This window comes from Streptomyces sp. NPDC059002 (assembly GCF_042740435.1).
Classification (GTDB): Bacteria; Actinomycetota; Actinomycetes; order Streptomycetales; family Streptomycetaceae; genus Streptomyces.
Map to the genome: position 1 here is coordinate 226,687 of NZ_JBHYJI010000003.1, position 55,067 is coordinate 281,753.

Sequence of the window (55,067 nt, forward strand, 5' to 3'; positions counted from 1 at the left end):
CGTACTACTTGCGGATCGTGCTTAAGCAATCGGAGGACGAGCTGTGAAGCGCTCACTCTTCGGCCGGATCTGGCCCAATGTCACGGCGATCATCCTCTTCATCGGGTTCGTCTTCCCTGTCTACTGGATGTTCGCCACGGCCCTCAAGCCGACTGGTGACATCATCAGCGAGGACCCGGTGTGGTTCCCCACCGACGCCACGTTCGAGCACTTCAAGACTGCCGTGGACGCTCCCAACTTCTGGAGCCTGGTGGGCAACTCGGTCACCGTGACTGTGTGCGCCGTGCTCCTTTCGCTGGTGATCGGTCTTGCCTCCGCCTTCGCGCTCGCCCGTATGCGGTTCAAGGGGCGCCGCGGCTTCATCATCGGCTTCATGCTTGCGCAGATGGCGCCCTGGGAAGTCATGGTCATCGCGATCTACATGATCGTGCGCGACGCGGACATGCTGAACAGCCTGGTGCCGCTGACCCTCTTCTACATGGTGATGATCCTGCCCTTCACTCTCCTCACGCTGCGAGGCTTCGTCGCCGCCGTACCGAGGGAACTGGAGGAGTCCGCCATGGTCGACGGCTGCTCGCGGATGCAGGCCTTCCGCAAGGTGATCCTGCCGTTGCTCGCGCCCGGTCTGATGTCGACCTCGCTCTTCGGCTTCATCACCGCCTGGAACGAGTTCCCGCTGGTCCTCGTGCTCAACAAGGAAGCCGATGCCCAGACCCTGCCCGTGTGGCTGCGTGGATTCCGCTCTGTCTACGGCGATGACTGGGGTGCCATCATGGCCGCCTCCTCGCTCTTCGCCATCCCGATCCTCATCCTCTTCGTCTTCCTGCAGCGCAAGGCCGTCAGCGGCCTGACCGACGGCGCAGTGAAGGGATAACGCCGCACCATGACGACCTCCACGACCCACGCCGGTGACACGCTCACCCGCAACGCCCTGACCGTCCTGCAGCCCGGCTTCGACGGCACCACCGCCGTGCCGGACTGGGTGCGCCGCCGGATCGGCGAAGGCCTCGCCTCCGTCAGCCTGTTCGGCCGCAACGTGCGCACCGCGGAGCAGGTCACCGCCCTCACCGCGCAGCTGAAGGCCGAGCGCGACGACCTCCTGATCGCCATCGACGAGGAGAGCGGCGACGTCACCCGCCTCGAGGTGCGCACCGGATCCTCCTACCCGGGCAACCACGCGCTCGGCGCCGTCGACGACACGGCGCTGACCCGCGACGTGGCAGCCGACCTCGGCCGGCGCCTGGCCGCCTGCGGCATCAACTTCAACTGGGCGCCGTCCGCCGACGTCAACGCGAACCCGGACAACCCCGTCATCGGCGTACGTTCCTTCGGCGCCGACCCCCTCCTGGTGGCCCGGCACACCGCCGCGTACATCGAGGGCATGCAGTCGTCCGGCGTCGCCACCTCCGCCAAGCACTTCCCCGGGCACGGCGACACCGCGGTCGACTCGCACCACTCGGTGCCGCTCATCGACGTCGACCGGGACGTGCTCGAATCGCGTGACCTGGCGCCGTTCCGCGCCGCGATCGCCGCGGGGACGCGCGCCGTGATGAGCGCCCACCTGCTGGTGCCCGCGCTCGACCCGGAGAACCCGGCGACCGTCTCGCGGCGCATCCTCACCGGCCTGCTCCGCGAAGAGCTCGGCTACGACGGCCTGATCGTCACCGACGGCATGGACATGCACGCGATCGCCGGGACGTACGGCTTCGAGCGCGGCTGTGTGCTCGCCATCGCCGCGGGCGCCGACGCGATCTGCACCGGCGGCGGCCCTTCGGACGAGGGGACCGTGCTGCGGCTGCGGGACGCCTTCGTCGAGGCGGTGCGCTCCGGGGAGCTCTCCGAGGAACGCCTCGCCGACGCCGCCGAGCGCGTGCGGTCGCTGGCGAACTGGGCCGTGTCGTCGAGGGGTTCGGGCGCGGCCGATCGTTCGGGGGGCGCGCCCGACACCGAGATCGGCCTGGTCGCGGCCCGTCGCGCGCTGACGGTCACCCGCGGCGAGACCTACGCGGCACCGGTCACCGAGGCTCCCTACGTCGCCGCCTTCAGCCCCGTCGCCAACATCGCGGTCGGCGACGAGACCCCGTGGGGCGTGTCCGCCGCACTGGAGCGGCTGCTGCCCGGCACGGAGTCCGGCACCTACTCCGGCGACGGCGCGGGTGCCAAGGCACTCGCCGCGGCGGGCGACCGCCGCATCGTCGCGGTGGTCCGCGACGCCCACCGCCACACGTGGATGTCCGACGCCGTGAAGACCCTCGTCTCGGCCCGCCCGGACACCGTGGTGGTCGAGATGGGCGTCCCGCAGTCCGCCCCGACCGGCGCCATCCACATCGCCACGCGCGGCGCGGCACGGGTGTGCGGCGAGGCGGCGGCGGAGGCCGTCACCGGCGGCTGACCGCACCGGCACACGCGTGAGGGGCGCCCCCGACCGGGGGCGCCCCTCACGCGTGTGTCTGTCCGAACTCTCCTACAGGCCCTGCCAGTCGGGCTTGTTGGCGTAGGTGTGCCGGAAGTAGTCCGCGAGCTTCAGCTTGGACGCGGCGGCCTCGTCCACGACGACCGTGGCGTGCGGGTGCAGCTGCAGCGCGGACGCCGGTACGACGGAGGCCACGGGGCCCTCGACCGTCGCGGCCACCGCGTCCGCCTTGCCCTCACCCGTGGCGAGCAGCACCAGGTGCCGCGCCTCCAGGATCGTCCCGATCCCCTGGGTGATGACGTGGTGCGGGACCTGCTCGATGTCCCCGTCGAAGAAGCGCGCGTTGTCCACCCGCGTCTGCTCCGTCAGGGTCTTGATCCGCGTCCGCGAGGCGATCGACGAGCACGGCTCGTTGAACCCGATGTGCCCGTCGGTCCCGATCCCGAGCAGCTGGAGGTCGACGCCCCCGGCCTCGGTGAGCGCCTTGTCGTACGCCTCGCAGGCGGCCTGCACGTCTTCCGCGCTGCCGTCCGGACCCATGAAGGACGCCTCGCTGAGCCCGAGCGGCTCGACGACCTCACGCAGGACCACGGAGCGGTAGGACTCGGGGTGCCCGACCGGCAGCCCGACGTACTCGTCGAGCTGGCAGATGCGCGCACGCGAGGCATCCACGGCACCGGCGGCGACCTTCGCGGCCAGCGCCTCGTAGATGGGCAGCGGGGTGGAGCCGGTGGCGACACCGAGCAGGGCGTCAGGCTTACGGCGCACCAGGGCGGCCATGGCCTCCGCGATGAGCTCGCCGCCTGCCTTGGCGTCCGGGACGATGACAACTTCCACGCTGGGCCTGCCGATCTGGAGAGGGGCTCAAGAGGACTGGTGGTATAGACCAATCTAGCAGAGCTGTGCTGCCAGAACAGTCGATTCCCGCCGTCCGTTCCTCCCGTCCATGCTCGGCTCTCCACCCCACCTCCGCCCGTCGAACAACCGACACCCGGGTAAACCTGGCCTCCCGGCGAACCCGGCTTCCCGGCGAACCTGGCATCCAGCCACGCCTGGCCCCCGGCCATACCTGGCACCCGCCCGGCCTGGCACCCGCCCGGCCTGGCACCCGCCCGGCCAGGCCCCCGCACCAGAGGCGCCCCGCGCCCCGAGCGGGGACAGTGGGAGGCATGACCGCCATGACTCCGCAGGACGGGTGCGACCCGCAGAGCGAGCGGCCGGGCCGGATCATGTCCCGGGAGATGGCCGAGCAGCCCGAGGTCCTGCGCCGCATCCTCGACGTGGGCGCCCCCGAGATCCGTGCGACGGCCCGCCGCGTCGCCGAGAAGAAACCCCGCTTCGTACTGCTCTCCGCCCGCGGCACCTCCGACCACGCGGCGCTCTACGCGAAGTACCTCCTCGAAGTGCGCCTCGGCCTGCCCTGCGGCCTCGCCTCGATGTCCACCATCACGGCCTACGGGGCCAAGCCCGACCTGAGGGACGTCCTCGTCGTCACCGTGAGCCAGTCCGGCGGTTCGCCCGATCTGGTGGCCTCCGCACGGGCCGCGCGTGAGGCCGGTGCGATCACCCTCGCGGTGACCAACAACCCGGACTCACCGCTGGCCGCCGTGTCCGAGCACCACATCGACATCCTCGCGGGACCGGAGAAGGCGCTCCCCGCGACAAAGACCTACACCGCCTCCCTGCTCGCTCTGCATCTCTTCGTCGAGGGGCTGTCCGGCGGCGACGGCTCGGCCGCCGCCCCGCTGCCCGCTCTCGCGGCCCAACTCCTCGCCAGGCAGGGCGAGATCAAGGCCCTCGCCGCCCGCTACCGCTTCGCGGAACGCATGGTGATCACCTCTCGTGGCTACGGCTACCCGACCGCGAAGGAGGCGGCCCTGAAGCTGATGGAGACCAGCTACATCCCGGCGCTCGCCTACTCCGGCGCCGATCTGCTGCACGGCCCACTGGCGATGGTCGACAACATCTCGCCGGTCATCGCGGTCGTGACGGACGGCCGGGGCGGCGAGGCGCTCCAGCCCGTCCTCGACCGGCTGCGCGGACGCGGCGCCGACCTGGTGGTCATCGGCCCGAAGGCCCAGGTCGAGCAGGCGTCGGCCGGCTTCGTCCTGCCGACCGACGGCGTACCCGAAGAGCTCCAGCCGGTCCTGGAGATCATCCCCCTGCAACTGCTCGCCTATGAGGTGACCATCGCCCGCGGCCAGGACCCGGACGCGCCCCGTGCTCTCGCGAAGGTGACGGAGACCCGCTGACGTGGGCCGTCACAGCCCCAGCATCGACCCGCCCGTCGCGTCGATGTACTGACCGGTGATCCACCGGGCGTCGTCCGATGCCACGAAGGAGACGATGTCCGCCACGTCGGCGGGCTGGCCTATGCGGTCGAAGGCCGAGTACCCCGCCATCTCCGCCTGCTGCTCCTCGGGGATCCCGTGCATCATCTCCGTCTCGATGATCCCCGGCGCGACCGCGTTGACCGTGATCCCGCGCGGGCCGAGCTCCTGCGCCAGGGTGTGCGTCAGGACGTTCACCGCGCCCTTCGTCATCGAATACGCCACGGTGACCGGGAAGGCGATGCGGGTGACACCCGACGAGATGTTGATGATCCGGCCGCCGTCGCGCAGCCGGTCGAGTCCCTTCTGCACGACGAAGAACAACGCCTTGGTGTTCACCGCGAACACGCGGTCGTAGTCCGCCTCCTGGACCTCTCCCACGTGGCTGTACAGGCCGATGCCCGCGTTGTTCACCAGGATGTCCAAGCCGTCCGCGTGCCGGTCGAACTCCGTCCACAGCGCCTCGGCGTCACCCGGCACCCCCAGCTCCGCGCCGAACGCGAAGGCGGAGCCGCCCGCGGCCTCGATCGCGGCCACCGTCTCCTTCGCCGCCACCTCATTGCTGCCGTAGTGCACGGCGACCTGCGCCCCGTCCCGCCCGAGCCGCTCGGCGATGCCCCGGCCGATGCCCCTGCTGCCGCCGGTGACCAGAGCCGTCTTCCCCGCGAGCTTGCCTGCAACTGCACCCATGTCGGGCGCCCCCTTTTTCTCTAGTGGTCGCTACAGAAAGAACGCTACCCCACGCCCGCTCTCTTTTTCTAGTGTCCGCTATACAATTCACCCCATGGCGACGAAACAGCGCGGACGTCCCCGCTCCTTCGACCGCGAGACGGCCCTGGAGCAGGCGATCCGCACCTTCTGGGAGAACGGGTACGAGGCGACGTCCGTCTCCGACCTCACACGCGTCATGGGCATCGGCGCCCCCAGCCTCTACGCGGCGTTCGGCGACAAGCGCACGCTCTTCGACGAGGTCGTCGTGCGGTACGGGGCGACGCACGGATCCTTCAGCGGCCGCGCCTTCGACGAGGAACCGACCGTGCGCGCCGCCGTGTCGCGGATGCTGCACGAGGCCGCGGCCGAGTTCACCGACCCGGCACACCCCCGCGGCTGCCTCGTCATCACCGCGGCCACCAACTGCACGACGCCGGAGGTGGAAGAGGACCTGCGGGCGCGGCGGAACGGCAACATCGCGGACATCGCGTCCCGCATCGGCGCGGCCGTCGCGGCGGGGGAGCTGCCCGAGGGCACCGACCCCGGCGCCCTCGCCCGTTATGTGGGGGCGGTCTTCCAGGGGATGTCCCAGCAGGCCAGGGACGGCGCCACCAGGGCCGACCTGGAATCGGTCGCCGATCTCGCCATGGGCGTATGGCCGGCGGCCCGACTCCCGGAGAATGGGGCCTGACACCCGGCGGAAGAGACGACAACAAACATCTGCCGACGCATAGACATGGGAGAATGGTCTAGTCCACAATGCGTGGGTAAAGCATCCGCCCTCCCCGCACAGGAGGGTGGACCGAGGAGCCGGCGCTCTCTGCCCTGACCGCGTCGGAGCCTCCCGATCGGCGGCCAGTACCGCACATTCTGGCGGCCGATGCACCTGAAGGGCTGCGGTGCCGTGGGTGGGTTGAGGGTCCCGCCCTGGCGCCGCGGCTCGTCGGGAACCTCCGGAGCCTCTCGGGGCGGCGCCGGGATCCCGGCGGAATCCTCGACGAGCGGGCCCGCGGGAAGCGAAAGGTACGCTCGCACACGTGCCCTCCATGAACGACCTCGTCCGCCAGCACACCGCCCTCGGTGACTCCGACCTCGAGTGGCTGCATCTGCTGGTCTCGGAGTGGCAGCTGCTCTCCGACCTCTCCTTCGCCGACCTCGTGCTCTGGGTCCCCACGCGCGACGGCACCCGCTATGTGTCCGTGGCGCAGATGCGGCCCAACACCGGCCCCACCTCCTACCAGGACGACATGGTCGGCCACCTGGTCCCGCGCGGCCGCCGCCCCCTCCTCGACGCCGCCCTGGACGAGGGCCGCATCGTGCGCGAGGGCGACCCGGAGTGGCGCGAGGAGGTCCCGGTACGGGTCGAGTCCATCCCCGTACGCAGGGAAGGGCGCGTCCTCGGGGTCATCGCCCGCAACACCAACCTGCTGACCGTGCGCACCCCTTCGCGACTGGAGCTGACCTACCTCCAGTCGGCGTCCGACCTCGCGCAGATGATCGCCGCGGGATCGTTCCCCTTCCAGGGGCAGCAGGTCGACATGGACGCCTCCCCGCGCGTGGGTGACGGTCTGCTGCGGCTCGACGCGGACGGCATCGTCCAGTACGCGTCGCCGAACGCGCTCTCCGCGTATCACCGCCTGGGTCTCGCGTCCGACCTCGTGGGCCACCACCTGGGCAGGGCGACGGCCGAACTCGCCCCGTCCCGCGGCCCGGTGGACGAGGCGCTCGCCAAGGTCGCCAGCGGCTGGGCGCCGCGCGAGTTCGAGATCGAGGGCGGCGACGGCGTGATCCAGCTCCGCGCGATCCCGCTCAAGCCCAAGGGGCCCCGCATCGGCTCGCTCGTACTCCTGCGCGACGTCACCGAACTCCGCCGCCGCGAGCGCGAGTTGATCACCAAGGACGCGACCATCCGGGAGATCCACCACCGGGTGAAGAACAACCTCCAGACGGTCGCCGCGCTGCTGCGCCTGCAGGCCCGCCGCATCGACTCGGCCAAGGGCCGCGAGGCGCTCGAAGAGGCCGTACGCCGCGTGGGCTCCATCGCCATCGTCCACGAGACGCTCTCCCAGAACCTGGACGAGCGCGTGGAGTTCGACGAGATCGCCGACCGGGTCCTCGCGATGGTCGCCGAGATCTCGCCCGGCAAGGTCACGGGCCGGCGCACCGGACGCTTCGGGATCCTGGACGCCGAGGTCGCCACTCCGCTGTCGATGGTGCTCACGGAGATCCTGCAGAACGCCCTGGAGCACGGCTTCCGCGAGGGGGACACCGGCACGGTCGAGGTCTCCGCGGTGCGCGGCGGCACCACCAAGGAAGCGCGCCTGCTGATCACCGTCCAGGACGACGGCGTCGGACTGCCCGACGACTTCGATCCGCACCGCTCCGGAAATCTCGGCCTGCAGATCGTGCGCACCCTGGTCGAGGGGGAGTTGGGCGGCACCTTCGACATGGTGCGCGCCCCCGAGCGCGGTACGCAGGTCATCCTCGACATCCCGGTGCGCGGCGACAAGTAGGAGCCGTACGTCGCAGCGGCAAACAGACACGACAAAGCAGTGAGCCCCGGACCACATGGTCCGGGGCTCACTGCTCACGTTGCGATGCGCATCGGGGGTACTGCGCGGCTGCGGCTCGGGGGCGGGAGATGCGTACGCGCTGTACGCGCCGCCAAGCTCAGGCTCGTCAGGGGTGTGGGCGTCAGGCGCTGGCCTGGCGTGCACGGTTGCGAGCGGCGCGGCGCTTCATTGCGCGGCGCTCGTCCTCGCTGAGGCCACCCCAGACGCCGGAGTCCTGGCCGGACTCGAGCGCCCACTGCAGGCACTGCTCCATGACGGGGCAGCGGCGGCAGACGGCCTTGGCTTCCTCGATCTGCAGCAGCGCAGGACCGGTGTTGCCGATAGGGAAGAAGAGCTCGGGGTCTTCCTCGCGGCAAACGGCGTTGTGACGCCAGTCCATGGCTGCTACCTCTCCTTGGTATTACATGCAGGTTGCTTGTGAATGTGAACGCTTTCACGAATCCCCCCGCACGGGAAGGGCCGACAGCCAGTTGCCTGGCGTGGACCTGTGGTGGAGGAGGGGTTCTGGCTCTCTGTGGGGCCGATGTTGCGGGCCGTCCCGATCGCCATGTAGAGATTCGCAAACCTCGGCGGCGGATACAACCCCTTCCGGAAAGTTTTTTTTGATTCCTCAGTGTCGACTGGGTCACAGCCGTACTTCCATGGGGTGGACCCTGGCCTAAACGTTCGAGTGAAAGGACTTTAGGCCCTTCCACTCACACAATCACACGCAGTGCACGGCGTACGCCTGTGAACGTCACGCTCGTCCGCAGCCCGAGGTGGTCACCGTCCATCTGGAGGGGGAGCGGGACCTTCGATTGCAAGGTGAAGTCCGTGAGGTCGTGCAGCGTAACCGCGTGCTTACCGTGCGGTCCGCGATCCGGCGTGGACGTCAGGAGCTGTGTGCCGTACCGGGCCACCGCGGCGGTCGAGAGCTTCTTCAGACCGAGCACGTCGAGACCCGTGTCGAAGGACGCCTGCGGGGAGGCGTACAGGGGGCGATTGCCCAGGTAGGAGTACGGGGAGGTGTTGCAGACTATGGACATCACCAGGTCGGTCACCGGGTCCTCGCCGGGCCGCTCCAGCGTGATCATGCCGTGCCTGCGGTGGGGCTCGTCGATGAACTGACGGAGCACTTGGCGCACATAGAGGGCGTGCGTCGAGCGCCTGCCGAGCTCCCGCTGCTGTTCGACCCTGCCGACCACGCCGCCGTCGAAGCCGAGTCCGGCACAGAACGTGAACCAGCGCGACGGCACGGCTTCGTCCTCGGTGCCCGGAGTGCCCCCCGCGATGCCGAGGCCCACCGTGCGCTCACTGCCCTCGCGCAAGGCGTCCAGGAGGGCACCCGTGGCCTCCACGGCGTCGTTCGGCAGCCCCAGGGCGCGCGCGAAGACGTTGGTGGAGCCGCCGGGGACGACGGCGAGGCGGGGGAGGCGGTCCGGATCGGGGCCGTGGTGCAGCAGTCCGTTGACGACTTCGTTGACGGTGCCGTCGCCGCCGAGGGCGACGACCAGCTCGATGTCCTTGCTCTCCGCGGCCTGCCGACCGAGGTCCCTGGCGTGTCCCCGGTACTCCGTGGTGACCGCCTCGAGCTTCATCTCGCTCGCCAGGGCGTGGACCAGGACGTCACGCGTACGCGCACTGGTGGTGGTTGCCGCTGGATTGACCACGAGGAGTGCACGCATGCGAAGCAGACTACCTAGCCGTCTTTACCTGGCCTAGACCGAGGTGCCGGGCCGCGCATACGCAGAGCTACCCTGCTGGAGTGAGCACTGAGCGGAAATCCACCCCCCAAGCCCCGGAGACGCCCGAGACAGGGGGACGTCCCGGTCGGCTGACGGCCGCCGCGGCACTCGCCGGACTCGAGGGGCTCGCCCTCCTCGGCGGGGGTGTCTACATGCTCGTGATGGGGCTCGCGGGGTCGCCCGACAATCCGCGGCAGGCCGAGACGGGCGGCATCACGCTGATCGTCCTCGCGCTGCTGCCGCTGCTCGCCGCGCGCGGGCTGCTGAAGCTGCGCCGCTGGAGCCGCGGGCCCGCGATCATCACGCAGATCATGGCGCTGCCGGTGGCCTGGCAGCTGCTGCAGGCCGACAGTGCGGCGATCCCTGCGGGCATCGCGCTCGCGGTCGTGGCGATCGCCTCGCTCGTCCTGCTGGTCAATCCCGCGACGACCGAGGCCCTGGGCATCCGGGGCCCCGGTGATGTGCAGGACCAGAAGTAGCGACCCTCTCCCGGGACAGGGTCCCGGCGGTCACTTCTGGGTGGCTACTCCTCGACGAGGAGCTTCTCGCGCAGCTGCGCGAGCGTGCGCGCCAGCAGGCGTGAGACATGCATCTGGGAGATGCCGACTTCCTGAGCGATCTGCGACTGGGTCATGTTGCCGAAGAAGCGCAGCAGCAGGATGCGCTTCTCGCGCGGCGGCAGGTCCTCCAGGAGGGGCTTGAGCGACTCCCGGTACTCGACGCCCTCCAGGGCCTCGTCCTCGGCGCCCAGGGTGTCCGCCACGGCCGGTGACTCGTCGTCCGTGTCGGGGACGTCCAGGGACAGCGTGGAGTACGCGTTGGCGGACTCCAGGCCCTCGAGGACCTCCTCTTCGGAGATGGCCAGCTTCTCCGCGAGCTCGTGCACGGTGGGGGAGCGGCCGTGCAGCTGGGACAGCTCGGCCGTCGCCGTCGTCAGAGCGAGACGCAGCTCCTGGAGACGGCGGGGAACGCGGACCGCCCACCCCTTGTCGCGGAAATGCCGCTTGATCTCACCGACGACCGTCGGGGTCGCGTACGTGGAGAACTCCACGCCGCGCTCCGGGTCGAAGCGGTCCACGGACTTGATCAGGCCGATCGTGGCGACCTGGGTGAGGTCGTCGAGCGGCTCGCCGCGGTTGCGGAAGCGGCGGGCCAGGTGCTCGACGAGCGGCAGGTGCATGCGGACCAGCTGATTGCGCAGCTCCGCGTACTCCCGACTGCCGTCCTTCAGGGCGCGCAGCTCGATGAACATCGCGCGTGCGCCGCTGCGGTCCTGTGGATCGTGCCGGCTGTGCTCGTGCTCGCTCATGTTTCCCGCCCGTCGCCCGCCGCCTCGGCCGGAGAGCTTCCTGAGCTCGTCCTTGGCGGTCGGCTCTGCCTGCTCCGACACATCGGCCACCGTCAGCGGACCCGGCTTCTCCGGATCCTCCGGGTGCGGCTTGGCCTGCTGCTCGGGGATTCCGGTGGTCATACGGGGCATCCCCTCCCTGCCGCCGACGGGCAGACCTTGTGTGCCGCGCTCTTCGTCCCGCACCGGCCCGTCCCCGTTCCTCACGCCGGCCCGGGTCCCGCGCCGCGCTTCTTGTAGAGGCTGATCGAGACGGTGTTGTCCTCGGCGACGGCGGAGTCGACCTGGCCCGCGAGGGCCGACAGCACAGTCCAGGCGAAGGTGTCCCGCTCCGGGGCCCGGCCGTCGGTCGTGGGCGCCGAGACCGTCACCTCCAGTGAGTCGTCGACGAGCCGGAAGACGCAGCTGAGCACGGAGCCGGGCACGGCCTGCTGGAGCAGGATCGCGCAGGCCTCGTCGACCGCGATCCGGAGGTCCTCGATCTCGTCGAGAGTGAAGTCCAAACGCGCCGCGAGGCCGGCCGTCGCCGTCCGCAGCACCGACAGGTAGGCACCCGCAGCCGGGAGGCGGACCTCCACGAAGTCCTGATTCCCGGGCTCGCCTGCGATCTGGGACACCCTCACCTCCAAGGTGGTACAAGCACTTTCGGGGCTCCGGTCCTGCCGCGCAGCGGCGAACCGGACTGCGTCACACGGGTAACGCACCACGTCGTTCTGCGGTGACGCTACCGCGCTCCCCAGCTCCGTGTCCCGGGGACCCCGCCCCGATGCTGTCACTCATAGTAAGCCTACGGGTACGGACAGTGGCTAGGGGTCTGCGGGCCCAATTGCAAAGTACGGGCAGTCACTTCGACAGGGGGGTGACGTACCCAGGCCTCAGACGATCGAACCGTCCACGAAGCACCAGCGCCAGCTCTCGCCCGGCTCGAAGGTGCGCATCACCGGGTGTCCGCTGTCCTTGAAGTGGGCCGTCGCGTGCTGGAACGGCGACGAGTCGCAGCAGCCCACGTGCCCGCACACCAGGCACAGCCGCAGTTGGACGGGGTGGCTGCCGACCGCGAGGCATTCGAGGCAGGTGTCGCTCAGCGGCTCGGGCTCGGGGTGCGGCAGCGCTGTGACGTGCAAGCACTCGTTCATGATGGCCAGGTTACGACGGGAACGCCGAGGGTGGAGGGCTCTGCCGATGGACGTATTGCCGCTGGTGGCGCTGATCGCGGCGAGCGCCGTGGTGGCCGGGGCCGCGCGCCGGACTCCGGTGCCCGCACCGCTTCTTCTTGTCGGGGCGGGGCTCATCGCCTCCTACGTTCCCGGAGTGCCGGACTACCATCTCGACCCGCACATCGTGCTGCCGCTGATCCTGCCGCCCCTGCTGCACACGGCCGCCCTGGAGAGCTCCTATCTGGATCTGCGGGCCAACCTCAGACCGGTCGCGCTGCTCTCGGTCGGTTACGTACTGTTCGCGACGCTCGCGGTCGGCTGGCTCGCGTATCTGCTCATCCCCGACCTCCCGTTGACCGCGGCGCTCGTCCTGGGGGCCGTCATCGCGCCGCCGGACGCGGTCGCCGCGACCGCCATCGCGCGCCGGGTCGGGCTCCCTTCACGGATCACCACGATCCTGCAGGGCGAGTCCCTGGTGAACGACGCGACCGCGATCACCGCCTACAAGGTCGCGCTCGCGGCGGCCGTCGGGGAGGGCGCGAGCTGGGCGGGCGGCATCCAGGAGTTCCTGGTGGCCGCGGTCGGCGGGGTCGGCGTCGGGCTGCTCCTGATGGTGCCGATCCACTGGCTGCGCACCCACCTGAAGGAGGCGATGCTGCAGAACACGCTGTCGCTGCTCATCCCCTTCGTCGCGTACGCGGCCGCGGAACAAGTGGGTGCCTCCGGAGTGCTCGCCGTGGTCGTCGTCGCCCTCTACTTGGGGCACCGCTCCTGGCAGGTCGACTTCGAGACGCGGCTGCAGGAGGCCGCTGTGTGGAAGGTCGTCGCGTTCATCCTGGAGTCGGCGGTCTTCGCGCTCATCGGGCTCCAACTGCCCGTCGTGCTCAAGGGGCTCGGCGAGTACAGCGTGGGCCAGGCGGTCTGGTACGCGGTCGGCGTCTTCGTCTTCGTCGTGGTGGTGCGCTTCGTGTGGTCGTACCCGGCGACGTATCTGCCCCGGTGCTTGTCGGAGCGGATCAGGGAACGCGAGGACGACATGGACTGGCGGCGGCCGCTCATCGTCAGCTGGGCGGGGATGCGGGGCGTGGTCTCGCTGGCGATCGCCTTCTCGATCCCGCTCGTCATGGACGACGGGGAGCCCTTCCCCGCGCGCAATCTTGTCCTGTTTCTGACCTTCACCACGGTGATCGGCACGCTCGTCGTGCAGGGGCTCTCACTGCCGTGGCTGATCCGTGTCCTGAAACTGCCGGGCCGTGACGCGCAGGCGCAGACCCTCGCGGAGGCGCAGGCGCAGAACGCCGCCTCGCAGGCCGCGGAGGCGCGGGTGGAGGAACTCATGCAGGACCGCCGCAACTGCCTTCCTCCGCCGCTCCAGGACCGTCTGCGCACCGTTCTGGAGCGGCGCCGCAACTCCGTGTGGGAGCGCCTCGGCCAGCCGAACCCCGTCACGGGGGAGTCGGCGGACGACACCTACCGCAGGCTTGCGCGCGAGGCGATCGCCGCGGAGCGGGAGGTCTTCGTGAAGATGCGGGACGAACGGCGCATCGACGACGAGATGATGCGGACGCTGCTGCGCAAGCTGGACCTGGAGGAGGCGGCGGCCTACCGGGAGGTCGAGGACTGAGCGACGTCGTCGCGCGCGCCGGTGATCACGGCGGTGAGGCGGGTCCCGGGCGGGAAAGCGCCCTCTTCGGAGAGGACGGTCAGGGCGTACAGGAGCTTGGCGACGTAGAGGCGCTCCACGGAGAGGCCGAGCGCGTGGCCGTGGCGGTCCTCGAAGTCGTCGGCGAAGGCGAGGAGTTCGGGGGTGGTGCGGGCGTAGCCGCCGCAGTGGAAACGGTCGTCCAGGTGCCAGTTGGCGGTCGGCGTGCCGAACGCGCCGTGCTGCAGGGCCTGTATGTCGGGGCCGAGGAAACCGCCCTTGAGGACCGGTATGCCAAGCGCCCGCCGGTCGGGGCCGAGCCCGGCGGCCAGGCCGGCGAGGGTGCCGCCGGTGCCGCAGGCCACGGCCGCCACGTCGGTGTGCTCGCGCAGCTCGTCGCCGAGGGCGGTGCAGCCGCGTACGGCAAGGGAGTTGCTGCCCCCTTCCGGGATCACATACGCGCCGGGGGCGTCCGCCGCGCGCAGGAGTGCGGCCAGCGTCTCCGGCTCGTGCTTGCGGCGGTACGTCGCCCGGTCGACGAAGTGCAGCCGCATGCCGTCGGCCGTGCACCGGGTCAGGGACGGGTTCAGGGGGCGCTCAGCGAGTTCGTTGCCACGGACCACGCCGATCGTTGCGAGGCCGAGGAGGCGGCCCGCCGCGGCGGTGGCGCGCAGATGGTTGGAGTAGGCGCCGCCGAAGGTGAGCAGGGTGTCGTGACCCGCGTCGGTCGCGGCCGCCAGGTTCAGGGCGAGTTTGCGGTACTTGTTGCCCGGCAGGTCCGGGTGGATCAGATCGTCCCGCTTGAGTCGCAGCCGCACGCCGTGGCGGGTGAAGCGGTCGTCCTCGACGGGCTGCAGCGGCGAAGGCAGCAGGGGTCGCAGGGCGGCCGGGGCGGGTGGGACGGGCGGGATGTGGTGCACCCCGCCATTGTCTCCCTTGGTGCGTGGTCCGGCAGGGGAGCCCTGCGCCGGGGCTCCCGGTGGGCTACTTGAGGCGCTCTCCGATGCGCTCCCGCATCCAGTCCATGGTGAAGCCGCGCGGGTCGACCTTGCCCGGCTGCCACTCCAGGTGGCCGATGACCGAGCGCTCCGTCCAGCCGTGGTGGCGGCAGATCGCGGCCGAGACCTTCTCGATGGCGTCCAGCTGCTCCTCGGGCCAGGGGTCCTCGCCGTCGCCGAGGTTCTCGCACTCGAAGCCGTAGAAGTGGCGGTTGCCGTCGGTGTTCGCCTCGTTGTCGGGCGGCAGCCGCTTCTCCGCGATCACCGCCCGCAGGACGTCGTCGTCGCCGAGCCCCGCGTGATTGGCACGGCCGTAGCCGACGAGGTGGACCTGGCCGTCCTTGGTGATGACGCCGTGACAGAGCGGACCCGGCAGCGACGCGTAACCGTCGCGGCAGATCTCCACCGTGCGCTGACTGCCCGACGTCACCGTGTGGTGGATCACGACGCCGTGCACCGGCCCCCAGGGGCCCTTGTGGTTGCGGTTGTGGTGCTCCCAGTCGCCTACTTCGACGACGGTCACGCCTTCGTCTCGCAGGATGTCGAGGAACCTGCCCGCGGACATGGGTGGGGCCATGACCGTCTCCTTTGCGGGGCGCGACGGTCGCCGGTCGCGGCCGCCTCGTACGCCCAGCTTGTACCGGAACTCCGGTGCCCGGACCAGCTGTTCGGGCGCAATCCGGTACCTGTTCGGGCAGCGTGCGAGCCGATCCGGTCAGTTGCCGTGCAAGAAGCCGTCGCCATTCGCCGCGATGTGGGATTCCAGGGCCTGCAGCGCCTGCTGGGTGGCCTGCGGGGAGCCGGTGCCCCGGCGCTCCGCGTAGTACGCCGCGCCCAGCTTTTTCAGGAGGGCGTCGCCCGCGCGCTTGTCCTGGACCTCGTCCAGCTTCTGCTTGCCCTGCGTGAGTCCGCGCTGCGCCTGTTCCTTGGCGCGATCCAGGAAGCCTGCCATTGCTGTCTCCTGCCGGTTGGTGCGAAGGGTGCGGGTGGTGCGGTGCCTGCGTGGGGTTCAACGGATGCGCGGATCTTGGAGTTCCCCCGCTATGCGGTGAGCTTGCGCATCAGGCGTACTCCCTGGGCCGGCTTCATGTGCGGCAGATACGCCTTGCCGATGGCCCGGGTGATGTTGGGCAGGGCTGCCGGGTCCGGGTAGCACATGTACATCGGCCGGTACCGCGGCTGGAACTTGGCCTTGAAGTTGAGCAGGGAACGGAAGCCGTAGACCGGCTCCAGGACGCGGCCCGCGTAGTCCAGGAGGCGTTGCAGCGCGGCGGGCGGCTCGGCGGTGTCGGAGCGGGCGAGCGGCGCTCCGGAGAGGCTGAGGAACTGGGCGCCCTCTTCTTTGAAGCCGAGCGCCGCCGACGCGATCAGGAACTCCATCGAGCCGCGGAACCCGTCGGAACGGCGCCGCATGAAGTCCAGGGTCCAGCCCACGGGGCGGGGGTCCGCGCCGTCCTCTGCGGGGTCGCCGGAATCCCCGTACACCGGCATCCAGCTCGTGATGCCGTGCACCGTGCGGTCCTCGTCGACCGCGAGCAGGCAGCGCACATGGGGATCGTCGAGCTCGTCGAGGCCACCGAGCGTGAAGCCCATCTCCGGGAGCCCCTTGTCGGCGACCCACTCCTCCGAGATCGAGCGGATCTGGTCGGTGAGGGCGATCGGCGCCTCCGGGAAGGAGTGCCACTCGGCGGTGATGCCCTCCTTCTTGGCCTTGTTCAGGGCTGTGCGCACGTCCTGCCACTTCTTGCCCGTGAACGCCAGCTCAGGAAGCGGTACGACGGTGTCCTCGGCGACCTGCACCGAACTCCATCCCAGCGCGTCCGTACGGGACTTGGCGTCGGCCGTGACGCTGTAGAAGCAGGGGGTCCAGCCGCGCTCGTCGCAGTACTCGGCGAAGCCGTCGATCGCGTCCGCGCGCGCGGACGCCTCCCCGAAGGGGTCGCCCGTGGTGAGCGCGACCGTCGAGTGCACGCGGTAGGCGACGGCGGCCCGGCCGTCCGCGGAGAACCAGTAGTGGTTGCCCGGCCAGGTCGTCAGATACGAGAGCGTGGAGCCGCCGTGCGCCGTGAGCAGGGCACGCGCGCGTGCGGCCGCGTCGGCGTCGGCGTGCATCAGGGGCCGCCGGAACGCCACGAAGAGGGCGATCAGGGTGACCACCCAGAAGAGCATCCCGCAGTACTCGTACAGCGTGAGCGCGGTGCCGCCGACCGGGACGGGGGCCTGGCCCTGGAAGAAGAACGGTTCGTAGCTGGGCGGCAGGAACTGGGTGGGAAGGCCCGACACCAGCTTCGAGAACGTCGCGTCGGGCGTGAACTGGTCGCGCACCGCGTAGCCGATGCCCACATACGCGAGACACGAGAGCAGCAGCGTGCCGCCGACGGTGCCCGCGAGCCAGGTCACGGTGGCCCGGGGCAGCCGCTGGTCGAAGACCCTGCGGGTGAGGAAGAGCAGCACGAGGACGAGCAGCGGCAGCAGCATCTGCTCGACGACCGCCTGGATCATCGCGGCCTTCTGGTCGGCCTGGTCGCTGCCTTCCAGGACGTAGCGGTCCGGGTGCGAGGCGATGTCGCTCAGCAGGAACGCCATGAGCCCGAGCCACACCAGCTGCGCGACCACCGTGATCCGCCACGAGAGCCTGAGACCGCGCCGCAGCCCCTCGGCGAGGACGAGCAGCAGCAGGGGGATCGCGATGCCCATGAGCATCGCGGGGGAGCCGTAGAAGTGGTCCTGGGCGCGGATGCGGTCGCACTCCGTGCCCGCGCGGACGCAGGCGTCGGCGATCTGCTGGGCGCTCGGGCCCCCGGAGACGTACAGATCAAGGACGTTGAAGGGGCCCAGCGAGTCCTTGTAGAGCGTCGCGACGAGTGGCCCCAGGGCGGAGGCGGCCACGACCAGGGCGACCAGGACCCGGCCCTCGGAGTGCGAGGCGTGCGGCATCCGCAGGCGGTGTGTGTCGCGATGCGCGAACGCGCCGAGCCCGAGGCCGACCACCGTGCCGGCGAGGCGCAGCACCCCCTGGAGATGACCGACGTACAGCGCGAGCATCAGCGGGAACACGATCAGGATCAGCTGGAGCCTGCGCCGCCACAGGGCGCTGAGCCGGAAGCTGAGGAAGGCGCCGACGGCACAGGCCGCGATGCCGGGCGTCGCGGTCAGGTCGTGCGAGAGCTCGTCCAGCCAGTCCTCGCCGGCCAGCGAGCCGAGCTTGACGACCGCGGTGCCCAGCAGCGAGCCGAGCACCTGGCCGAGGAACATGACGACGCCGGTGCGCACGGAGCCCATGCGCTGCTCGGCCGCCGCGCCGAGGAGCAGCAGCAACAGCGTGGAGCCGATGTAGTTGCCGATCCCCGAACACCACAGGACGGACGTCAGCGGGGTCCACCAGCGGCCGTCGGCGAGTGCGGGCACGCCCACGCCCACGTCGTTCAGGAGCGGTGCGGGAGGCCCGCCGCCGAGGCTGCCGGTGAACGCGCCCACCGACCACAGCGCGACGACGACGAACACGGTCACTGGCGCGCGGCGGACCGGCTCGAAGGCCCGGCCGACGGCGCGCAGCCAGCGGACCGGGCCGCGCTCGCCGGGCGGCGCGAGCGGGGCCGCCGGAGCCGGGTCCTCCGCGGCGGCGGCTGATGCCTCGGAGGTGGTCATCTCCCGAGCCCACCAGCAGCCGGGGCCCGACACATCCGGAGCTGGGCCGAACGAGTGGAATCGCCCTCCCTGCCCAGTGGAGGGTTGATCCATTCCCGCTCTTTTGTGTAATGGCGCGCGCACGTTCCGTGCTGGAAGGCTGTCGACGTTGATCACCGCAGGTTCTTGGGAGGGCGTAGCCAATGTCGGTAGGCGAAGAGATCCGCGCCGAGTCGGAGAAGCCGCAGCAGAGTCTCGGCACATCGGCCGCACGGAATCTGGCCACCACCACCAAGTCGGCACCGCAGATGCAGGAGATCAGCTCCCGCTGGCTGCTGCGCACGCTGCCCTGGGTGCAGGTACAGGGCGGCACGTACCGGGTGAACCGGAGGCTGAGCTACTCGGTCGGCGACGGCCGGGTCACTTTTGTGAAGACCGGTGACCGAGTGCAGGTCATCCCCGCCGAGCTCGGCGAGCTGCCGATCCTGCGGGACTTCGAGGACCAGGACGTGCTGGGGGAGCTCGCACAGCGCTGCCAGCAGCGGGAGTTCGCCGCGGGCGAGGTCCTGACGTCCTTCGGCAGCCCGGCGGACGAGGTGTTCCTGCTCGCGCACGGCCGGGTGGAGAAGGTCGGCACGGGTCCCTACGGGGACGACACGGTGCTCGGCACCCTCGCCGACGGTGCCTACTTCGGCGAGCAGGCGCTCCTCGACCCCGAGACCATCTGGGAGTACACCGCGCGCGCCGCCACCGCGTGCACCGTGCTCACCCTGCCCCGCCAGGACCTCGAACAGGTCGCGGAGCGCTCGGAGTCACTGCGTGCCCACATCCAGCAGCTGCGCTCCATCCCGGCGCAGCGCACCAACAAGTTCGGCGAGGCGCCCATCGACCTCTCCGCGGGACACGTCGGCGAAGCGGTGCTGCCCGGCACCTTCGTGGACTACGAATCGGCGCCGCGCGAATACGAGTTGAGCGTCGCCCAGACGGTGCTGCGCATCCACACGCGCGTGGCCGATCTCTACAACCAGCCGATGAACCAGACCGAGCAGCAGTTGCGGCTGACGGTTGAGGCGCTCAAGGAGCGCCAGGAGCACGAGCTCATCAACAACCGCGAGTTCGGCCTCCTGAACAACTGCGAGTACGACCAGCGGCTCCAGCCGCACGACGGTGTGCCGAGCCCCGACGACATGGACGAACTCCTCAGCCGCAGGCGTGGATCCAAGCTCTTCCTCGCCCACCCGCGCGCGATCGCCGCGTTCGGCCGCGAGCTCAACAAGCGCGGGCTCGTCCCCGAGACCATCGACGTGGCCGGCAACCGGATCCCGACGTGGCGCGGGGTACCGATCTACCCGTGCAACAAGATTCCGGTCACCGAGGCGCGCACGACCTCCATCATCTGCATGCGTACGGGCGAGGAGGAGCAGGGCGTCATCGGCCTGCACCAGACGGGCATCCCGGACGAGATCGAACCGAGCCTGTCCGTACGGTTCATGGGCATCAGCGAGCAGGCGATCATCTCGTACCTGGTGTCGACCTACTACTCCGCGGCGGTGCTCGTGCCCGACGCGCTCGGCGTGCTGGAGAACGTCGAGATCGGTCGCTGGAGGTGAGATTGCGGCCGGGGGGCGGGGGGTCGGGCCCGGGTTCCCTGTTGTGGTGCGGGGTACATCCCCTCCGTATGCGCCCACAGGTCAAGGGACCGCCACCATCCGCATCCTTTCCGGGGTGAGTCCATGACGGACACGACGACGGACACGGTAGGCGTGGTGGACGTGAGGGCGCGGGCCGAGAGTTTCGGCGACGGGCACGAGGCCGCGGAGATCCTGGCGTCGGCGCGGCTGTGCGTCGACCCGGAGCTGCGCAGGGCGATCGACTCGCTGCCCGGGTCGATGCGGCGGATCGCGCTCTACCACTTCGGGTGGGAGCACGCGGACGGCACGCCCGCCGCCGGGCATGCGGGCAAGGCCATCAGGCCCGCGCTCGTGCTCGCCGCGGTGCGGGCGCTCGGCGGGGAGCCCGCCATGGCCGTACGGGCCGCGGCTGCCGTGGAGTTGACCCACAACTTCACGTTGCTGCACGACGACGTGATGGACCGCGACACCACGCGGCGGCACCGGCCCACCGCGTGGACCGTGTTCGGTGACTCCGACGCGATCCTTGCCGGGGACGCCCTGCAGGCCCTGGCGCAGCGGCTGCTCGCCGAGGATCCCCACCCGGGGGCCTCGGCGGCGGCCGCCCGGCTTGCCGCCTGCGTGGTCGAGCTCTGTGCGGGACAGCATGCGGATGGCGTGCTGGAGCGGCGGAGGCCGGACGAGGTCACGCTCGAGGAGTGCCTTGCCATGGCGGAGGCCAAGACGGGGGCGTTGCTCGGGTGCGCCTGTGCGCTCGGGGCGTTGTACGCGGGGGCGGGGCGGGAAGAGGTCGATGCGCTCGACGCGTTCGGGCGGGAGGCCGGGCTCGCGTTTCAGCTCATCGATGACGTGATCGGGATCTGGGGTGATCCTGGGCGTACGGGTAAGCCTGCGCGGGCCGATCTTGCCGCCCGCAAGAAGTCGCTGCCGGTTGTCGCCGCGCTGGCGTCGGGGACGCCGGCCTCGGTCGAGTTGGCCGCGCTGTATGCGGGGGTGCCGGGGGAGGGGGATCTGGAGCGGGTGGCCGGGGCGGTGGAGCGGGCCGGGGGGCGTGACTGGGCGCAGGGGCATGCGGCTGATCGGATGTCTCGGGCGATAGGGCAGCTTGCTCGGGCTGTGCCGGTGCCGGAGTCTGCGGGTGGGTTGTTGGCGTTGGCGGAGTTTGTTACTCGGCGTACGCACTGAGGGGCGCCGCCGTCGCGGGGCGCGCCTGCCTTGGCGTGGGCCGGGTGCGCCTCGGGGGCGTTCGTGTTGGCGTGGGCCGGGTGTGTCGCGGGGTGCGTTGTGGGGCGGGGCCGCGGCGGTATGTCCGTCCTCGCTGTCCCGGTTCCCTGCCGTCGTCGTGTGACTCGGTGCGTGGGCTCGTGTGCTCCGGGCGGACATGGCGCCGCGTCCTCTCCGGTCGCGTTCGCGGCTGCGGGGCGGTGGGGTCGGGCAACGGGCCGAGGCGCGGCTGGTGTCCTCGCCGGGGCGTCGCGTCGCCCCCGTATCGCGGCCGCGGGAGCTTGGCCGTTGGGTGGTGAGCGGATTGCTGGACCAGATGATGACGCGGTAGTGGGTGCGGCGCGCCCACGGGAGGCTGATCGGGGGGTGTGGAAGGTGGGGGAGGGCTAGAACTGCCGCGTCCGTAGACGCCTCGAAACTCCGTAAGGATCCGTCATGTCAACTGCCCGCAGAGCGCTCGGAGCTGTCGCCTCCGCAACCCTGGTGGTGCTTGCCGCCCCGGCTGTGGCGCACGCCGATGGTGAAGGGCTCGCCTCGGCCGACGTTCCGGCCTTCGCGAAGGTGAAGCAGCCTGTAGACGCCGGTCAGCTGGAATCCGTGCCGAAGGCCGTGCAGAAGATGTTGGACAAGCTGGCGATGAACCGGAACGACAAGCTCAGGCAGAGCGCGCTCGGCGGCTGAGGGTGAGCCGGAGTCGTAGTTGATCTGTCGTTGCGAAGGGCCTTGCCTCCTGCTGTCTCGGGTTGGGGGTGGGGCCCTTTGTCGTGTGCGGGGATCTGTCTGGTCCTGGGGGTGATCACTTAGGCTGCAACGGCTGGCGTGTGGCGTGGAGTTGAGCAGGGAGTGGGCTGTGGGTGTGGCGATACGGCGGGCCGGGGAGGCCGACCGGGCGGATGTGGTCCGGCTGCTCGACGAGGCGTTCATGCAGGATCCGGTGAGCAGTTGGGTCTTTCCCGGGGAAGAGCACCGGCTGCGCATGCACAGCGGGTTGATGGAGGCCTTCTTCGACCTCGCTCTCGATGAGGGGTACGTCGACGTCACCGAGGACGGTGCGGCGGCGGCCCTGTGGTGGTCCGTGCCCGCGGGTGTGCCTGAGGAGGGCGGGGAAGACGGGCCCGCGTTGTTGCGTGAGGCCGTGGATCCGGACAATGAACGGGTCGAGCTCGTCGGGCGGTTGACGGATGCGGTCCACCCGACCGATCGCCCGCACCAGTATCTGCACATGATCGCCGTGCAGCCGGAGCGGCAGGGGGAAGGGCTCGGGACGGCGCTCGTCGCCGCCGTGCTCGAACGGTGTGACCGCGAGGGGCTGCACGCCTATCTGGAGGCGAGCAACGCGCGCAGCCGTGACCTGTACGCACGTCTTGGCTTCGGCTTCATGGGGACGACGCTGGATCTGCCGGACGGGCCGCGCATGTGGCCCATGTGGCGCGAGCCGCGCGGTGTGACGGGTGGGGCCGGCGGCTGACGTCGCGGGGACTGCCCGACGTCTCGTGGCCGGAATACCCTGGATGCATGGGCAGCGATGGGCGCCGGACCGGCCCCGGCCCGCAGGGCGAGCCCCGGTGCGAGCTCTGCGGACAGCCTCTGGGCACGGCGATCCGGCGGCGCAAGGTGCTCGGGGTGTTCGTCCCCGTGTGGGGCCCCGGGCCGTGCCGCAACGCGCAGTGCGAGGCGTGCGTCGCGGAGGAGGACGCGGAATCCGCGGGGCGTGCGGGGGCGCGGCGGCGCGGGCGTGCACGGTCGTACTCGCGGTCCAGGTCACGGGGGCGGTGGGCCGGGCCTGGTGAGGATGAGCCGACGGCTCCGAGTGCCGGTACGGGTACGGGCACGGGGGCGGGTGCGGATTCGGGTGCTGGTTCCGGTGGGGGCGGCGGCTGATCGGTGACCGGTGGCGTCTTCCGCGTCCCGGTGGGGAATTGCGTGCCCACATGGTCGTACGCAGGGCTGGGTGGAGCTGTGTGTGGGGGAGCTGTGCGGGGGTGGGTGTTCTTACGTCTTCATTGTTCTACTAGGATGCGAACAAGGGAGGCTTTCATGTCAGATGTCGATGGTCGTGCCAACTCCTCCGCCCGTGCCGCCGCGGGCGTCCTCGCGGTGCTGCCCTTCGCGCTCGCGTTTCTCGTCGAGCTGGTGGCGTACGTGATGCTGCGGGACCGGCTGCCGGACCGGATCGCCAGTCACTTCGGGGCCGATGGGGCGGCGGACGGGTATGCCGGGCGGGGTTCCTATCTCGTGGTGAACGCCGGGCTGTTCGTCGGGCTCGGTGCGGTGGCCGGGTATGTGGCGCTCAAGAGCGGCTACAGCCGGTACCGGCGGGGGCTTGCCGGTGTGCTCGCCTGCTGTTGGGCCACGGCCGGGTTCCTCGGCTGGCCGATGACGGCGAGCCTGTTCGCCAACCGTGATGTCGCGGACGGGGCGGCGGTCCGGTTCCCGCTGTGGCAGCTGGCCGTGGCGGTCGGCGTGGCCGTGGTCGCGGCGGGTGTCGGTGCCGCGCTGGGGCAGGGCCTTGGGCGGCGCGCGGCGCTGCCGATGGTGCGTCCGGTGCCCGGCGCGCAGGGTGACGGGGGTGTCGCGCGGCTCGGTCTCGCCGACGCCGAGGTGGCCGGGTGGGTCTGCAGGACCGGGTCCTGGTGGCTCTGGGGGCTCGGTGTCGCGCTGGCCGTGGCGGGGATCGTCGTGGCGTGGCTGCAGCGGGACTGGCTGACCCCGCTCTCCCTGCTCGTTCCCGGGCTGCTCGTCGCCGGGTTCGCCAGGCCCTGCGTCGCCGTCGACCGGCGCGGTCTCACGGTGTCGCCGGGCGCCCTGCCGTGGCCGCGCGTGCGGCTGCCGCTCGACCGGATGGAGCGGGCGGACAGCGACTCGGTCAACGCCCTCGCGGATTACGGCGGTTGGGGGTACCGGATCCGTCCCGGCGGCTCCGGGATCATCCTCAGGTCCGGCGAGGCGCTGGTCGTCCGGCGTGCCAACGGCAAGAGTTTCGCCGTGACCGTGGAGGACTCGGGCACCGCCGCCGCGCTGCTCAACACCCTGGTCGAGCGCCGGGCCGAGGGGCGCTGACGGCATGCTGTTCCGGATCGACACGACATCGTCCGTGCCGCTCGGCGACCAGATCGCGGCCTGCGCGCGCCGTGCCGTCGTCGGCGGCAGTGTCCGCCCGGGGGAGCGGCTGCCAGCGGCCCGGATGCTCGCCGGGTCGCTCGGCGTGAACGTGCACACCGTGCTGCGCGGCTATCAGCAGCTGCGTGACGAAGGCCTGATCGAACTCCGCAGAGGGCGGGGCGCCATCGTCGCCGACGGCGCATCGGCCCGGGCCCGCGCCCAACTGGTGGAGCGGGTCGGGGAGTTCGTGGCGGACGCGCTGGAGCTCGGGCTGACCGACGACGAGGTGATGTCGATGGTGAGTGCGGCCTTGAAGGCGTGAGTCCTTCGGGGGTGGGTGGGAGGTAGGGTCCCACGGTCGGCTGTGCCGTCTGTCGGCTGTGCCATCCGGGGAGGGGTGCGATGAAGACGCGGTGGGGTGTACTCGCCCTGGCGGGTGCGGTGTTGGCCGGGTGCGGCGGCTCCGGGGCGGAGTCGGGGGACGCGGCGCCCGGGTATACGCGGGAGGCCGGTGTGCCGCGGGTGAAGAGCGCGTCCGACTTTCCCGAACTTCCGCTGGATCGATACGAGTTGAGTGACCGCGACAACAGGCGTATGGCGCGGGCTCAGGCACGTCTCGTACAGAAATGCATGCGCTCCTACGGGTTCTCGGACTTTCCGCTCAACCCCGGGCGTGCGGAGATGAGCGAGTCGTTCGACTCCGTCCTCACGCTGGCCGCGGTGTCCCCGTACGGGACGCTCGACCTCGGGCAGGCCCGCCGCTGGGGCTACGGGTTCGATCCGGACCGGGCCATGACGTGGAACGAGACGGGGGAGCCGGAGGGGCGGGCCGTGCGGCCGCGGGAGTACGAGGTGCTGCAGAGCTTCGGCGCGGTCGACGGCGCTGCGACCGTGGTGAACGGGCGCAAGGTCCCGAAGGGCGGCTGCACCGCGCAGGCCTCGCGGCGGCTCGCGGGGGACCTGGCGAAGCGGACGAGCACATGGGCGTACGTCCCCGAGCGCAGCCAGAAGATCGACAAGGCCGTCGCCGAGGACAGGCGGGTGCGCCGGGTCTTCGGCGACTGGTCGCGCTGCGTCGAGGACAAGGGCTTCAAGCGGTACGACAGCCCGACGGCCGCCTTCCGGGACAAGGCGTGGCGCAAGGGCGCCGAGGACGGCAACACCAACCATACGAAAAGGGAGTTGGGTACGGCCGTCGCCGACGTCGAGTGCAACAGGAAGCTCAACGTCGCCGGGGTGTGGTGGGCCGTCAGCAACGAGAAGCAGCGCGCCGACCTCCGTCGCGAACCGTCACGGTACGAGGCCGTCCGCGCGGACCAGGACCGGCTGCGGGACGCCATCCGCAAGGCCCTCGGGGAGAGTTGAGGCGCTCGGCGCTCGCTCGGTGCTCGCTCGGGCCCGGGAGAACGGCTCTGGCACTCCGCCTGAAGATCGGCATCATGGGCGCATGACCGAAATCAAGGAACTCCCCGAGCAGCCTCCGGTGACCCGGCCCGACACCCTGCCCGACGCCGTCGACATCGACGGGATCACCGCGCTCTCCGAGGGGCATCACGCCCGTTCCATCAGGGCGTTGGGTGTCCGTGAGGCCGGTGGGCATCTCGTGAAGGTGTACGCCGTCGAGGCGCCGGGGCGGACCGTGGCCGGGCCGGACGAGGCGGTGGCCCTCGATGTCGCCGCGGCGCATCTGGCGACCGGCCGAGCCCGTGGGTCGCTCGGGCTCGCCGTGCTGATCGTGCACGCGGGCGGCGACGGCGACTACGTCCTCGTCCACAGCTGGATCGAGGGGTACATGTCCGACCTCGCGGTGTTCGTGGGGCCCGCCGGTGAGCCGGGTCAACTCAGGCCGGGGCGCGTCGGGTTGGCGCCCTGCGTCTGGGAGGCGGCCGTCCTCACGCACGAGCGGGACGCCTTCACGCGGCACGTGCTCGACGGGACGGGACCGGTGCCGGAGCGGCTCGCGGCGTGGGGCGCGGACGTGGTGGAGGGGGATGCCCGGTGAGTGCGCCCGCGCAAGGCGACGGGCCGGTGAGTCCGTCCGCGCAAGGCGGCGGCCCGTTGGGCCCGTCCGCGCAAGGCGGCGGCCCGTTGGGCCCGTCCGCGCAAGGCGACGGGCCGGTGAGCCTGTCCGCGCAAGGTGACGACCCGTTGAGCCTGTCCGCGCAAGGCGACGCCCCCTTGAGCCCGTCCGCGCAAGACGGCAGCCCCGAAGCCCCGACCGTGCGCCCCGCCCGCCCCGCCGACCTGCCGCGTGTCGTCGAACTCGCCGCCGAGCACGCCGCGTTCGAGAAGGCCGCGCCGGTCCCCGCCGACCTCGCGGAGCGGCTCTCGGCGCTCCTCTTCGAGGTGCCCGCGCCGCGTCTGCGCTGCCTCGTCGCGGAGTTGCCCGGCGGTGAACTCGTCGGATACGCCACGTGCGCCGCGGAGATCTCCACCTGGGACGGCGCCGAGTTCCTCCACATGGACTGCCTCTTCCTGCGCGACGGCCACCGCGGCCTGGGCCTCGGCCGGCTCCTGCTGGACGCGGTGGCCGCCGAGGCGCGCGGGCTCGGCCTGACCGAAGTGCAGTGGCAGACACCCGTGTGGAACGAGGGAGCCATCCGCTTCTACGACCGCATGGGCGTCCCCGCGAAGGAGAAGGTGCGGTACCGGATGCCCGTGGAGCAGCGTGAGCAGCGTGATAGACACATCCGATGACGACCTCCGGCCGGGACTTCGACGCCGTACTGAGTGATCTCGACGGCGTGATCCGTTTCTACGACATGGCGGAACTGGAACAGCTGGAGCGCGCCACCGGTCTCGCGGCGGGCAGCACCGCCGAGATCGCCTTCGCGCCCGAGACCGATCTGCCGCTGATGCGCGGCGAGATCACCAAGGAGCAGTGGATCGACGCGATCGCGCGCGGACTCGCCGACCGGGTGCCGTGGCCGCGCGGGCGTGAACTCGCGACCACGCTGGCCGAGGCGAAGTTCCGGGCCGACGAGGTCGTCGTCGGGCTGCTGCGGCAGGTGCGTGCGGCCGGGCTCCCCGTCCTGCTCGTCACGAACGCGACGCCGTGGCTCGCCGACGACCTGGCCCTGCTCGGCCTCACCGGCCTGGTGGACGACGTGATCAGCAGCGCCGACCTCGGCGTCGTCAAGCCGGACCGCCGCATCTACGAGGTGGCGGCGGAGCGGGCCGGGGTCGGCGCAGGGCGCTGCCTCTTCGTGGACGACCGGCGGGAGAACGTGGACGCGGCCGTCGCGCTCGGGATGAGCGGGCTGCACTACCGCGAACACGGTGACCTGCGGGCGGTGTTGGAGCCGCTGCTCTGAGCGCGCCGCGGGACGTGCGGTCCACATCTGCGGGTGCGTCGTGGCTGGTCGCTTGCGCAAGCTCTCAACTCCGTTCGGGCAGGGGGGCACCCCCCCCTCACGGCGGAGCCGCGTATCGACACAGCCCCGCGCCCCTTCGGGGTGCACCCGAACCGCACCGGACCCGCGCGCCGCGGGTCCGGGCGGCGCGGGTCCGGGCGGCGCTCACCACCCCCCGTACGCCCGGAAGTCCTCAAGCACCGCCTCCAGATGCCGCAGCGCCGCCGTCACCCGTGCCGGGATCGCGAAGAACGGGTCGTCGGGGACCGGCAGGGATCCCGCGAGGGCAAGGCCGCGCGCCCGGGCCCAGGTCGCGTCGTTCTGGTCGACCGCCTCGCGGAACGCGTCGCGCGCCGATGCGGGCAGGAACATCCACGTGGGGATCAGATCGCAGGCCGGATCGCCCACGGCGAGCGTGCCGAAGTCGATGACCGCGCTCAACTGCCCGTCCACGGACAGCAGGTTGCCGGTCGCGAGGTCCCCGTGCAGCCACACCGGCGGCCTGTCCCACGCGGGCGCGGCGAGCGCGGCGTCCCACACCGCCGTCACGGTGTCCGTGTCGACGATGCCGTCCAGCTTGGCGATCTTGGCGCGTACGAGGGAGTCGGCGGCCAGCGACGCGCACTCCGTGCCCACGCGCTCGCCGCGGAAGGCGTTGCTCAGGTCGGGGGCGGGGCCGCCGGTCGCGTCGATCTTCTGCAACGCGCCGATGAATCCGGCCAGTTCGGTCGCCGTCCGCACCGGGTCGGCGAGTCCTTCGGTGGTCGCGGCCTCGCCGTCCAGCCAGCGGTAGACCGACCAGGGGAAGGGGTAGCCCTGCCCGGGTCTGCCGAGCCCGAGCGGCGTGGAGACCGTGAGCGGCAGCTGCGGCGCGAGCCACGGCAGCCACCGCTGTTCCCGCTCGACCTGCCCGATCCACCGCTCGTAGCGCGGCAGTCGTACGGACATGTCGTCGCCGAGCCGGAACGTCGCGTTGTCCATGCCGGGCAGCGGCACCGAAGCGACGGGCAGGTCGGCCCATTGCGGGAACTGCTCGGCGAGCAGCCGCCGTACGAGGTCGGTGTCGATCAACAAGGGCAACTCCTGGTCTGTGACGGGTGGTGTGGTGATGCGGAGACGTGGTGATGCGGAGACGTGGTGATGCGGAGACGCGGTGATGCGGAGACGCGGCGACGTGGTGATGTGGTCGGCCCGGGGCTCGACCGCACCTCGTGATGTCACGTCGGATGTGTCCCATCCGTCATCGTTGTGACGGACCGCGCAGGGAGAATGTGACGCATGAACGAGAACGAAGCCGCCGCTGCCGCCCTCGCGGCCCGGTTCGAGGAGCACAGGCCCCGCCTCAACGCGGTCGCGTACCGCATGCTCGGTTCCCTGGGCGAGTCCGAGGACGCGGTCCAGGAGGCGTGGCTCCGGCTCAGCCGCTCCGAGGCCGGCGCGGTGGAGAACCTCGGCGGATGGCTGACGACCGTCGTCGGACGGATCTGCCTCGACCTGCTGCGCTCGCGGCAGTCCCGGCGCGAGGACTCCCTGGACATCTCCATGGAGACGCATGTGCCGGACCCGGTGGTGAGCCGCGTGGACGCGGTGGTCGACCCCGAGCAGGAGGTGCTGATCGCCGACTCGGTCGGCCTCGCCCTCCTCGTCGTACTGGAAACCCTCGCGCCCGCCGAACGGCTCGCGTTCGTGCTGCACGACATGTTCGCCGTGCCCTTCGACGAGATCGCGCCCGTCGTGGAGCGGTCGGCGGCCGCGACCCGCCAGCTGGCGAGCCGGGCCCGCCGCCGCGTGCGGGACTCCGCGCCTGCCCCGGACGCCGACCTCGGCAGGCAGCGCGAGGTCGTCGAGGCCTGGATGGCCGCGACGAAGGCGGGCGACTTCGACGCGCTGCTCGAACTCCTCGATCCGGACGTAGTGTTGCGCGCGGACACCGGCGAGCTGTCGTCGGGCCTGTCCAAGCTGGTGCGGGGCGCGGCGACGGTGGCAGGGCAGGCGGCCATGTTCGGACGCATGGCCCCGTCCTCGCGGCTGGTCCTGGTCAACGGTGCTCCCGGCCTCGTCGCGGCGCCGGGCGGCGAGCCGTTCTCGGTCGCGTCGTTCACGGTCGTGGACGGCAGGATCGTGGAGATCAACATCATCGCGGACCCGGAGCGGCTGCGGGGGTTGGGGCTTGCGTCGTTCGAGGCGTGAGGCGTGAGGCGCGGCGCGTGGGGCGTGGTTGCCCCCGGGGGGAGGCCGCGGCGCCCGCCCGGGCCCCGCGCCCTCACCCCGCACCCCCGTCCCGGCCCGCGCCCGACGTCCTGCGCACCACCCGCAGCAGATAGTCCTTGCGGCTGAGCGGATCGTGGTCCGTGCGCTCGCGCGTCGGGGGCTCGCCGCGCACCGGCGCGTAGTGGTCGAACGCCGACTCCAACTCGCCCTCGCCGCGCGTGAGTCCGGGAAGCAGCTGCTCCAGCGCGTGCACCTGCTGGGCGGGGATGTCCCCTTCCAGGTGGTACGACGTCCCGCTCGTGGCCGGTGCGTGCGGCACCGCCCGCAGTCGCGCGAGCACGGGCAGGACCGCCCCGAACGTGTCGGCGGGCACGTCGAGCCGGAAGCGGTGCATCGGTTCGTGCACCGCCGTGCCCGCCCGGCGCAGCGCGTCCATCAGGACCAGCGGCGTCAGGTTCCTGAAGTCGCCCGCGGTGCTCGACATGCTCTTGTCGAACGTGCCGTGCGCGTGACTCTGCCGCGGCCAGTACCCGGAGTGCGTCATCGTGACCGTGCAGTCGGGGATGCGCCAGCCGTGGATGCCCTGGTGCAGGGTCTCCCTGACGGTCTCCTCGACCGCGCGGAAGAACGCGTACGGCATCGAACCGAGCTCCACCCCGAGCCGGAACTCCACCCCGGCGCCGACCGGCGCGGGCTCCACGCGCAGGCCGACCGTGGCAAGGAACGGGTTGGGGTCCTTGTCGATGATCTCGAACGCCGCGCCCGTGCCGACGACCCGCTCCACGCAGATCGTCGTGGTCTCGCGGAAGGAGACGTCAAGTCCGAAGTCCTCGGCGAGCGTTGCCTGGATGACCTCCTTCTGCACCTCTCCGTAGAGCGAGACCGACACCTCCTGGCGGAGGGCGTCCTGCCGCAGGCCGATCAGCGGGTCCTGCTCGGCGAGCTGCGTCAGGGCGACGTGCAGGGCGCCACGGTCGGCGGGGCGGAGCGGGGTGACGACCGTCTCCAGGGTCGGCGGGGCGAAGTGCTGCCCGGCGGGCTCGACTCCCTTGCGGGGTAGGCCGATCACATCGCCGATGCGGACGTCGCCGAGCCCCCAGAGCTTGCCGATCTGCCCGGCGCCGACCTCCGCGCGCCGCACGTCGGTGCCCTGGTCGAAGACGCTGACCGCGGTGACCTTGCCCTCGCGGTCCGCCGAGATGTCGACGCGGTCGCGGGTGCGGACCGTCCCGGAGAACATCCGCACATAGGCGATCTTCTCCCCGGCCGCCCCGCGCTCCACCTTGAAGACGCTGCCGGACACGGGCCCTTCGGCGTCCCCGGCGTCCGACGGCAGCAACTCCCGGATGCCTTCGGCCAGTTCGGCGACTCCCACGCCCGTCATCGCCGAGCCGAAGAAGACGGGATGCACCAGCGCACGGCGGGTCTGCCGGGCCAGTTCGGTGCGCAGCCGGTCGTACGAGAGGGACGGCGCGTCCTCGACGTACGCGGAAAGGACCGTGTCGTCGTGACCGGCGAGCAGCTCGGTGAGCCGGGCGGTGAAGCTGCCGCCGCCACTGCCGCGGCCGTCCCCGGTGTCCTCCGCGGTGAACGGGACGAAGCGTGCCCCGCGCGTGCCGAGGCCCGGAACCGTGCCCATCGGGACGATGTCCGGGGTGAGCCGCTCGGCGATGTGCGCGAGGACGCCCTCGTACCGGGCGCCGCCGCGGTCCGCCTTGTTCACGAAGATCAGCGTGGGGATGCGCAGGCGCCGCAACGTCCGCAGCAGGACGCGGGTCTGCGCCTGCACGCCCTCCACTGCGGAGATCACGAGCACGGCGCCGTCGAGCACGCTCAGGACCCGCTCCACCTCGGCGATGAAGTCCGGGTGGCCGGGGGTGTCGATCAGGTTGACCGTGACGCCTCGCCCTGCGTCGGGCCCGGCGGATTCCGGGGCCTCGATCACGAAGGAGACGACCGCGGACTTGATCGTGATGCCGCGCTGCCGTTCCAGGGCGAGCGAATCGGTCCGGGTGCTGCCGTCGTCGACGCGGCCGACCTCGTCGATGACCCCGGCCGCATGCAGGAGCCGCTCGGTCAGGCTGGTCTTACCGGCGTCGATGTGGGCCAGAATGCCCAGGTTCAGGGTGTGCGGAGCAGATGATTGCACGTACCGTCATGTCCTTAGAAGAGGGGTGACTTCCTTCCGGCCTGGACATGCACGAACGCCGCATCTGCTTCTCCTTCATGGACTCCGCCGGACGCTCGCCGACTGCGCACAGTGCAGCAGGAGGCCGACGGGCGCGGCAACTGATTAAGCTGCGCTCACCGCTTCGATCCCGCGCCGCCGGGCGAGCCGCAGCACGAGCGCCGCGTACCCGCAGAGCGTCACGACGTCGACGCACACCGCCGCCCGGCCCAGGTCGGCGGCCGTCTCGTCGGAGGCGAGCGCACCGGCGATCCCCGCGGAGACGCCGAGCGCGAGCAGGTTGTTGAGCACGTGCAGGCCGATCGCGGCCTCCAGTCCGCCCGTACGGATGGTCAGCACGCCCGCGACCAGGGCGAACACCACGAGGTCCGCGAAGCCCCACGGCGTCCCCCACCCGTGGGCCGCGGCGAACAGCGGCGCCTGCGGCAGGATCGCCACCCACGGCGAGCGGCACCACGAGCCGACCGCCTGGGTGAGCCAGCCCCGGAACGCGTACTCCTCCGCCGCGGCCTGGAACGGCACGAGCACGCACACCATCGCGAGGCCGAGCAGGAAGTTCCCGAGCCCCGCCCACTCCGCGCCGCCCGCCGGTTCGCCGTCCGCCGATCCGGGCAGCAGCAGCATGATCCCGAACGACCCCGCGACCAGCGGAAGACCCACAAGCAGGCACCGCCCGAGCCAGCCCCAGCGCAGCCGCCCCGTCACCGACGACACGGTCCCCGCCGGACGCCGCTGGACCCAGTGCGCGGCGAGGAGCACCACGGGCAGCACCAGAGCGAGGGAGAGCAGCGCCTGCCCCGTCTCCCCGACCCCGCCCCATATCCGGAACCCGTCCTCGCCCTTGGGCCGGTCCAGGACCGCGCCCGCGATCTCGCCGCCGATCAGCACCACGACCGAGACGGCGACGGCACCGGCGATCAGCAGCCCGGTCCCGGCCAGCGGCCGCCACCAGCGATGGCGGCCCGTGATCAGGGCGAGGCGGTGGTAGGGGAGGGGCGGTGCGATGTACGGGGGGTGCGGGGCGTAGGCGTACGCGCGGCCGTGGGGTTGGGCGTACGCGCGGGGAGGCGCGTACGGGTTCGCGTCGGCCGGGTGGGGCGGAGGGCCGGGCGGGCCGGGCGTCGTCGTCATGCCCTTCAGCATTCCGGCGACGGCGGGCGCAAGCGTCGCCCGTCCGCACGATCGTGGTCTCTAACCAGGGATAGACGGGGCGCGGGAACCAGGGATAGACGGGGCGCGGGCCGACCAGGGACGGGGGCGGGCCTGGGCCGCACGGCGCCGCGCCGCCCCTCCGTATCCTTGGGGCCGATATGGAGCGGATACGGAACTGGCTGCTGCCCGCCCTGCTGGCGATCCAGCAGCTGGCCTTCTGGCCTGGCCGCCCGCTGCGGGACGGCGACCCGGTCGGCGCCGCCCAGCTCGCCGCGGGGCTCGGCGCGGCGGTCGTGATCACCGCCGCGCTCGGCGTGCGCCGCCGCCGTCCGGTGGCCGCCGCGCTCACCGTCGAGGCCGTCCTGCTCGCCTGCGTGCCCTTGCCGCTGCCGGACGACGCGACACTGCTGCACGCGTTCAGCGTGCTGGTCGCGCTGTACTCGGTCGCGGTGCGCAGCCCGGCACGGCGGACCGCCCTCGTCGGATCGGCGCTCGCCGTCGCCGAGGCGGTCCGCGCGGCGCTGCAGCTGGACTCGGCGGCCGACGTCGGCGGCGAGATCCTGGTGAACTGCGCGCTCTTCCTCACCGTCGTCGGACTGGGCCGCGGCCGCCGCCGCTGGCAGGCGGGACGCCGGGCCGCCGCGCGGGACCTCGCGCGGGCGGAGGCCGAACGCGGCCGGGCCGCCACCACCGAACGCCGCCGCCTCGCCCGCGAACTGCACGACGTCAGCGCCCACCACCTCACCTCGGTCGTGGTCACCGCGGACGCCGCGCTGCGGCTCGGCGACCGCAAGCCGGAGCTCACCGCGCAGGCGCTGGAGTTCGCGGCGGACGGCGGCCGCGAGACCCTGGCTTCGCTGGACCGCCTGGTGGCGATGATGCGGACATCGGCGGCGGACGAGGACAGCGCCCTGGAGGAACGCGTCGACGAACTCGCCGCCGGATTCGCCCGCCTGGGACTGCGCCCGGCCGTCGACGTGGCGCCGGACCTCGCGGGGCTGACGGGCCCGGTCGCCGAGGCGGCGTTCGGCATCGTGCGCGAGGCCCTCACGAACGCGCTGCGGTACGCGCCGGGGGCCGCCGTCCTCGTGAGCGTCGCGGTGTCGGGCGGCGACGGCGACGGCGCGGTCGACCTGACGGTCGAGGACGACGGGGCGCGCGGCGCGGCCGGTTCCGGTGCCGGTTCCGGGGCCGGGCAGCGGCTCGGCTCGGGGCGCGGCACGGTGGGCATGCGGGAGCGGGCGACCGCGCTCGACGGAACCCTCGACGCGGGGCCGCGCAAGGACGGGCCCGGCTGGCGCGTGCGCGCCCGGCTGCCGCTCGGCACCGCGGCCCTGCGCGGCCCCGCCTCGCGCCACCCCGCCCTGCGCGGCCTCGACGCGACCGACGGCGCGACCGTGCTCTCCGTCGCCGCGATCCCGGTCTTCGCGGTCCTCGTCGAACGCCCCGCGGACGTCTGGCTGTCGTGCGTCCCCGCCCTCGCGTACACCCTGCCGCTGCTGTGGCGGCGCCGGGCGCCCTGGGCGGTCCTGTGCGCGGTGCTCGCCCTCGCCTGGCTCGCGCCGCTCGGCCTCGCCTTCGGGCTCCTGCACCGGGACGTCGCGCTGACCCTGACGGTGACCTGCGGCGCCGCGACGTGCGTGGCCCTGTACGCGGTGGCGGCGTACGCGGGCCCGGCCCGGGTCACCTGGCCCGCGAGCGGGGTGGCCGCGGCCGGGCTCACCCTCTCCGCCATCGCCCTCGCTGCGGCCGACGGCATCTCCGACCTCGAGGGGCAGGGCGGTTACGGCCTCCTGCTCTTCCTGGTCTGCATGGTCGGCACCCTGTTCCTGTTCCCGCTGGCCGCGCTCTGGGGCGTCGGCGCCGTGGTCAGGACCCGGCGCGACCGCATCAGGGCCATCGAGGACCACGTCCTCGCCGAAACGGTCCGCTCGGCGGTCGTCGAGGCGTACGAGGAGCGCCGTCGCATCGCCGCGGAACTCCGCGGCGAGGTCCTGCGCCATGCCGCCGACGTGGTCGCCCATGCCGAGGCGGGCGACCTGAAGTCCGTCGCGGACGGCGCGAGAGCGGCGCTCGCGGCGATGCGCGATCTCCTCGCCGCACTCAGGGAGGTGACGGGCCCGACCGCCCCCGAAACCTCGCCCACACCCGTACCCACACGCTCCGCACCACCGAAGGAGGCACCCCCATCACCCCCGCGACCCCCCTCCCTCCCGAGAACGCGAACGGCGAAGGCCGCCCCGGCGACGGCCCCGACCGCGCTGGAACCGTCCGAGTGATGGTCGTCGACGATCAGGCCGTGGTCCGTGCGGGATTCGCGGCGATCGTCGACGCGGAGCCGGACCTCCAGGTGGTGGGCGAGGCCGAGGACGGGGCACGGGCCGTGCAGCTGGCGGCCGAACTCGCCCCGGACGTCGTCCTGATGGACATCCGCATGCCCGGCATGGACGGCCTGACGGCGACCCGTCTGCTCACCGAGGGCCATGGCGCGGCGGCCCCGCGCGTGCTGGTCCTGACCACCTTCGACCAGGACGCCTACGTCCACGACGCCCTGCGCGCCGGGGCGTCGGGCTTCCTCCTGAAGGACGCGCGGCCGGAGGAACTCCTCGCCGGTATCCGCGTGGTGGCCTCGGGCGAGGCCATGCTCGCCCCGACCGTGACGCGCCGCCTGATCGCCGCCTTCGCGGACACGGCGCCCGCCCCCGACCCCGAACTCCTGGCGTTCCTCACGCCCCGCGAACGCGAGGTCCTGACCCTGGTGGCCGCGGGCCACACCAACGCGGAGATCGCCGAGACGCTCGGCGTGACGACCGGCACGGTGAAGTCCCATGTCAACGCCCTGCTCGGCAAGTTGGGCCTGCGCGACCGGGTCCAGGCGACGATCCTCGCGTACGACCTGGGGCTCGCCAGACCGCGACGTACGCATCCGTAGTCACACCCGTGAACGCCGACAGCACCCGGCTCCGCGCGGATGCCGGGTGCTGTCGGGTCAGGCCTGTTCAGGCCTTCTTGGTCTCCCAGAAGATCTTGTCGATCTGGGCGATGTAGTCCAGCGCCTTCTGGCCCGTGGCCGGGTCCGTCGACGCCTTGGCGGCCGAGAGGGCCTTGAGGGCGTCGTTGACCAGCTGGTGCAGCTCCGGGTACTTCTCGAAGTGCGGGGGCTTGAAGTAGTCGCTCCAGAGCACCGAGACGTGGTGCTTGGCGAGCTCGGCGCGCTGCTCCTTGATGACGACGGCGCGCGCCTGGAAGTGCGCGTCGTCGTTGGCGGCCATCTTTTCCTGGACGGCCTTGACCGACTCCGCCTCGATGCGGGCCTGGGCCGGGTCGTACACGCCGCAGGGCAGGTCGCAGTGGGCGCTGACCTTCACCTTGGGGGCAAACAGGCGGGAAAGCATGTAGCTGTCCTTCCTCGTGATCGTCTTCTCAGGTGGGACATTACTCCGTGAGAGACGGGTTTTTGCGAGTGCCCCCATGGGCTTAGGACAAAAGTCCAGGGTCAGACTGGGACTGGTGGAGGATAGGACCGGGGAGGTGCGGTGATGCCGGAGCTGTCGCAGGAGAGCGAGCGCGGACGGGCCGTCTTGCCGTTTGGTGCGGCGGAGGTGACGGGTCCTTCGATGGTGCCCACGCTGTTCCACGGGGACCGGCTGCTGGTGCACTGGGGCGCGCGGGTGCGCCCGGGGGACGTGGTGGTCCTGCGCCATCCGTTCCAGCAGGACCTGTTGGTCGTGAAGCGCGCCACCGAGCGGCGCGAGGGCGGCTGGTGGGTGCTCGGCGACAACGCGTACGCGGGAGGCGACAGCACCGACTACGGAGTCGTCCCCGAGGAACTCGTCCTGGGGAAGGTGCGGTTGCGCTACCGTCCGCCCGCTTCGGGGCGCCGTTCGCCGTTCGCGGTGCTGCGCTGGGCGCTGTCCGCCGTGCGGCCCGTGGCGGCCGAACGCTCCGTCTCCAGGCGCTTGCGGGCGCGGTAGGCGGCGACGTTGGCACGGGTCGCGCAGCGGTCCGAGCAGTAGCGCCGGGAGCGGTTCGTCGACGTGTCGAGATAGGCGTTGCGGCACGGTGCCGCCTCGCACAGGCCGAAGCGCTCCACGCCGTGCTCGGTGAGGTGGAAGGCGAGCCCCATCGCGGCGATCGCGGCGTACCCGGTGGTCGCGTTCGACGAGTGGTCCGCCAGGTGCATGTGCCACAGCGGCCGGCCGTCCTCGTCCCGGTGGTCGTGGCCCGAGATCTGCGGGCTGACCGGGAATTCCAGGAGCAGTGAGTTCAGCAGGTCGACCGCGAGCGTCTCGTCGCCGTCGTTCGCCGCCTCGAAGACCGACCTGAGCCTGGCCCGTACGGAACGGAAGCGCGGCAGGTCGGACTCCGTGGCGCGCCGGGCCATCTGCGTGCTCGGCCCGAACAGCTCCCTGATCACCTCGACCGAGGTCAGCGTGTCCTTGTCGCGGCCCGGCTCCTCGCTGTTGACCAGGCGTACGGCGAAGTCTGAGTAATGGGCCAGTTCCACTTGTAGTCCTTACGGCTGCGGGCTATGGTCGAGTCCTCGGCCAGTAATGACCGACTGCGGTACCAGGGTATTACGGAGTGGAGGGGTTCTGATGGCTGGAACGGGGACCGGAACTGACGCCGGCGCCGAGACCGGGACCAACTGGCGCGCGTGGCAGGACAGTTGGGACCGGCAGCAGCAGTGGTATCTGCCCGACCGTGAGGAGCGGTTCCAGATCATGCTCGACATGGTCGAGGCCGTTGTGGGCCCCGCGCCGCGCGTGCTCGATCTGGCGTGCGGTACGGGAAGTATTACGGACCGGCTGCTCAAGAGGTTCCCGGATGCCACCAGTGTCGGCGTCGACCTCGACCCCGCGCTGCTCACCATCGCCGAGGGCACCTTCGCCGGGGACGACCGCGTCACCTTCGTCACCGCGGACCTGACGGACCCCGGGTGGACCGCCGCGCTCCCGCACGACTCGTACGACGCCGTGCTCACGGCCACGGCTCTGCACTGGCTCTACAGCGCGCCGCTTGCCACTCTTTACGGGCAGGTCGCCGGGCTCGTCCGCGACGGCGGCGTCTTCATGAACGCCGACCACATGCCCGATCCCGCGACCCCGCGCATCAACGCCGCCGAGAGCGCCCACCGGCACCGGAAGATGGACCGGGCGAAGGCCGAGGGCGTGCTGGACTGGAAGGAGTGGTGGCAGCTCGCCGCCGCTGATCCTGTGCTTGCCGCACCCACGGCCAAGCGGTTCGAGATCTACGGCGATCACGCGGACGGGGACATGCCTTCGGCCGAGTGGCATGCGAGGACTCTCCGAGAGGCGGGATTCGGGGAGGCCCGTCCGGTGTGGGCCTCGCCGTCCGACGCGCTGGTGCTCGGCCTGAAGTAGAGCCCCGTAAGGGGCGCGGGGAACTGCGCGCCCGGCCACGACGGACCCGCAGCCGAAGAGTTCCACGCGAAGCGAAGGGGCCGGTACGGATCCACGATCCGTACCGGCCCCTTCGGCAACTGCTGAACCCGGCGGAGCTAAAGCACCTTTGAGAGGAACGACTGCGTCCGCTCATGCTGCGGATTCGTCAGTACGTCACGCGGGTGGCCGGACTCCACGACCACGCCCTCGTCCATGAAGACGAGACTGTCCCCGACCTCACGGGCGAAGCCCATCTCGTGCGTGACGACGACCATCGTCATGCCGGACTCCGCGAGGTCACGCATCACGTCGAGGACGTCGCCGACCAGCTCGGGGTCGAGCGCCGACGTCGGCTCGTCGAAGAGCATCAGCTTCGGGTCCATCGCGAGCGCGCGGGCGATCGCCACGCGCTGCTGCTGGCCGCCGGAGAGCTGCGAGGGGTAGTTGCTCGCCTTGTCGGCGAGGCCGACGCGCTCCAGCAACTGCCCGGCACGCTCCCGCGCCTGCGTCTTGGGGACGCCCTTGACCTGGACCGGCGCCTCCATGACGTTCTCGATGGCCGTCATGTGCGGGAACAGGTTGAAGCGCTGGAAGACCATGCCGATGTCCCGGCGCTTCAGGGCGACTTCGCTGTCCTTCAGCTCGTACAGCTTGTCCCCCTTCTGCCGGTAGCCGACCAGCTCCCCGTCGACGTACAGCCGACCGGCGTTGATCTTCTCCAGGTGGTTGATGCAGCGCAGGAAGGTCGACTTGCCCGAGCCGGACGGGCCGATGAGGCAGAACACCTCGCCCTGCTCGACCTGGAGGTCGATGCCCTTGAGGACCTCTACGTTGCCGAAGGACTTGTGGACGCCCTCGGACTTCACCATGGCGGTCGTCATCAGCGCACACCTCCTGCACGGTTGCCCAGCGACAACATGTTGGCCTTGATCTTCTGGAAGGGGGTGTCCGGCAGGGAGCGGGACGAGCCGCGGGCGTAGTACCGCTCCAGGTAGAACTGACCGACGCTGAGGATCGACGTCATGATCAGGTACCAGCAGGCGGCGAGCAGCAGCGTCTCCACCGTCGCGCCCGACGAGGTGCCGATGTCCTGGGCGTACTTGAGGAGTTCGTAGTACTGGACGGCCGCGACCAGCGAGGTCGTCTTCAGCATGTTGATGAACTCGTTGCCCGTCGGCGGCACGACCACGCGCATCGCCTGCGGCAGCACCACGCGGCGCAGCGTCTTGCCGTGGCTCATGCCGAGCGCGTGCGACGCCTCGGTCTGGCCCTCGTCGACCGAGAGCAGACCGGCACGGCAGATCTCCGCCATGTACGCCGCCTCGTTGAGGCCGAGGCCGAGCAGCGCCGTCAGGAACGGCGTCATGAAGTCCGACCACTCGTCCTTGTAGATCGGACCGAGGTTCACATAGTCGAAGACGAAGCCGAGGTTGAACCAGACGAAGAGCTGGACCAGGACCGGCGTGCCCCGGAAGAACCAGATGTAGAACCAGGCGATCGACGAGGTCACCGGGTTCTTCGACAGGCGCATCACGGACAGGATCACACCGCCGACGACGCCGATGAGCATCGAGAGGAAGGTGAGGATGAGCGTCTCGCGGACACCCTTGAGGATGCGCTCGTCGAAGAAGTTGTCGGGGATCGCGCCCCAGTTGATGTCGCCCTGCGAGAAGGCGTAGACGATGGCGGCGAGGACGCCGATCGCGAGGACCGCGGCCACGTACCGGCCGAAGTGCCGCACCGGGATGGCCTTGATGGCCTCGGCGGGGCGTGGCTTCGGGACGTCGTCCTTCGGACCTGTCTTGGAGATGTCGGGGGTCACGTGAGTGGCCTTTCAGCGACTAGGAGGGACGGGGGTCACTTGCCGCCGTTGACCTTGGCTTCCTTGACCGCGCCGTCCTCGACGCCCCACTTGGAGATGATCTTGTCGTACTCGCCGTTCTTGATGATCGCGTCGAGCGCGGCCTTGATCGCGTCCCGCAGCTCGGGGTTCTTCTTGGAGATCGCGATGCCGTAGGGGGCCGCCTCGACCTGCTCGCCGACCAGCTCGAAGTCCTTGCCGCCGCCCGAGGTCTTCACCGCGTACGCGGCCACCGGGAAGTCGGACGAACCCGCGTCCGCGCCGCCGGAGCGCAGTCGGGTCTGGGCCTGCTGGTCGTTGTCGAACTGCTCGATCGCGATCTTCTTGCCGCCCTTGCACTTCTTCGACTCGGCCTTGGCCAGGTCGTGCGAGACGGTGCCGCGCTGGACGACGATCTTCTTGCCGCAGAGGTCCGACCAGGTCTTGATGCCCTGGTCCTCGCCCTTCTTGGTGTAGATCGAGACACCCGCGGTGAAGTAGTCGACGAAGTCGACGCCGTCGCCGACCTTCTTGCCGGTCTCCTCGTCGATGCCCTCCTGGCGGTTCTTGGTGTCGGTCATGGCCGACATGGCGACCTGGTAGCGCTTGGAGCGCAGGCCGCCGAGGAGGGTGTCGAAGGTGCCGTTCTCGAACTGGAACTCCACGCCGAGCTGCTTGCCGAGCGCCTCGCCGAGGTCGGGGTCGATGCCGACGGTCTTGCCCGACTTGTCCTTGAACTCGACGGGCGGGTAGGCGATGTCGGACCCGACCTTGATGACTCCCTTGTCGCGGATGTCCTGGGGGAGCTTGTCGGCGAGCGGGGCGTTGCTGACCGAGTCGCTCTTCTTGTCGTTGGTCTGGTCGCCGCAGCCGGAGAGCAGCAGCGTGCCCGCGACCGCGATCGCGCCGACCGCGGCAATCCGGGACTTCGCGGACTTTTCTGCGGTCTTACGACAGAGGGAGCTTGCGGTCATGGTGGGTCCTCCGGCGGATGAGGGAGTTGCCGATGGGTCGGGCACACACCTTCGGGTGTCGCGACCTCGTGTGATGACGGCATCTTGCCATTCGGACCGTCCGATTCTGGGTGCCGGAGATGTCAAAATCGGATAACGGGCCAGCCTCGAATCCGAATGGCCCGGTGCGGCAAGGGTGTACCGGTGTCGGAGCGAATGGCTGTTAACCAAGTGAAAGCCGACCTATCTCGCGATGCGGACAGCGCGAATGCACTTTTCGGTAAAATCGGTCAAATGACCTAGGGTCGAAACAAATACAGCTCGTCGGCGGTCGGACCCATCCGGTAGAAAAGACGGTTACACCCCTCATCCGGGGCCCAGGGCGCGTGTGCGGCGCGCCCGCGTGTTCGTACCTCCCTCCGCCGACAGGTGGAGAACGGACGCGGTGCCCGCCCACTTCTCAACCAGGAGTGGACACCCTCAACGAATGAATAAGACTTAAGGGGTCAGACAAGTGGCAGCGGAGATCGTCAATCCTCGCAGCGACAGCAGTACGGATCACGAAGGCGCGGACGAGCCCTTCGATCCGGCCTTCGCGCTGCACCGTGGCGGCAAGATGGCCGTGCAGGCCACCGTGCCGGTCCGCGACAAGGACGACCTGTCCCTCGCGTACACACCCGGCGTCGCGAAGGTGTGCAGCGCCATCGCCGAGCAGCCGGAGCTCGTGCACGACTACACATGGAAATCGAATGTCGTCGCCGTGGTGACCGACGGGACCGCGGTGCTCGGTCTCGGCGACATCGGCGCCGAGGCGTCCCTCCCCGTGATGGAGGGCAAGGCCATTCTCTTCAAGCAGTTCGGCGGCGTGGACGCCGTGCCGATCGCGCTCGCGACGACGGACGCGGACGAGATCGTCGAGACCGTGGTGCGGCTCGCCCCGTCCTTCGGCGGCGTGAACCTCGAGGACATCTCGGCCCCGCGCTGCTTCGAGATCGAGCGCAAGCTCCAGGAGCGGCTCGACATTCCCGTCTTCCACGACGACCAGCACGGCACGGCCGTCGTGACGCTCGCCGCCCTGCGGAACGCGGCCAAGCTCACCGGGCGCACGCTCGGCGACCTGCGCGCCGTGATCTCCGGTGCGGGCGCGGCCGGCGTGGCCATCGCCAAGTTCCTGCTCGAAGCGGGACTCGGGGATGTGGCCGTCGCGGACCGCAAGGGCGTCGTGAGCCGGGACAGGGACGACCTCACCCCGGTCAAGCGGGAGCTCGCCGAGCTCACCAACAAGGCCGGTCTGAGCGGTTCCCTGGAGTCCGCGCTGGCCGGTGCCGACGTCTTCATCGGCGTCTCCGGCGGTACGGTCCCCGAGCCCGCCGTCGCCTCCATGGCGCCGAACTCCTTCGTGTTCGCCATGGCCAACCCGAACCCGGAGGTCCACCCGGACGTCGCGCACAAGTACGCGGCCGTGGTGGCGACCGGGCGGTCCGACTACCCGAATCAGATCAACAACGTCCTCGCCTTCCCGGGGATCTTCGCGGGCGCGCTGCAGGTGCGGGCCTCGCGGATCACCGAGGGCATGAAGATCGCCGCCGCCGACGCCCTCGCGGACGTCGTCGGAGACGAGCTCTCCGCGGACTACGTGATCCCCTCGCCGTTCGACGAGCGGGTCGCCCCCGCCGTCACGGCGGCGGTCGCGGCCGCGGCTCGCGCGGAGGGCGTGGCTCGCCGCTGACGCCCGGGCCCCGCCGCGCGCGGCGGGGCCGATGTTCTTCTCTCTTGCCCACCCGTTTCCCTTCGGACGACGGGTGGGCGTTTTTTGTGGCTTCTCATGGGATGCCCGCACTGTCGGCGGGCGCGGGACGCGTGTCACAGCGGCGCATGGTTCCGTCGGGCCGCCCGGCCTGCCTATCGTCGGCGGCATGTTCGCTGCCTATGCCGCCCGAATCGACCGTGACCAGCCGCTCGCCGGCCTCGAGTTGGGGGAGCGGCCCGCCCCCGAGGCACGCCCCGGCTGGTCGACCGTGAACGTCAGAGCCGCCTCCCTCAACCACCACGACCTGTGGTCGCTGCGCGGGGTCGGCCTGGCCGAGGACAAGCTGCCGATGATCCTCGGCTGCGACGCCGCAGGGATCGACGCGGACGGGAACGAGGTCGTCCTGCACTCCGTCATCGGCCAGTCCGGATACGGCGTCGGGCCCCGCGAGGGCCGGTCCATCCTCACCGAGAAGTACCAGGGGACCTTCGCCGAGCAGGTGTCCGTCCCCACCTGGAACGTGCTGCCCAAGCCGAAGGAGCTGTCCTTCGCCGAGGCGGCCTGCCTGCCGACCGCGTGGCTCACCGCGTACCGCATGCTCTTCACCAACGCCGGTGTGCGCCCCGGGGATTCGGTCCTCGTGCAGGGCGCGGGCGGCGGGGTCGCCACGGCGGCGATCGTCCTCGGCAAGGCCGCGGGCCTGCGGGTCTTCGCCACCAGCCGGGACGAGGCCAAGCGGAAGCGGGCCCTTGAGCTGGGCGCGGTGGAGGTGGTCGAGCCGGGTGCGCGGCTGCCGCAGCGGGTGGACGCCGTGATCGAGACGGTGGGCGCGGCGACCTGGTCCCACTCGGTCAAGTCGCTGAAGCCGGGCGGCTCGCTGGTCATCTCGGGCGCGACGAGCGGCGACCGGCCCTCGCACGCCGAGCTCACCCGGATCTTCTTCCTGGAGCTGAAGGTCGTCGGCTCGACCATGGGGACCAAGGACGAGCTGGAGGACCTGCTCTCCTTCTGCGCTGCCACGGGGGTGCGTCCCGTCATCGACGAGGTGCTGCCGCTCGACCGGGCGCGCGAGGGGTTCGAACGGCTGGAGGCCGGGGGGCAGTTCGGGAAGATCGTGCTGGAGGTCTGAGGGGCTGAGGGTCCGAGAGGTCTGAGAGGGCTGCCTCCCTGCGGGCTGCGCCACCCCTCGTGTCAACGATGGTTGACACGAGGGGTCTGTCAACGTAGGTTGACGTACATGAGTGAAGCAACGGACCTCGCCGAGCGTGCGGGTGATCGCGATCCACGGGTCGGGCTGCGGGCCGTGTCCGCGCTGCGGAAGCTGGTGGAACAGCTGGAGGCCGTGCAGGTGCGCAGCGCGCGCGTGCAGGGCTGGTCGTGGCAGGAGATCGCCGCGGAGCTCGGAGTGAGCAGGCAGGCCGTGCACAAGAAGTACGGGAGGCAGTGATGTTCGAACGGTTCACGCGGAGCGCCCGCGACGTCGTCAAAGGCGCGGCCGAGCACGCCGAACGGGCGGGGCACGACAGCGTCGAGGAGGGCCACCTCCTCCTCGCGCTGCTCGACCGCGAGGGCAGCAGGGCGTCCTTCGTCCTGACCGCGCTCGGGGCGAAGGGTCGCCGTGACTCCATCGCCGCCGCCCTCGAAGAAGTACGGCGCCGGGGCGGCATGAGCCGCGCCGACGTCGACGCCCTCGCCGGACTCGGCATCGACCTGGCGGAGATCGTCTCCCGCGTCGAACAGGCGCATGGCGCGGGGGCGTTGGCGGGCGCGGGTGCGGGCGCGCGAGGCCGTCGGGGCCTGCTGGGCGCCGTGCGCACCGGCCCCTTCACCCCCGAGGCCAAGCAGGTCCTGGTCCGGGCCCTCCGCATCGTCACCGGCCAACGCGAGCGCCAACTCGGCGACGAACACCTCCTGCTGTCCCTGACCCTGGGCGCCAACGCCATCGCCGACGTCCTCGCCGAACACGGCGTGACCGAGGCGTCGGTGCGGAGGGTCCTCCATGGCGGGGGCCGGGGCGGGGAGGCTGTGGCGGGGTAGCCCAGCTTGTCCGGCGCGACTCGCCTGGTCTGGCATGACCCGCCTCGTCTGGCGCGACTCGCCTCGTTCGGCGTGACCCGCCTCGTTCGGCGCGGCTTGCCTCGTCTGGCGTGACCTGCCTGGTCCGGCGTGACCTGCCTGGTCCGGCGCGACTCGCCTCGTCTGGTGTGACCTGTCTGGTCCGGCGTGACCCGCCTCGTCTGGTGTGACCTGTCTGGTCCGGCGTGACCCGCTTCGTTCGGCGTGACCGGCCTTGTCCGGCGTGACCCGCCTCGTTCGGCGTGACTTGCTTCGTCTGGCGCGACTCGCCTCGTTCGGCGCGACCCGCTCTGGCCCGGGGCGCTCGGGCTCGACGGGGCTGTCCCGGCCACTCTGGCCTGGTCGGCCCGCCCCGGCCACTCTGGCCTGGTCGGCCCGCCCCGGGCGGGCCAGTTCGGTCGCTCAGGCCCAGTCGGTCCGCCTCGGCTGCTCCGGCCCGAGTGCTCCGGCCCGAGTGCTCCGCCCGGGGGGCTCCCGCCCCGAGGCGTCCAACTCGGCCGCTCAGGCCCAGCTGGTCCGCCCGTTCCGGTCTGTCCGTGTCGGCCCGGTCCGCCCCAGCCGACCCGGCCCGACCCGTGCCGTCCCAGTTCACTCCGGCCTGGCCGCTCTGGCTCGGCCGTCCCGCTCCGACCTGGCTGGTCCGCTCTGGCCCGACCGGTCCGCTCCGGTTCCTCCGGCCCGGCCGGTGCGCCTCGCCGGTCCGGCCAGGCAGGCCGGCCCGCCCCTCCGCTCAACCGCTCAGGAGCGAGAAGCCCGTAGGGCCGCCCCGATGTGGGCCGCTGCCGCGGACAAGTGCTGGCGGGCCTCGCGGAGTTGGTCCGGGGAGACTCCGTGGTCTCGGGCCGCGTCGCGGATGTCGTCGCGGAAGCGGTCGAGGAGGCGGTCGAGGTCGCGGGCCGGGTCGTCGGTCGGGTCCTCCTTGGCCCAGTCGGGGATGTAGTCGACGGCGAGGTCCTCGGGACCCGTGGCGAACTTGGGCTGTTCGGCGGCCGTTCCGGGGGTCGGCTTCTGTGCCCCGGTCCCGGTCCGCGCGCCGGACCCCGGCGTCTCCCCGCGGCCGAAGTTCTTGCCGAAGTCCTTGCCGAACTCGCCGAATTCCTTGGCCAGTTCCGTGAGGCCCTCCCGTACGCCCGTCGGCCAGTCGCCCCGCGCGAAGTGGTCCTGCACCTGCTCCTGGACATGCCGGGCGATGCGCTGGAACTCCTGCTGTGCCTGCGTCTGCGCCCGCTCCTGGGCCTCCTTGGCCTGACGCCGCGCCCGCTGGGCCTCCTCGCGGGCCCGGCGGCTCTCGTCCTTGGCCCGCCGTGCCTGCTCCTTCCACTCCTGCTTGGCGCGCTTGAAGTCCTCCTTCGCCTGGCGCCAGCCCTCCTTGTCGCCGGACGCCCAGTCGAAGAAGTCCGAGGGGTCGGGATAGCCGTGACCCTTGCGGCCCGACGTGCCCGAGGCCCGCGCCTCCTCCGCGGCCGCCCGCATCTCGCGGCGCAGCTCGCCCGCCGCGCCCTGCACGCCGTCGCGGATCTCGGCGGCGAGCTCGGCGACGGACTCGCGGATCTCCAGCTCCAGGTCGGCCAGCTCGCCGCTGCGGTCGGCCAGTTCGGCGCGGCCCGCGTCCGTGATGGCGTACACCTTTCTGCCGCCCTCCGTGGTGTGCGTGACCAGGCCCTCGGCCTCCAGCTTCGCCAGGCGCGGGTACACCGTGCCCGCCGAAGGCGCGTACAGACCCTGGAAGCGCTCTTCGAGGAGGCGGATCACCTCATAGCCATGGCGCGGGGCCTCGTCGAGCAGCTTGAGCAGGTACAGGCGCAGGCGGCCGTGGGCGAACACGGGGGGCATCTCAGAGCACCTTCTTGTCGGTCGGGCCGTCGGCCGGGCCGTCGGTCGGCTCGGGGGTGTCGGCGGGGGCGTGGTCCGTCGGTGGGGTGGGGCGTGCGGCGTCCTCCGGAGCGATCTCCAGTGGGACGTCGTCGTATGGATCTTCCTCCATCGGCGGCCTGCGCAGGAGCGCGATGGAACCGGACACCGTCGTCGCCTTGAGTCGCCCCCTGCCGTTGCCGAGCCGGCCCGTGATCTTCTTCGCTGCCCACTGGCCGCTCACGCGCAGATCCTCGAAGGCGTTCGACACCGCGCCGGTCGCGGTGTCCACCTCGACCTCCGCGTCCGCCGGGTGCGGCAGCCGGATCGCTATCTCGCCCGAGACGCCGGTCAGGGCGACGTCGGTCGCGCCGCCCGCCGGGTCCAGGTCCACGATCATCGAGCCGCTGACCGATTCCGCCCGGACGGAGGAACCCGCGGCCTCGACGACGGTGAGGTCGCCGGAGACGGAGGAGAACCGCAGGTCGCCGGTGACTCCCTGGGTCTCCACGCCGCCCGAGACCGTCTCCACCCGGGTCGGTCCCGAGAGGCCGACGAGGGTCGTCCTGCCGGTGACGCCGCGCACCTCCGCGTGCCCCTCGATGCCGGAGACCATGGCGGCCGCGCCGACCACGCCCACCTCGACGGCCGCCGACGCGGGGACGGCGAGCGAGACCACGGCGCTGCGGCGCCAGCTCTTGTGGTCGAGCCACTTGAGGAAGCCCTTCCAGGGCAGGTCGTCGTACGCGACGGTGAGGGTGCCGCCCTCCTGGGTCACGATCAGGGGAGGGCCTTCTATCTCGGAGACCTCCAGGCGGGCGGAACCTTCGTCCGTGCCCACGACGTTCACCGTTCCATTGACGACGCGCACATGGAGTGTCGTCACGGGGGTGTCGAACGTGAGCTTCCGGGGCTCGGCGACGGACCACTCGGACATGGGTGACCTCCTAGGCGGACGGGACGCGACGCGCCATATCGCGTCTCTGTCATTCACGATATATCGCGGATACGGAAAGTCAAGACATAGCCGAGACTTCCGCGGGACGACTCCGTCGGCTCGGGCTGCCGGGGCGATGGGATTTATGCATCGGAATCCGATCTGTCCTAGCGTGGGGCCATGTCGTCCGATGTCTCCGAGCGCGCCAGAGCCGCAGGCGCGCTGCTTCTCTGCCGGGCCGAGCCCGACACCGTCGATGCCGTGGCCCAGTTGCTGCGCGAGCGGATGCTGCTGGCGCCCGCCGGTCCCGGCTGGAGCGTGCTCGTACCCGAGGGCAAGCCCTGGCTGCACGGCGAGGAGCCGGTCGACCGGGTGCTCAACGGGTGGGCCACGGCGCTCGCCGTCGGGTCGACCTGGCCCGTCCTCGCCCTGTGGTGGGACTCCGACCGCTCCGGATACACCCTGGCCGCGGGCTTCCGGCGCACGGTCGGATACGTATGGCTGGCGAACGGGACGCCCGTCGGGGAGGACGAGGCGATGCGGACGTTCGCGGCGCGTCTGGGGCTCGACCCCGTCCTCGACATGCAGTCCCTGGAGGCACTCGCCAGGCCCGACACCGAGGCCGACGCCCGCGCCAGGATGCGCGGGCTGCTCGCGGTCCTCACCCGCACCGGGCTCACGCTCCCGCCCGGCCTGACCCCCGGCGAACCGGCCGACCGGCTGCGCGAGGTCGCACGCGTGCAGCCGGGCACGCGGCAGGTCGAGTGGTCCGGGTGGCGCGACGCGATGCGGGCGGAGTTCGACGTGGTCGAGAAGGGGCCGCTCGGCCCCTGGGTCCGCGGCCCACGAGCACGCGCCCTCGCCGCGGCACAGGTCGCCGCGGGCCTCCCGCTGGCCGCGTGGGCGGTACGCCGCCGCAGCGGAGGCTGGGCCGCAGCGGCCGCGCTGCTCCTTGCGCAGGGTGCGCTCGGCCTCGCGTACGACAGGATGCGCGCGACTGCCCCCGCGCGCGACTGACCCTGCGGGCGGCTGGCCCTGCGGGCAGCTGAGCGGATCCCGGCGCCGGCCGGGGCGTCGACTTCAGGCCCTGCCCCTCCCGGCCGGGCCGGTGTCCCGGCCGGGGGTTCGGGCGGGTTCGTGAGCGGGTCTTGGCCGGTTCCGTGGTCTCGGGCTGAGGTCAGCGCTTCGAGCGCCTGCACCGGATCCCTGCCTGGGCCTCGCCCGGCTCCCCGCCTGGGCCCCGCCGGGCTCCCTGCCTGAGCTCCCCGTCCGGGCTCCTGCTCAGGTTCCTTGCCCGGCTTCCGCCTGGGCTTCCGCCTGGGCTTCCGCCCGGCTTCCGCCCGGCTTCCGCCCGGGCTCCCACCCAGCTCCCGCCCGGGCCCCCGCCGGGCTCCCCACCCGGCCCTCAACGGCCACCCCACGCCCCCGGACGCCCCCGGACCAGTCGCCCCCCTCAGCCCCGCTCTCCAGCCCTCAATTCCCCGCCTGCCCCGCCTGCCCCGCCTGTCCCACCCGCCCCGCCACCGCGTCAAGCACCAGCCCCAGTAGCCGGTCCGGCTGGGCGGGGTCCGTGGTGTCGCGGGTGGTGGACAGGGCGATGCCCAGGACCAGTTGGAGGAGGTCTGGGGATGTGAGGTCGGGGCGGGTGGTGCCGGAGTGCTGGGCGTGGGTCAGGAGGTGGTGGGCCGTGTCCTGGAGGCGTTGGTGGCAGTCGAAGCCGAGGGTGTCGGGGCTGCTCAGTTCTTCGAGCATGACGGCGCCGCCGAGGCCCTGGTGCGCGCGGGCGTGGGCGAGGAAGGCGCGGAGCCACTCGGCCAGCGCCTCGTCGGGGGAGTGCGTCGTGCGGAGCTCGTCGGCGCGGCCGCACAGGGTGTCGATGCGGTCCTTCAGGACCGCTGTCAGCAGGGCGGGGCGCGTGGGGAAGTGCCGGTAGAGCGTGCCGGGGCCGACGCCCGCCCGGCGCGCGATGTCGTTCAGGGAGGCGTCGGGCCCGTGCTCGGCGAACGCTTCGCGCGCGGCGGCGACGATGCGCTCGCGGTTGCGTCGGGCATCGGCGCGCGGCTGTCGTTCCTGGGCCGTCGTCATGGGGCCATCCTCCCGTTCCTGTGTGCCGCGGGGCTAGCCATGCGGAGAGGTTCTCCGTATTGTCTCATCCGGCAAACGGAGAACCTCTCCGAATGTGACCTGACGAGCGAGGAGGATGCGATGAGCGACGACGCCTTGGCGCGGACGGGGCTCGGCCGGGCCGGGATCTGGACCTTTGCCTTCGAGGGGCAGCCCGCGGGACGGGTGCGCGAAGCCGCCGCGGAGATCGAGGAGTTGGGGTACGGGGCGATCTGGTACGGGGAGGGCTTCGGGCGGGACACCGTGGGGCAGGCCTGGCTGCTGCTGTCCGCGACCCGCCGCACCGTCGTCGCCTCGGGCATCGCCAACATCGCCTTCCGTGAGCCGCTCGCCATGGCGATGGCGGAGCGCGCGCTCGGCGACGCGTTCCCCGGGCGCTATCTGCTCGGCCTCGGCGGCCACCGGGTCGACGACACCGTCCACGAGATCGACGGATATCCGGTCCCCGCGCGCGGGAAGGCGCTGTCGACGATGCGCCGCTATCTGGACTCCATGGACGCCGCCCCGGCGCACGGCCCCGTCCCCGATCCGGCGCCGCGTCGCGTCCTTGCCGCCCTCGGCCCGAAGATGCTGGCGCTGGCCGCCGAGCGGACCTGGGGCGCCCACCCGTACTTCGTGCCCGTCGAGCACACCGCGCTGGCCCGCAGGACCATGGGGCCCGACGCGTTCCTCGGCGTCGAGCAGGCCGTCGTCCTCGACACGGACGTCGACAGGGCCCGCGAGGTGGCCACGGCGCACGTCGCGAGCTACGCCACGATGGCGGCCCATCAGGAGGCGAACGTACGTCGCATGGGATTCGGTGACGAGGACCTGGCGGGCGGGCGGCCGAGCCGCCGTCTCGTCGATGCGATCGTCGCCTACGGAGACGTGGACACGGTCCACGCGCGCGTGCGGGAGCATGTCGACGCGGGGGCCGACCACGTCTGCGTACAGGTGCTGACCGAGGATCCGGCCGCGCTGCCGCTGCCGCAGTGGCGGGAGCTGGCCCCCGCCCTGCTCGGCCGGTGAGGACCCGTCGGAGGACGGTTGCTACTCGTCCTCGTCCTCGTCGTCGAGCCGCGCCAGCCACGTGGCCAGGCGCTCGACCGGGACCTCGAAGTCCGGGTTGAGGTCCACGAAGGCGCGGAGCTGCTCGGCGAGCCACTCGAAGGTGATCTCCTCCTCGCCGCGCCGCTTCTCCAGCTCCTCGATGCCACGGTCGGTGAAGTACAACTCATGCTCCTGGTGCGGACGGTCTCTGGCTCTTCATCGTATGCGGAGGGCGCGTGGCGCCTCACCGGGCGGTGAACGCCGGTGGGCCCGGTCCCGAGCGACAAGCACTCGGGGCCGGGCCCACCGGACGTACGACCGCTGCGGCCTAGGCCTCGAAGACCTCGCGGACGAGCTGCTCCTGCTCCTGCTCGTGGCGCTTCTTCGAGCCGACCGCCGGGGACGAGCCGTGCGGACGCGAGATGCGGCGCAGGCGCTCGTCGTGCGGGAGGTCGGCGCCGACCGCCAGGTCCAGGTGGTCGATGAGGTTGAGGGCGATGAAGGGCCATGCGCCCTGGTTCGCCGGTTCCTCCTGCGCCCACAGGTACTTCTCGGCGTTCGGGAACTTGGCGATCTCCGCCTGGAGCTCGGCACCCGGCAGCGGGTACAGGCGCTCGATGCGGATGATGGCCGTGTCCGTGGCGCCGCGCTTGACGCGCTCCGCCTCGAGGTCGTAGTAGAGCTTGCCCGCGCAGAACACCACCTTGCGCACCGCGGCCGGGTCGACCGTCGAGTCGCCGATCACCGGGCGGAAGCCACCGCTGGTGAACTCCTCCGTCTTCGAGGCGGCCGCCTTGAGGCGCAGCATCGACTTCGGGGTGAAGACGACCAGCGGCTTGTGGTGCGGGTTGTGCACCTGCCACCGCAGGAGGTGGAAGTAGTTCGACGGGAGCGTCGGCATGGCGACCGTCATGTTGTTCTGCGCGCACAGCTGGAGGAAGCGCTCGATGCGGGCGGACGAGTGGTCCGGGCCCTGGCCCTCGTAGCCGTGCGGCAGCAGCAGCGTGACGCCGGAGTGCTGGTTCCACTTCTGCTCGGCGGCCGAGATGTACTCGTCCACCACCGTCTGCGCGCCGTTGACGAAGTCGCCGAACTGCGCCTCCCACATCACCAGAGCCTCGGGGCGGGCCAGCGAGTAGCCGTACTCGAAGCCCATCACCGCGTACTCGGAGAGCAGCGAGTCGTAGACGTTGTAGCGCGCCTGGTCCTCGGAGAGGTACAGGAGCGGCGTGAAGTCCTCGCCCGTCTCGCGGTCGATGAGCACCGCGTGACGCTGGCCGAACGTGCCGCGTCGCGAGTCCTGGCCCGACAGGCGGACCGGGGTGCCCTCAAGAAGCAGCGAGCCGATGGCGAGGGTCTCGCCCATGCCCCAGTCGATCGTGCCCTCTTCGACCATCGTCGCCCGGCGCTGCAGCTGCGGCAGCAGGCGCGGGTGGACGGTGACCCGGTCGGGGATGTTGACCTGGGACTCGGCGATCCGCTTCACGATCTCCTGGGAGATCGCGGTGTCGAGCTTGACCGGGAACTCGGCCTCGGGCGCGGGCACCTCGGCCTCGGTCGGCTGCGCGGTGGCCTCGCGGACCTCCGTGAAGACCTTCTCCAGCTGGCCCTGGAAGTCCTGCAGCGCCTGCTCGGCCTCTTCGAGGGTGATGTCGCCGCGACCGATGAGGGACTCGGTGTAGAGCTTGCGCACCGAGCGCTTCTTGTCGATCAGGTCGTACATCAGCGGCTGCGTGAACGCCGGGTTGTCCGACTCGTTGTGCCCGCGGCGGCGGTAGCAGATGAGGTCGATGACCACATCCTTGTTGAACGCCTGGCGGAACTCGAAGGCGAGGCGGGCGACGCGGACGACGGCCTCGGGGTCGTCGCCGTTCACGTGGAAGATCGGCGCCTCGATCATGCGGGCCACGTCGGTGGCGTACATGGAGGAGCGCGACGACTCCGGGGCGGCGGTGAAGCCGACCTGGTTGTTGATGACGATGTGGACCGTGCCGCCCGTGCGGTAGCCGCGCAGCTGCGACATGTTGAGCGTCTCGGCGACCACACCCTGGCCCGCGAAGGCCGCGTCACCGTGCAGGGCGACGGGCAGGACCGTGAAGTCCGTGCCGCCCTTGTTGATGATGTCCTGCTTGGCGCGGGTGATGCCCTCGATGACCGGGTCGACCGTCTCCAGGTGGGACGGGTTGGCCGCGAGCGAGACCTTGATCTGCTCGCCGTCCAGGCCGGTGAAGGTGCCCTCGGCGCCCAGGTGGTACTTCACGTCGCCGGAGCCGTGCATGGACTTGGGGTCCATGTTGCCCTCGAACTCGCGGAAGATCTGGGCGTACGACTTGCCGACGATGTTGGCGAGGACGTTCAGGCGGCCGCGGTGGGCCATGCCGATGACGACCTCGTCCAGACGCGACTCGGCGGCGCTGTCGATGACGGCGTCGAGCAGCGGGATGACGGACTCGCCGCCCTCCAGGGAGAAGCGCTTCTGGCCGACGTACTTCGTCTGCAGGAAGGTCTCGAAGGCCTCCGCCGAGTTCAGGCGGCGCAGGACGCGCAGCTGCTCCTCGCGCTCCGGCTTGGAGTGCGGGCGCTCGATGCGGTCCTGCAGCCACTTGCGCTGCTTCGGGTCCTGGATGTGCATGAACTCGACGCCGGTGGTGCGGCAGTACGAGTCGCGCAGCACGCCGAGGACGTCGCGCAGCTTCATCATCGACTTGCCGGCGAAGCCGCCGACCGCGAACTCCCGCTCCAGGTCCCACAGGGTGAGGCCGTGCTCGGTGATGTCCAGGTCGGGGTGCTTGCGCTGCTTGTACTCCAGCGGGTCCGTGTCGGCCATGACGTGGCCGCGCACCCGGTAGGAGTGGATCAGCTCGAAGACGCGGGCGGCCTTCGTGACGTCGTCGTCGTGCGAGGCGTCGATGTCCTTGAGCCAGCGGACCGGCTCGTAGGGGATGCGGAGCGCCTTGAAGATCTCGTCGTAGAACTCGTTCTCACCGAGGAGGAGGTTCGCGACGATCCGCAGGAACTCGCCGGAGGCGGCGCCCTGGATGACCCGGTGGTCGTAGGTCGACGTGAGCGTCATGACCTTCGAGATGCCGAGCTTGTTCAGGGTGTCCTGGGAGGTGCCCTGGAATTCGGCCGGGTAGTCCATGGAGCCGACGCCCATGATGACCGACTGGCCGGGCATCAGACGCGGGACCGAGTGGACGGTGCCGAGGCCGCCGGGGTTGGTCAGCGAGACCGTCACACCGGTGAAGTCGTCCATGCCCAGCTTGCCGTCGCGGGCGCGCCGGACGATGTCCTCGTAGGCCTGCCAGAACTCGAAGAAGTTCAGGGTCTCGGCCTTCTTGATGCCCGCGACGACCAGCTGGCGGTCGCCGTTGGGCTTCACCAGGTCGATGGCGAGGCCGAAGTTGATGTGCTCCGGCTTGACCAGGGTCGGCTTGCCGTCCTTCTCCACGAAGGAGTAGTTCATCGACGGCATGGCCTTGATGGCCTGCACCATCGCGTACCCGATGAGGTGCGTGAAGGAGATCTTCCCGCCGCGGGCGCGCTTGAGGTGGTTGTTGATGACGATGCGGTTGTCGAAGAGCAGCTTCACCGGGACCGCGCGCACCGACGTGGCGGTGGGGACCTCGATGGAGGCGTTCATGTTCTTCGCGACGGCGGCGGCGGGGCCGCGCAGCGTCGTGTACTCGGGACCGGCCGGGGCCTCCGTCGCGGGCGC

Annotated in this window: 53 protein-coding genes (2 of these 53 only partly in view); 29 read left to right on the forward strand and 24 right to left on the reverse strand. The window is 71.2% G+C overall.

The window, feature by feature from the left end:
• The 3 genes in view from ACFWZ2_RS04735 to ACFWZ2_RS04745 are tightly spaced (at most 9 nt apart) and all read left to right on the forward strand, a layout consistent with a single transcriptional unit that may run on beyond the window.
• A protein-coding gene (locus tag ACFWZ2_RS04735) for a carbohydrate ABC transporter permease (protein ID WP_384541791.1) crosses the window boundary here: on the forward strand, nucleotides 1-47 show its 3' portion. Its footprint begins 934 nt before the window's first position; only the last 47 of its 981 coding nucleotides appear in the window; its start codon lies beyond the left edge, outside the window; it ends in the stop codon at nucleotides 45-47.
• Nucleotides 44-874: a carbohydrate ABC transporter permease gene (locus ACFWZ2_RS04740; protein ID WP_384541794.1), complete on the forward strand. Its 831-nt coding sequence runs from the start codon at nucleotides 44-46 to the stop codon at nucleotides 872-874. Before ACFWZ2_RS04735 ends, ACFWZ2_RS04740 begins: the two co-directional genes overlap by 4 nt.
• A gap of 9 nt (nucleotides 875-883) precedes the next feature.
• A complete protein-coding gene (locus ACFWZ2_RS04745; protein ID WP_384541796.1) occupies nucleotides 884-2,392 on the forward strand; it encodes a glycoside hydrolase family 3 protein in 1,509 nt (502 codons plus the stop codon).
• 72 nt (nucleotides 2,393-2,464) lie between these two features.
• Here the strand turns inward: ACFWZ2_RS04745 and nagB are convergent, their stop codons facing one another.
• Entirely contained in the window at nucleotides 2,465-3,250 is a 786-nt protein-coding gene (gene nagB / locus ACFWZ2_RS04750) for a glucosamine-6-phosphate deaminase (RefSeq protein WP_384541799.1), read from the reverse strand.
• 332 nt (nucleotides 3,251-3,582) lie between these two features.
• Here nagB and ACFWZ2_RS04755 point away from each other — a divergent pair, with 332 nt between their 5' ends.
• Entirely contained in the window at nucleotides 3,583-4,665 is a 1,083-nt protein-coding gene (locus ACFWZ2_RS04755) for an SIS domain-containing protein (protein WP_384541802.1), read from the forward strand.
• A gap of 9 nt (nucleotides 4,666-4,674) precedes the next feature.
• On the opposite strand, the gene ACFWZ2_RS04760 is transcribed toward ACFWZ2_RS04755, so the two are convergent.
• The gene (locus ACFWZ2_RS04760) at nucleotides 4,675-5,433 is read right to left on the reverse strand and encodes an SDR family oxidoreductase (RefSeq protein WP_384541805.1); all 759 of its coding nucleotides are present in this window, start codon (nucleotides 5,431-5,433) and stop codon (nucleotides 4,675-4,677) included.
• 94 nt (nucleotides 5,434-5,527) lie between these two features.
• Between ACFWZ2_RS04760 and ACFWZ2_RS04765 the strand changes: the two genes are divergently transcribed.
• Together ACFWZ2_RS04765 and ACFWZ2_RS04770 are read left to right on the forward strand one after the other, a co-directional pair.
• On the forward strand, nucleotides 5,528-6,145 hold the full coding sequence (locus ACFWZ2_RS04765) for a TetR/AcrR family transcriptional regulator (RefSeq protein WP_384541808.1): 618 nt from the start codon (nucleotides 5,528-5,530) through the stop codon (nucleotides 6,143-6,145).
• A 355-nt stretch (nucleotides 6,146-6,500) separates the two neighbouring features.
• Nucleotides 6,501-7,967 carry a sensor histidine kinase gene (locus ACFWZ2_RS04770; RefSeq protein WP_384542166.1) on the forward strand — a complete coding sequence of 489 codons (1,467 nt, stop codon included), beginning with the start codon at nucleotides 6,501-6,503 and terminating at the stop codon, nucleotides 7,965-7,967.
• Between the two features lie 181 nt (nucleotides 7,968-8,148).
• Here ACFWZ2_RS04770 and ACFWZ2_RS04775 read toward each other — a convergent pair whose 3' ends face one another.
• Together ACFWZ2_RS04775 and ACFWZ2_RS04780 are read right to left on the reverse strand one after the other, a co-directional pair.
• On the reverse strand, nucleotides 8,149-8,406 hold the full coding sequence (locus tag ACFWZ2_RS04775) for a WhiB family transcriptional regulator (RefSeq protein ID WP_016639615.1): 258 nt from the start codon (nucleotides 8,404-8,406) through the stop codon (nucleotides 8,149-8,151).
• Nucleotides 8,407-8,722: 316 nt separating this feature from the next.
• Entirely contained in the window at nucleotides 8,723-9,691 is a 969-nt protein-coding gene (locus tag ACFWZ2_RS04780) for a diacylglycerol kinase family protein (RefSeq protein ID WP_055551718.1), read from the reverse strand.
• Between the two features lie 80 nt (nucleotides 9,692-9,771).
• On the opposite strand from ACFWZ2_RS04780, the gene ACFWZ2_RS04785 reads away from it, so the two are divergent.
• Nucleotides 9,772-10,230 (forward strand): hypothetical protein, encoded by a 459-nt coding sequence (locus ACFWZ2_RS04785; RefSeq protein ID WP_384541812.1) that lies wholly within the window; start codon nucleotides 9,772-9,774, stop codon nucleotides 10,228-10,230.
• A 44-nt stretch (nucleotides 10,231-10,274) separates the two neighbouring features.
• On the opposite strand, the gene ACFWZ2_RS04790 is transcribed toward ACFWZ2_RS04785, so the two are convergent.
• From ACFWZ2_RS04790 to ACFWZ2_RS04800, 3 genes are all read right to left on the reverse strand, one after another.
• A complete protein-coding gene (locus ACFWZ2_RS04790) occupies nucleotides 10,275-11,306 on the reverse strand; it encodes an RNA polymerase sigma factor SigF (RefSeq protein ID WP_384541815.1) in 1,032 nt (343 codons plus the stop codon).
• Entirely contained in the window at nucleotides 11,303-11,716 is a 414-nt protein-coding gene (locus ACFWZ2_RS04795) for a hypothetical protein (protein ID WP_062782207.1), read from the reverse strand. Before ACFWZ2_RS04795 ends, ACFWZ2_RS04790 begins: the two co-directional genes overlap by 4 nt.
• 258 nt (nucleotides 11,717-11,974) lie before the next feature.
• Complete coding sequence (locus ACFWZ2_RS04800; protein WP_384541818.1) at nucleotides 11,975-12,235, reverse strand: UBP-type zinc finger domain-containing protein; 261 nt, start codon at nucleotides 12,233-12,235, stop codon at nucleotides 11,975-11,977.
• A 46-nt stretch (nucleotides 12,236-12,281) separates the two neighbouring features.
• On the opposite strand from ACFWZ2_RS04800, the gene ACFWZ2_RS04805 reads away from it, so the two are divergent.
• Nucleotides 12,282-13,880 (forward strand): Na+/H+ antiporter, encoded by a 1,599-nt coding sequence (locus tag ACFWZ2_RS04805; RefSeq protein WP_384541821.1) that lies wholly within the window; start codon nucleotides 12,282-12,284, stop codon nucleotides 13,878-13,880.
• On the opposite strand, the gene ACFWZ2_RS04810 is transcribed toward ACFWZ2_RS04805, so the two are convergent.
• From ACFWZ2_RS04810 to ACFWZ2_RS04825, 4 genes are all read right to left on the reverse strand, one after another.
• Entirely contained in the window at nucleotides 13,859-14,818 is a 960-nt protein-coding gene (locus ACFWZ2_RS04810) for a 1-aminocyclopropane-1-carboxylate deaminase/D-cysteine desulfhydrase (protein ID WP_384541824.1), read from the reverse strand. The two genes, ACFWZ2_RS04805 and ACFWZ2_RS04810, sit on opposite strands and share 22 nt — an antisense overlap.
• 64 nt (nucleotides 14,819-14,882) lie before the next feature.
• Nucleotides 14,883-15,473 (reverse strand): N-acetylmuramoyl-L-alanine amidase, encoded by a 591-nt coding sequence (locus ACFWZ2_RS04815; RefSeq protein ID WP_384541827.1) that lies wholly within the window; start codon nucleotides 15,471-15,473, stop codon nucleotides 14,883-14,885.
• A 138-nt stretch (nucleotides 15,474-15,611) separates the two neighbouring features.
• Nucleotides 15,612-15,848, reverse strand: coding sequence for a hypothetical protein (locus tag ACFWZ2_RS04820; protein ID WP_384541829.1), 237 nt, complete (start codon nucleotides 15,846-15,848; stop codon nucleotides 15,612-15,614).
• Between the two features lie 89 nt (nucleotides 15,849-15,937).
• Complete coding sequence (locus ACFWZ2_RS04825; RefSeq protein ID WP_384541831.1) at nucleotides 15,938-18,544, reverse strand: rhomboid family intramembrane serine protease; 2,607 nt, start codon at nucleotides 18,542-18,544, stop codon at nucleotides 15,938-15,940.
• Nucleotides 18,545-18,726: 182 nt separating this feature from the next.
• On the opposite strand from ACFWZ2_RS04825, the gene ACFWZ2_RS04830 reads away from it, so the two are divergent.
• The 10 genes from ACFWZ2_RS04830 to ACFWZ2_RS04875 all read left to right on the forward strand — a co-directional run bounded on the left by ACFWZ2_RS04830 (nucleotide 18,727) and on the right by ACFWZ2_RS04875 (nucleotide 27,794).
• Entirely contained in the window at nucleotides 18,727-20,133 is a 1,407-nt protein-coding gene (locus ACFWZ2_RS04830) for a family 2B encapsulin nanocompartment shell protein (RefSeq protein ID WP_384541834.1), read from the forward strand.
• Between the two features lie 123 nt (nucleotides 20,134-20,256).
• On the forward strand, nucleotides 20,257-21,339 hold the full coding sequence (locus ACFWZ2_RS04835; protein WP_384541836.1) for a family 2 encapsulin nanocompartment cargo protein polyprenyl transferase: 1,083 nt from the start codon (nucleotides 20,257-20,259) through the stop codon (nucleotides 21,337-21,339).
• Between the two features lie 474 nt (nucleotides 21,340-21,813).
• Complete coding sequence (locus ACFWZ2_RS04840; protein WP_384541839.1) at nucleotides 21,814-22,059, forward strand: hypothetical protein; 246 nt, start codon at nucleotides 21,814-21,816, stop codon at nucleotides 22,057-22,059.
• Nucleotides 22,060-22,228: 169 nt separating this feature from the next.
• Nucleotides 22,229-22,846: a GNAT family N-acetyltransferase gene (locus tag ACFWZ2_RS04845; RefSeq protein WP_384541841.1), complete on the forward strand. Its 618-nt coding sequence runs from the start codon at nucleotides 22,229-22,231 to the stop codon at nucleotides 22,844-22,846.
• A gap of 569 nt (nucleotides 22,847-23,415) precedes the next feature.
• A complete protein-coding gene (locus ACFWZ2_RS04850; RefSeq protein ID WP_384541844.1) occupies nucleotides 23,416-24,438 on the forward strand; it encodes a DUF1648 domain-containing protein in 1,023 nt (340 codons plus the stop codon).
• A gap of 4 nt (nucleotides 24,439-24,442) precedes the next feature.
• Entirely contained in the window at nucleotides 24,443-24,802 is a 360-nt protein-coding gene (locus tag ACFWZ2_RS04855; RefSeq protein ID WP_384541847.1) for a GntR family transcriptional regulator, read from the forward strand.
• A gap of 359 nt (nucleotides 24,803-25,161) precedes the next feature.
• A complete protein-coding gene (locus tag ACFWZ2_RS04860; protein WP_384541850.1) occupies nucleotides 25,162-25,845 on the forward strand; it encodes a hypothetical protein in 684 nt (227 codons plus the stop codon).
• Nucleotides 25,846-25,927: 82 nt separating this feature from the next.
• Nucleotides 25,928-26,482 carry a hypothetical protein gene (locus tag ACFWZ2_RS04865; RefSeq protein ID WP_384541853.1) on the forward strand — a complete coding sequence of 185 codons (555 nt, stop codon included), beginning with the start codon at nucleotides 25,928-25,930 and terminating at the stop codon, nucleotides 26,480-26,482.
• A gap of 152 nt (nucleotides 26,483-26,634) precedes the next feature.
• Entirely contained in the window at nucleotides 26,635-27,177 is a 543-nt protein-coding gene (locus tag ACFWZ2_RS04870; protein ID WP_384542169.1) for a GNAT family N-acetyltransferase, read from the forward strand.
• Nucleotides 27,174-27,794, forward strand: coding sequence for an HAD-IA family hydrolase (locus ACFWZ2_RS04875; protein ID WP_384541856.1), 621 nt, complete (start codon nucleotides 27,174-27,176; stop codon nucleotides 27,792-27,794). Before ACFWZ2_RS04870 ends, ACFWZ2_RS04875 begins: the two co-directional genes overlap by 4 nt.
• 204 nt (nucleotides 27,795-27,998) lie before the next feature.
• On the opposite strand, the gene ACFWZ2_RS04880 is transcribed toward ACFWZ2_RS04875, so the two are convergent.
• On the reverse strand, nucleotides 27,999-28,907 hold the full coding sequence (locus ACFWZ2_RS04880) for an aminoglycoside phosphotransferase family protein (RefSeq protein ID WP_384541858.1): 909 nt from the start codon (nucleotides 28,905-28,907) through the stop codon (nucleotides 27,999-28,001).
• A gap of 204 nt (nucleotides 28,908-29,111) precedes the next feature.
• Here ACFWZ2_RS04880 and sigJ point away from each other — a divergent pair, with 204 nt between their 5' ends.
• A complete protein-coding gene (sigJ, locus tag ACFWZ2_RS04885; protein WP_384541861.1) occupies nucleotides 29,112-30,023 on the forward strand; it encodes an RNA polymerase sigma factor SigJ in 912 nt (303 codons plus the stop codon).
• Nucleotides 30,024-30,096: 73 nt separating this feature from the next.
• On the opposite strand, the gene ACFWZ2_RS04890 is transcribed toward sigJ, so the two are convergent.
• Both ACFWZ2_RS04890 and ACFWZ2_RS04895 read right to left on the reverse strand, forming a co-directional pair.
• A complete protein-coding gene (locus tag ACFWZ2_RS04890; protein WP_384541864.1) occupies nucleotides 30,097-32,193 on the reverse strand; it encodes a GTP-binding protein in 2,097 nt (698 codons plus the stop codon).
• Between the two features lie 144 nt (nucleotides 32,194-32,337).
• Nucleotides 32,338-33,363 (reverse strand): CPBP family intramembrane glutamic endopeptidase, encoded by a 1,026-nt coding sequence (locus ACFWZ2_RS04895; protein ID WP_384541866.1) that lies wholly within the window; start codon nucleotides 33,361-33,363, stop codon nucleotides 32,338-32,340.
• 179 nt (nucleotides 33,364-33,542) lie between these two features.
• Between ACFWZ2_RS04895 and ACFWZ2_RS04900 the strand changes: the two genes are divergently transcribed.
• Together ACFWZ2_RS04900 and ACFWZ2_RS04905 are read left to right on the forward strand one after the other, a co-directional pair.
• The gene (locus ACFWZ2_RS04900) at nucleotides 33,543-35,663 is read left to right on the forward strand and encodes a sensor histidine kinase (RefSeq protein ID WP_384541869.1); all 2,121 of its coding nucleotides are present in this window, start codon (nucleotides 33,543-33,545) and stop codon (nucleotides 35,661-35,663) included.
• Nucleotides 35,663-36,316, forward strand: a complete 654-nt coding sequence (locus tag ACFWZ2_RS04905) for a response regulator (protein WP_384541872.1) — start codon at nucleotides 35,663-35,665, stop codon at nucleotides 36,314-36,316. Before ACFWZ2_RS04900 ends, ACFWZ2_RS04905 begins: the two co-directional genes overlap by 1 nt.
• A 67-nt stretch (nucleotides 36,317-36,383) precedes the next feature.
• On the opposite strand, the gene sodN is transcribed toward ACFWZ2_RS04905, so the two are convergent.
• Nucleotides 36,384-36,779 carry a superoxide dismutase, Ni gene (gene sodN / locus ACFWZ2_RS04910; RefSeq protein ID WP_365136925.1) on the reverse strand — a complete coding sequence of 132 codons (396 nt, stop codon included), beginning with the start codon at nucleotides 36,777-36,779 and terminating at the stop codon, nucleotides 36,384-36,386.
• Nucleotides 36,780-36,923: 144 nt separating this feature from the next.
• Here sodN and sodX point away from each other — a divergent pair, with 144 nt between their 5' ends.
• On the forward strand, nucleotides 36,924-37,358 hold the full coding sequence (sodX, locus tag ACFWZ2_RS04915; protein WP_384541875.1) for a nickel-type superoxide dismutase maturation protease: 435 nt from the start codon (nucleotides 36,924-36,926) through the stop codon (nucleotides 37,356-37,358).
• On the opposite strand, the gene ACFWZ2_RS04920 is transcribed toward sodX, so the two are convergent.
• Complete coding sequence (locus tag ACFWZ2_RS04920) at nucleotides 37,241-37,891, reverse strand: CGNR zinc finger domain-containing protein (RefSeq protein WP_384541878.1); 651 nt, start codon at nucleotides 37,889-37,891, stop codon at nucleotides 37,241-37,243. The genes sodX and ACFWZ2_RS04920 overlap by 118 nt on opposite strands.
• Nucleotides 37,892-37,982: 91 nt before the next feature.
• On the opposite strand from ACFWZ2_RS04920, the gene ACFWZ2_RS04925 reads away from it, so the two are divergent.
• Entirely contained in the window at nucleotides 37,983-38,768 is a 786-nt protein-coding gene (locus tag ACFWZ2_RS04925; RefSeq protein ID WP_384541881.1) for a class I SAM-dependent methyltransferase, read from the forward strand.
• Between the two features lie 137 nt (nucleotides 38,769-38,905).
• On the opposite strand, the gene ACFWZ2_RS04930 is transcribed toward ACFWZ2_RS04925, so the two are convergent.
• From ACFWZ2_RS04930 to ACFWZ2_RS04940, 3 genes are read right to left on the reverse strand one after another with little or no spacing between them, the layout of a single operon-like run.
• Nucleotides 38,906-39,670 carry an amino acid ABC transporter ATP-binding protein gene (locus ACFWZ2_RS04930; RefSeq protein WP_384541884.1) on the reverse strand — a complete coding sequence of 255 codons (765 nt, stop codon included), beginning with the start codon at nucleotides 39,668-39,670 and terminating at the stop codon, nucleotides 38,906-38,908.
• A complete protein-coding gene (locus ACFWZ2_RS04935) occupies nucleotides 39,670-40,611 on the reverse strand; it encodes an amino acid ABC transporter permease (RefSeq protein ID WP_384541886.1) in 942 nt (313 codons plus the stop codon). The genes ACFWZ2_RS04930 and ACFWZ2_RS04935 overlap by 1 nt, the downstream gene beginning before the upstream one ends.
• A gap of 35 nt (nucleotides 40,612-40,646) precedes the next feature.
• On the reverse strand, nucleotides 40,647-41,603 hold the full coding sequence (locus ACFWZ2_RS04940; RefSeq protein WP_384541889.1) for an ABC transporter substrate-binding protein: 957 nt from the start codon (nucleotides 41,601-41,603) through the stop codon (nucleotides 40,647-40,649).
• Nucleotides 41,604-42,096: 493 nt separating this feature from the next.
• Between ACFWZ2_RS04940 and ACFWZ2_RS04945 the strand changes: the two genes are divergently transcribed.
• From ACFWZ2_RS04945 to ACFWZ2_RS04960, 4 genes are all read left to right on the forward strand, one after another.
• Nucleotides 42,097-43,311, forward strand: a complete 1,215-nt coding sequence (locus tag ACFWZ2_RS04945; RefSeq protein ID WP_384541891.1) for an NADP-dependent malic enzyme — start codon at nucleotides 42,097-42,099, stop codon at nucleotides 43,309-43,311.
• A gap of 187 nt (nucleotides 43,312-43,498) precedes the next feature.
• Complete coding sequence (locus ACFWZ2_RS04950) at nucleotides 43,499-44,461, forward strand: zinc-binding dehydrogenase (protein ID WP_384541894.1); 963 nt, start codon at nucleotides 43,499-43,501, stop codon at nucleotides 44,459-44,461.
• 108 nt (nucleotides 44,462-44,569) lie between these two features.
• Entirely contained in the window at nucleotides 44,570-44,779 is a 210-nt protein-coding gene (locus tag ACFWZ2_RS04955) for a helix-turn-helix domain-containing protein (RefSeq protein WP_384541897.1), read from the forward strand.
• Entirely contained in the window at nucleotides 44,779-45,369 is a 591-nt protein-coding gene (locus ACFWZ2_RS04960; RefSeq protein WP_384541899.1) for a Clp protease N-terminal domain-containing protein, read from the forward strand. The genes ACFWZ2_RS04955 and ACFWZ2_RS04960 overlap by 1 nt, the downstream gene beginning before the upstream one ends.
• 777 nt (nucleotides 45,370-46,146) lie before the next feature.
• Here ACFWZ2_RS04960 and ACFWZ2_RS04965 read toward each other — a convergent pair.
• Both ACFWZ2_RS04965 and ACFWZ2_RS04970 read right to left on the reverse strand, forming a co-directional pair.
• A complete protein-coding gene (locus ACFWZ2_RS04965) occupies nucleotides 46,147-47,241 on the reverse strand; it encodes a helix-turn-helix transcriptional regulator (protein WP_384541902.1) in 1,095 nt (364 codons plus the stop codon).
• Nucleotide 47,242: 1 nt separating this feature from the next.
• Nucleotides 47,243-48,196: a DUF4097 domain-containing protein gene (locus ACFWZ2_RS04970; RefSeq protein WP_384541905.1), complete on the reverse strand. Its 954-nt coding sequence runs from the start codon at nucleotides 48,194-48,196 to the stop codon at nucleotides 47,243-47,245.
• Between the two features lie 180 nt (nucleotides 48,197-48,376).
• Here ACFWZ2_RS04970 and ACFWZ2_RS04975 point away from each other — a divergent pair, with 180 nt between their 5' ends.
• Nucleotides 48,377-49,213: a hypothetical protein gene (locus ACFWZ2_RS04975; RefSeq protein ID WP_384541907.1), complete on the forward strand. Its 837-nt coding sequence runs from the start codon at nucleotides 48,377-48,379 to the stop codon at nucleotides 49,211-49,213.
• A gap of 456 nt (nucleotides 49,214-49,669) precedes the next feature.
• On the opposite strand, the gene ACFWZ2_RS04980 is transcribed toward ACFWZ2_RS04975, so the two are convergent.
• Nucleotides 49,670-50,281 carry a TetR/AcrR family transcriptional regulator gene (locus ACFWZ2_RS04980; protein ID WP_384541910.1) on the reverse strand — a complete coding sequence of 204 codons (612 nt, stop codon included), beginning with the start codon at nucleotides 50,279-50,281 and terminating at the stop codon, nucleotides 49,670-49,672.
• 120 nt (nucleotides 50,282-50,401) lie between these two features.
• On the opposite strand from ACFWZ2_RS04980, the gene ACFWZ2_RS04985 reads away from it, so the two are divergent.
• Entirely contained in the window at nucleotides 50,402-51,328 is a 927-nt protein-coding gene (locus ACFWZ2_RS04985; RefSeq protein WP_384541913.1) for a TIGR03620 family F420-dependent LLM class oxidoreductase, read from the forward strand.
• Between the two features lie 21 nt (nucleotides 51,329-51,349).
• On the opposite strand, the gene ACFWZ2_RS04990 is transcribed toward ACFWZ2_RS04985, so the two are convergent.
• Both ACFWZ2_RS04990 and ACFWZ2_RS04995 read right to left on the reverse strand, forming a co-directional pair.
• Nucleotides 51,350-51,532, reverse strand: coding sequence for a DUF6104 family protein (locus tag ACFWZ2_RS04990; protein ID WP_383971853.1), 183 nt, complete (start codon nucleotides 51,530-51,532; stop codon nucleotides 51,350-51,352).
• 145 nt (nucleotides 51,533-51,677) lie between these two features.
• Nucleotides 51,678-55,067: the 3' portion of a multifunctional oxoglutarate decarboxylase/oxoglutarate dehydrogenase thiamine pyrophosphate-binding subunit/dihydrolipoyllysine-residue succinyltransferase subunit gene (locus ACFWZ2_RS04995; RefSeq protein WP_384541916.1), read on the reverse strand. It continues 417 nt past the right edge of the window; 3,390 of the gene's 3,807 nt are visible here — the last part of the coding sequence; the start codon falls outside the window, past its right edge — the gene reads right to left on this strand; the stop codon is at nucleotides 51,678-51,680.

Coding starts and splice junctions, on each gene's coding strand:
- ACFWZ2_RS04780 (WP_055551718.1), bottom strand. CDS start 9,691: ATGCGTGCACTCCTCGTGGTCAATCCAGCGGCAACCACCACCAGTGCG.
- ACFWZ2_RS04815 (WP_384541827.1), bottom strand. CDS start 15,473: ATGGCCCCACCCATGTCCGCGGGCAGGTTCCTCGACATCCTGCGAGAC.
- ACFWZ2_RS04955 (WP_384541897.1), top strand. CDS start 44,570: ATGAGTGAAGCAACGGACCTCGCCGAGCGTGCGGGTGATCGCGATCCA.
- ACFWZ2_RS04980 (WP_384541910.1), bottom strand. CDS start 50,281: ATGACGACGGCCCAGGAACGACAGCCGCGCGCCGATGCCCGACGCAAC.
- ACFWZ2_RS04875 (WP_384541856.1), top strand. CDS start 27,174: ATGACGACCTCCGGCCGGGACTTCGACGCCGTACTGAGTGATCTCGAC.
- ACFWZ2_RS04775 (WP_016639615.1), bottom strand. CDS start 8,406: ATGGACTGGCGTCACAACGCCGTTTGCCGCGAGGAAGACCCCGAGCTC.
- ACFWZ2_RS04925 (WP_384541881.1), top strand. CDS start 37,983: ATGGCTGGAACGGGGACCGGAACTGACGCCGGCGCCGAGACCGGGACC.
- sigJ (WP_384541861.1), top strand. CDS start 29,112: ATGAACGAGAACGAAGCCGCCGCTGCCGCCCTCGCGGCCCGGTTCGAG.
- ACFWZ2_RS04950 (WP_384541894.1), top strand. CDS start 43,499: ATGTTCGCTGCCTATGCCGCCCGAATCGACCGTGACCAGCCGCTCGCC.
- ACFWZ2_RS04830 (WP_384541834.1), top strand. CDS start 18,727: ATGTCGGTAGGCGAAGAGATCCGCGCCGAGTCGGAGAAGCCGCAGCAG.
- ACFWZ2_RS04895 (WP_384541866.1), bottom strand. CDS start 33,363: ATGACGACGACGCCCGGCCCGCCCGGCCCTCCGCCCCACCCGGCCGAC.
- ACFWZ2_RS04930 (WP_384541884.1), bottom strand. CDS start 39,670: ATGACGACCGCCATGGTGAAGTCCGAGGGCGTCCACAAGTCCTTCGGC.
- ACFWZ2_RS04840 (WP_384541839.1), top strand. CDS start 21,814: ATGTCAACTGCCCGCAGAGCGCTCGGAGCTGTCGCCTCCGCAACCCTG.
- ACFWZ2_RS04770 (WP_384542166.1), top strand. CDS start 6,501: ATGAACGACCTCGTCCGCCAGCACACCGCCCTCGGTGACTCCGACCTC.
- ACFWZ2_RS04835 (WP_384541836.1), top strand. CDS start 20,257: ATGACGGACACGACGACGGACACGGTAGGCGTGGTGGACGTGAGGGCG.
- ACFWZ2_RS04820 (WP_384541829.1), bottom strand. CDS start 15,848: ATGGCAGGCTTCCTGGATCGCGCCAAGGAACAGGCGCAGCGCGGACTC.
- ACFWZ2_RS04965 (WP_384541902.1), bottom strand. CDS start 47,241: ATGCCCCCCGTGTTCGCCCACGGCCGCCTGCGCCTGTACCTGCTCAAG.
- ACFWZ2_RS04900 (WP_384541869.1), top strand. CDS start 33,543: ATGGAGCGGATACGGAACTGGCTGCTGCCCGCCCTGCTGGCGATCCAG.
- ACFWZ2_RS04960 (WP_384541899.1), top strand. CDS start 44,779: ATGTTCGAACGGTTCACGCGGAGCGCCCGCGACGTCGTCAAAGGCGCG.
- ACFWZ2_RS04985 (WP_384541913.1), top strand. CDS start 50,402: ATGAGCGACGACGCCTTGGCGCGGACGGGGCTCGGCCGGGCCGGGATC.
- ACFWZ2_RS04805 (WP_384541821.1), top strand. CDS start 12,282: ATGGACGTATTGCCGCTGGTGGCGCTGATCGCGGCGAGCGCCGTGGTG.
- ACFWZ2_RS04940 (WP_384541889.1), bottom strand. CDS start 41,603: ATGACCGCAAGCTCCCTCTGTCGTAAGACCGCAGAAAAGTCCGCGAAG.
- ACFWZ2_RS04850 (WP_384541844.1), top strand. CDS start 23,416: ATGTCAGATGTCGATGGTCGTGCCAACTCCTCCGCCCGTGCCGCCGCG.
- sodN (WP_365136925.1), bottom strand. CDS start 36,779: ATGCTTTCCCGCCTGTTTGCCCCCAAGGTGAAGGTCAGCGCCCACTGC.
- ACFWZ2_RS04765 (WP_384541808.1), top strand. CDS start 5,528: ATGGCGACGAAACAGCGCGGACGTCCCCGCTCCTTCGACCGCGAGACG.
- ACFWZ2_RS04760 (WP_384541805.1), bottom strand. CDS start 5,433: ATGGGTGCAGTTGCAGGCAAGCTCGCGGGGAAGACGGCTCTGGTCACC.
- ACFWZ2_RS04825 (WP_384541831.1), bottom strand. CDS start 18,544: ATGACCACCTCCGAGGCATCAGCCGCCGCCGCGGAGGACCCGGCTCCG.
- ACFWZ2_RS04905 (WP_384541872.1), top strand. CDS start 35,663: ATGGTCGTCGACGATCAGGCCGTGGTCCGTGCGGGATTCGCGGCGATC.
- ACFWZ2_RS04755 (WP_384541802.1), top strand. CDS start 3,583: ATGACCGCCATGACTCCGCAGGACGGGTGCGACCCGCAGAGCGAGCGG.
- ACFWZ2_RS04745 (WP_384541796.1), top strand. CDS start 884: ATGACGACCTCCACGACCCACGCCGGTGACACGCTCACCCGCAACGCC.
- ACFWZ2_RS04865 (WP_384541853.1), top strand. CDS start 25,928: ATGACCGAAATCAAGGAACTCCCCGAGCAGCCTCCGGTGACCCGGCCC.
- ACFWZ2_RS04860 (WP_384541850.1), top strand. CDS start 25,162: ATGAGCGAGTCGTTCGACTCCGTCCTCACGCTGGCCGCGGTGTCCCCG.
- sodX (WP_384541875.1), top strand. CDS start 36,924: ATGCCGGAGCTGTCGCAGGAGAGCGAGCGCGGACGGGCCGTCTTGCCG.
- ACFWZ2_RS04855 (WP_384541847.1), top strand. CDS start 24,443: ATGCTGTTCCGGATCGACACGACATCGTCCGTGCCGCTCGGCGACCAG.
- ACFWZ2_RS04970 (WP_384541905.1), bottom strand. CDS start 48,196: ATGTCCGAGTGGTCCGTCGCCGAGCCCCGGAAGCTCACGTTCGACACC.
- ACFWZ2_RS04975 (WP_384541907.1), top strand. CDS start 48,377: ATGTCGTCCGATGTCTCCGAGCGCGCCAGAGCCGCAGGCGCGCTGCTT.
- ACFWZ2_RS04800 (WP_384541818.1), bottom strand. CDS start 12,235: ATGAACGAGTGCTTGCACGTCACAGCGCTGCCGCACCCCGAGCCCGAG.